The following is a 57,671-nucleotide window of genomic DNA, read 5'->3' as shown; positions in this document are numbered from 1 at the left end:
AAAAGCTGTCACTGGAACTCGGCGGCAAGTCGCCGTTCATCGTCTTCGAAGATGCCGACATGGATGGCGCGGTCGAAGGTGTGGTCGATGCAATCTGGTTTAACCAGGGCGAAGTCTGCTGCGCCGGATCGCGCATCCTCGTGCAGGAAGGCATTGCGCCGCGCTTCTACGACAAGCTGCGTAAACGCATGGAAACCTTGCGCGTCGGCGATCCACTGGACAAGACCATGGATATTGGCGCGCTTGTCTCGGCCGGTCAGTTGAAGCGTGTTTCCGCGCTGGTCGAACAGGGCAAGGTTGAAGGCGGCACGCTGTGGCAGGCGCCGATCAAGCTCCCGTCCAAGGGCAGTTTCTTTGCGCCCGGCTTCTTCACCGATGTGGAACCTGCTTCGACGGTCTGCGAAGTGGAAATATTCGGCCCGGTTGCCACCGCAACCACCTTCCGCACGCCGGATGAGGCGATCGCGCTTGCCAACAATACGAAATACGGCCTCGCCGCATCGATCTGGTCGGAGAATATCAATCTCGCGCTCGATATGGCAGCGCGCGTCAAGGCCGGCGTCGTCTGGATCAACTCGACTAACCTGCTCGATGCTGGCGCCGGCTTCGGCGGCTATCGCGAAAGTGGCTTTGGCCGCGAAGGCGGCCGCGAAGGTCTCTACGAATATCTGACTGCGGATTGGGAAAAGCGCTTGCCGCCGGCCAAGACGGAGCAGCCTTTCAAGTCTTCCGCTGCGCCGGATGGCGAAGCGAAAATCGCGACCACCGGCACGATCGATCGCACGGCGAAAAACTATGTCGGCGGCAAGCAGGCGCGTCCGGATGGCGGCTATAGCTATTCGGTTCTGGGCAAGGGCGGTCAGGTCATCGGCCAGGCTGGTCTCGGCAACCGCAAGGATATTCGCAACGCCGTGGAAGCAGCCGCCAAGGCCGGTTCCTGGGGCGGCGCGACGGCACACAACCGTGCGCAGGTGCTGTATTATCTCGGCGAAAACCTCAGCGCCCGCCAGGCCGAGTTCGAAGCGCTGCTTGTAGAGAGCACCGGGGTTTCGGCGAAGGCCGCATCGGAAGAATTCGCGGTCACATTGCGCCGTATCTTCTATTATGCGGCGCAGTCCGATAAATATGATGGCGCTGTACATACGACCAAGTCGCGCCATGTGACGCTGGCGATGAACGAACCCTGGGGCGTCATGGGCATCGTCTGTCCGGACGAACTGCCGCTCCTGTCCTTCGTCTCGCTGGTGCTTCCCGCGATCGCCATGGGCAACCGTGTAATCGCAGTGCCTTCGACCCGGCATCCTCTCCTTGCCGCCAACCTCTATCAGGTGCTCGACACTTCCGATGTGCCGGACGGCGTGGTGAATATCGTCACCGGCGAACGCGATGTGCTGGCCAAGACGCTGGCCGATCACGACGAAGTGGATGCGCTCTGGTATGTCGGCTCCAAGGAGGGCAGCGCGATGGTCGAGAAGGCCTCGTGTGGCAATCTCAAGGCGACCTGGGTCAACAACGGCCGCCAGCGCGACTGGCTGAGCAACCAGCAAGGCCAGGGCAAGGACTATCTGCGCCGCGCCGTGCAGGTGAAGAATATCTGGGTGCCCTACGGCGAGTAAGCGGGGGCCCCCTTGCGATGCATCGCCGGCAATAGAGCCGGCGAACAGGCGAATATCCATTTTATCGTTGGGACGGATGGATTTACCGGGCACAAGATGGGAATGTCTCCGTCGATCATTCCCGGCTGGATTCGCCTATGAGAAACTCCCTCGGTTCCTGGATATTCGCTCTTTGTGTCGTCGCCGCCAGCGGCATACTCTATGGAGCCCTGTTTTATGGTAGGGCGTCAGCGATCGGCGCAATATTTGCCCTGTTCGTGTGCGTTCCGATTATTGCGTTTGAGCGTGGCGTCCTGTTCCCGCGCCTCTATGCGTGGATCAGTGCCCGATCGACACCGGTCTATATCCTTCTCACCTTCATCGCCTATTATGCCCTTATAAGTATCGGCTATACGGTCTGCGGCACGTTGCTTTGGTGGTTAAATGTCCTGCCGGAGGCCACGTGGAGCAACGCTACAATGCTGCCGGACAATGTCGTGTTCTATGCATTGGGCGTTTCGGCCATCCTGAGCTTCGTATCACGCATCCGCGAACTGCTCGGCCGCGGTATTTTCTTTAACTTGCTCCTTGGACGCTACCGCAAGCCGATCGAGGAAGAGCGTGTCTTCCTGTTCATCGACCTCGTCGATTCAACCGCCTTTGCCGCAGAATTTGGCGACTTGCGCGCCCAGCAATTCCTCAGCGCGCTGTTTGCCACCTTTGCCGAACCGGTGCGGCGGCGCAAAGGAACGATTGATGACTACGTTGGCGATGCCGCCATTATCACCTGGCCGATGCGCCGGGGCCTCAGAAAGGGGAGATGTATTCATTGTGTTTTCGACATTCTGGATGCCATCGAAGCCGATAGCGACAAATGGCTCAAGCAATTTGGCCGTGTCCCCCAATTGCGGGCCGCATTGCATGGCGGTCCGGTCATTACTGCCGAAATCGGCGTCGACCACCACAAGATCACCTATTTCGGTGATACGGTGAACACGGCCGCGCGGCTCGAAACCCTTTGCCGCACGCTGGAAGCGCCCGTACTGATCTCAAGCGAACTCGCGAGCCGCATGAAACTCTCCAGTGATATCGATGCTGAATATCTCGGCACACATGCTGTGCGGGGCAGGGGGCAATCGCTTGGCGTGATCGCTTTGCAACGGGAGCAAAAACGGCTTTCAAAGGGCGTTGTTCAGAGGGCCTAATATTTTGACGGCCTCAGCACGTGCAGCGGCCGCAAGCTTTCTATCATTTGTCGCTAGAGGCAAACTCTGGTCGATCGCTAAGGCAAGATAGGCGGCATCATAGGCCGACAGGTTGTGTTTGAGCGCGATTGAAAGAATTGCACGGTCACCGTCGATATCTAGATCCTTTAGATTTAGCCGGCGTAAACGCGCCATGGCGATCAATGCTGTCACCACGCGATATGACAACCTCTTCTCCGGCTTCGACCTTGGCCAGAAGCTCAGATAGGTGGGCCTTTGCTTCCCCAACCTTGACCCGGATTGTCATTGTTCGATCCTCGATTTCTACTGCAAAAGTAAGCACAGCCGGATAGCTGGTCACGCTTCGCGAAGTCGTACGACCAAAGCACAATATCCCCTCTTCGACAATTTCTGTCCACAAAGCGTCAAATCGGTGGTTTGGGCGATGACAGCTTTAACCGGGTGCGCTATGGTCCGGCTTGTCGAGGGTCTGCGATTTGCAAAATCAAAAGGCTCTGTCAGTTTGCGGGAGAGTGTTCTGTGCAGCAATGCATAGGGCCACCGAAGGGGAAATCGCCCGAAATCTCTCAGGTACCAGGAACCGCAAGCGGATAAGACAACTCTGGAAAGTCGGGGGAAACCCCGCGCCGAAGGTGTAAGTTCAGCCGGAATCTCATGGTTCGGGCTAGAGCGAGTCTCTCAGGCTTCCGACAGAGGGGTAAAGATACGATCCGTCGTCGTGGCGGAGGTCTTTGCATGTCTCTGGAGTGAAAATGGGCACCAACGATAATCTGAAATCCCTGCCTCTCGAGGATCTGCACAAAGCGGCCAATGCGCGCTTTGGCGGGTTTGCGGGATGGTCCATGCCGATCACCTATCCGCTCGGGGTGATGAAAGAACATCTGCATACACGCGAGAAGGCCGGCCTGTTCGACATCTCGCATATGCAGCTCTTCGATGTAACTGGCCCCGGCGCTTCGACGCTGCTTTCCCGGGCCTGCCCGCTGGATGCAGACTCGCTGCAGACGGGACAATCCAAATATACGTTCTTCCTCAATGAGCAGGCTGGCATCCTGGATGATCTGATCATCACGAGGCTGGGTGACGACCACTTCATGGTCGTGGCCAATGCCGGCAACGCTGTGAGCGACGAGGCGCATTTGCGCGAAGTTGCCAAGGGATTTGACTGCAAGATCGATGCGCTTGATCGTGTGTTCCTGGCAATCCAGGGACCGCAGGCCGCAGACGTCCTGCGCAAGGGCGGAATCGCCGGAACGGAGCTTGCCTTCATGCATGGCTTCGAACCCAAGCCGGGCTGGTTCATGAGCCGCTCGGGCTATACGGGCGAGGATGGTTTCGAGATCGGTCTGCCGGCAGATGAAGCGCGCAAACTCGTAGCGAAACTCTTTGCCGACGAGCGCGTTGCGTGGGTCGGCCTTGCGGCGCGCGACAGTCTGCGGCTGGAAGCCGGGCTGTGCCTGCATGGCCATGACATTACGCCGGAGATCGATCCTGTCGATGCCGGTCTCACCTGGACTATTGCCAAGCCTGTCCGTGAAAAGGCTGGCTTCATAGGCGCCAAGGCGCTTCTCGCCAAGATTGCCAAGGGCCCCGGCCGCAAGCGGGTTGGCCTGAAGCCCGATAGCCGTCAGCCCGTGCGCTCCGATTCCATCCTGGTTGATACCAATGGGAACACCGTGGGTGTCGTGACATCGGGCGGCTTTGGTCCTTCGGCCGGTTATCCTGTCGCCATGGGCTATGTCGGCAAGGATTTCGCCCCGATCGGCACGCAGGTTTTCGCGGATGTGCGAGGCACTCGTATTGCGCTGCACGTTCATTCACTTCCCTTCACGCCACATCGCTATCACAAAGGATAATACAGATGGCAGTCACTTATTTTACTGAGGATCACGAATGGGTTCGCGTCGAGAACGGCGTTGCCACCGTCGGCATTACCGATCATGCCCAGGATCAGCTCGGCGATCTCGTTTTTGTACAATTGCCGGATGTCGGCCAGTCCCTCTCGAAGGGTGATGCCGCTGTTGTCGTGGAATCGGTGAAGGCGGCTTCGGACGTCTATGCGCCCGTGGACGGCGAAGTAACCGAAGTCAACGAAGCCGCGGCGAGCGATCCGGCGCTGGTCAATTCCTCTGCCACCGGCGATGGCTGGCTATGGAAGATGAAATTGTCTGACACGAACCAACTCGCCGGCCTGCTGGATGAGGCCGCTTACAAAGCGATTGTTGGATAGGAATAGAAAGGCCTCTTCCTGTTGCTGCCAAGCGACGGGGAGGTCTTTGAATTGCAGACAAGAAGGCGCACCATGAACAACACAATATTCCCTTTCACTGACCGTCATATCGGCCCGAGTATTCAGGGTTCGCGGGCAATGCTGGCAGCGCTTGGCATTCCTTCGCTGGAAACCCTGATTTCACAGGCCGTGCCGAAATCCATCCGGCTGGAAAGGCCGCTGAATATTCCCGAGGCGGTCAACGAGGCCGAAGCATTGGCGGAACTTGCCGCCAAGATGGGACAAAACAAGACGCACAAGAGCTTCATCGGGCAGGGCTATCACGGCACCCATGTGCCTGCGGTGATCCAGCGCAATCTCTTCGAGAACCCCGCCTGGTATACGGCCTATACGCCTTATCAGTCCGAGATCAGCCAGGGACGGCTTGAACTGCTGTTCCATTTCCAGACGCTGGTCACTGAGCTAACAGGCTTGCCGGTTGCCTCGGCCTCGCTGCTTGACGAAGCGACTGCCGTCGCCGAAGCTGTCGGCATCGCCTACCGTCATCACCGCGAAAAGCGCACGCGCATCGTGCTCGCCGGCGACGTGCATCCACAGATTCTCGATGTCGTCAGGACCCGTGCGGAACCGCTCGGCATGAGCGTGAATGGCGGTGAGATCGACTCTGCCGTCGCAGCGATCATCGTTCCATGGCCGGATACATATGGCGTCTATGGCGACCATTCCGCCATCATCAAGGCGGCAAAAGCCGCGGGTGCGCTGGTCATCGCCGTAGCAGATCCTCTGGCGCTGACGATCAGTGCCTCGCCGGCTTCGCTTGGCGCGGATATTGCCGCTGGCTCCATGCAACGCTTCGGTGTGCCAATCGGCTACGGTGGACCACACGCCGCCTATCTCGCTGTCAGCGATACCCTGACGAGGCTTATTCCCGGTCGTCTGGTGGGCCAGTCGGTCGACAGCAAGGGAAGGGCAGGGTACCGTCTCGCCCTGCAAACCCGCGAACAGCATATTCGCCGCGACAAGGCGACATCCAACATCTGTACCGCGCAAGCATTGCTTGCCAATATGGCCGTGTCCTTCGCCATCTGGCATGGCCCGCAGGGGCTGCGGGCGATAGCGGCGCGCGTCCACGCCCAGGCTGCACGTCTCGCAGCAGGGCTTGAAGCCGCTGGTTTGAGGCTTGGCGGCAATCGCTTCTTCGACACGATAACGGTCAGCGTTCCCGGCAAGGCGGCTTCCATCGCGGATGCTGCCGAGAAGGACGGACGCCTGCTCCGCATCGTCGATCAGGACCGTCTCGGCATCACTGTGGACGAGACGACGAGCGAAGATGACCTTGTCGCTCTGGCTGCATTGTTCGGGGCGAACCTGCCGAATGATCCGGGGTCGAAACTGCCCGGTACCAGATCGGCTGAAGGCTTCATGACCCAGGCCGTTTTCCACCAGCAGCGTTCAGAAACCGAGATGATGCGGTTCCTGCGCCGGCTTGCCGATAAGGACCTTGCGCTCGACCGCGCCATGATCCCGCTCGGCTCCTGCACGATGAAGCTGAACGCTGCCGCCGAGATGCTGCCGGTCAGCTGGCGAAGCGTTGCCAATGTGCATCCCTTTGCGCCGGCCGATCATGCGCTTGGATACAAGTCGCTCACCGACGATCTGGAGGCTTGGCTCTCCGAGATCACGGGCTTCGATGCGGTCTCCCTGCAGCCCAATGCCGGCAGCCAGGGCGAATATGCGGGCTTGCTGGCAATCCGCCGCTACCACCTCGATCGCGGCGATGCTCATCGCGATATCTGCCTCATTCCGGAATCTGCGCATGGCACCAATCCGGCCAGTGCGCATATGGCGGGAATGCGGGTCGTCGTCGTTGCTTGCGAAGAAGAGGGCGATATCGATCTGGAGGATCTGAAAGCCAAGGCCGAACTGCACAGCGCCAATCTTGCGGCACTCATGATCACCTATCCTTCGACGCATGGCGTGTTCGAAGAAGGCGTGAAGGATATCTGTGCGATTATCCACGACCATGGCGGACAGGTCTATTTCGACGGCGCGAATTTGAATGCGCTGGTTGGTCTGGCCCGTCCCGGCGACATCGGTGCCGATGTCTGCCATATGAACCTGCACAAGACCTTCTGCATTCCGCATGGCGGCGGCGGACCCGGTGTCGGTCCCATCGGCGTCAAAAAGCATCTGGCGCCCTTCCTGCCGGGCCATGTCGCCAAGGGTTCGGCCCATGCTGTTTCGGCCGCGCCCTTCGGCAGTGCGTCAATCCTGCCGATCACCTGGATGTATATCCGCATGATGGGCGGTGCGGGGCTGAAGCGCGCAACGGAAATGGCAATCCTCAATGCGAATTACATCGCCGAGCGGCTGAAGGACACCTATCCGGTGTTGTTCCAGGGCCGCAACGGAAGGGTGGCGCATGAATGCATTCTTGATACGCGGGTGCTGAAGGACAGCGCCGGGATCAGCGTCGAGGATATCGCCAAGCGCCTCATTGACTATGGCTTCCATGCGCCGACCATGTCCTGGCCGATTGCCGGAACGCTGATGGTCGAGCCGACCGAGTCGGAATCGAAACGCGAGATCGATCGGTTCTGCGATGCGATGATCGCTATTGCCGGCGAGGCGGAAAAAGTGGCGAGTGGGGCGTGGCCGAAGGACGACAACCCGCTGGTCAATGCACCGCATCCGGCGGGGGATGTTCTGGCAGATGACTGGTCGCATCCCTATAGCCGGGCGCAAGCAAGTTTGCCGGCAGGTGAGAATGAGGAGAACCCGAAATATTGGCCGCCGGTTTCGCGCATCGACAATGTTGCCGGTGACCGCAATCTGGTTTGCTCGTGCCCGCCGATGCAGGCCTATAGTTAAGCTGGTAATTAACTGAGCGTTCGCTCAATTGAGTTTTGAAAATAGAGGTGGGTGCCAACGGACTATTGGCACCCCTTTCGCTATTCTGAATGGTTTTCGACAGAAAGATGCGCATTTCCATACGGGAATATGGGAATCTCACACGCGAATCCGCGAATCTGGCACGGTTTTATCAACCTGCGCGTGAACTTTTGGTGTGTCTGGGCGAGTATGCCGGATCGGTCACCAGTTTGGCGTGAGGCTGGGCTCTTCGCCGTCTTCGACGGGCAGGAACTCCGGTGCAAGCTGCCGCAAGGCAAGGGGGAGGGCCTGCAAGTCATTGGATTCAAACGAAAGGTGCGGCAGGCGTGTCCGGATAAGCTCCGCAACGACCCGCGCCTGCATGCCGTCGCGCACTTTCTTGGCGGCATCGCGATCGGCACGGCGCGACAACCAAAATTTATGAAGCGCAAACGCCCTCGGATCCGGACAGGAAAAGCTGAGGGGATAGCCTCTTTGATCGATCACGACAGCGGATGTTTTCGGACTATTGACCAGCCACGAAAGCCCTTCGATTTCAATAGCTTGCAGATCATCTGCATCGGCGCTGAAACGCGACTTCCCACCCGTGGTCATGACATTTTTTGGTGTTGGTTTGATGAGGTCGACAAGAAAGCCCTCCCGGTTCGCGGCCCGGTAACTGTTCTTGGCGAGAGGTGCGAAGGAGTGGTCGATCTTCTGCAGGAGACCGATCAGGCCCTTGTTTGAAAAATCCTTAGCAATCAACCGCAGGTTGAATCGCGAATCCATCAATAGATCGACATCCTGCGTCGAAAGTAATCCACTGGTGATATGGACACCGGCCAGGCGTTCATAGACAAAAAGTGCATTGGTTCCAACGACATCGACCGCCGTGCCAATCAGGCCCAGCTTGTCCAGGGCGCGGATAATGCGCGCCGTCAAAAGTGGCACGCGCCCCAATGCCATCGCCCGGTTGACTGGCGCGAGTTCATCCAGGCGTTGTGCCAGACGTGTTACGCGTTCCTTCGAATTTTCGCGACCCGAATGGAACTGGTTGTAGATCGTTTCGGTTTCGGGCGCTCGTGGTCCCAGCGACTTCCAGATGCCATTGGTCTTTTTGTAGAGATATTCCTTGTCGTTCGTGCTCGTCTTCCACGACATCGAACCAGAATAGCGCTGGTCATATTCTTTCAGGCGTTTCTCATAGACCTCGTAAGCCTGTTCGGTATCGACGTGCTGGCGGATTTGCTCCGATGATAATTCTTTGAATTTACTCATCTTATCCCTAATCAGTCATTTCGATCGAGCATGAGGGATAATAATGCACTTTTTCTTAATTAAAAAGCTGATTTTCCATAAATTATCCCTACCATCATTATTCTTGCTCGCAAAAGGGATAATTGCGTCTGCTGCTGAACTTCAACATATCGGGCAGGTGCAATCAAAACTTCTGGGGTCATTGCCACACTCCTGACAGTCCGATGTCAGGAGCATTGCTGTATGTATCCGGGGATACCATAGCAATCGGAGCGGCAGTATGTCCGAGTTTGAAGTCAGCCATCTGCTGGATACGAATATCGTAGCGGTGCGGAACGTCCGCTGCAGCGGCACTTGCCGGCATCGCAGCGCGGAAGAATGTGCTTCGGCTACGCATCTCGTATTCCCCTATCGCGGCCTTTATGTGCGGCATGTCGGCAGCGATCAAGTTGTTGCAGATGCAAATCACGTACTGTTCTTTAACGCTGGCGAAACCTATCAGGTCAGTCACCCGGTAGAAGGAGGCGATGCAAACCTGTCGGTTAGCCTGTCGGAACCTCTATTGCATGAACTGGTGCCCAGTTCCCTTTTGAACGATCGTGGAGCGCTCGGATTCCGCCGTCAACATCAACGCATCGACCCTCGCGCACAAGTCATGGTCGCATTGCTTCGGCATGGTCTGGAAAACGGCTCCATTGAGCCATTGGAGGTGGAAAGCCTAGTGTTGACTCTGGTATGCCGTAGCCTCGGGCCACGCACGTCACACGAGCCTCAAGCTACGTTTGCACGCAGCCGGCTGGCGGACCGCGTCAAAGTTCTCCTAGCTAGCGATCTTTCCCGGCGCTGGACCCTGGCAGAAATTGCTGCGGAAATCGGCGGCTCGCCGGTATACCTAACGCAGGTGTTCCAACAGGTCGAAGGCATTCCTCTCTATCGCTATCATATGCGGCTCCGTCTCGCGCGAGCTTTGGATTTGATTGCAAAATACGACGATTTGTCTGCCTTGGCCCTGGATTTGGGATTTTCCAGCCACAGCCATTTCGCCGCCGCGTTTCGGCAGACATATGGCCGCTCACCGACCGACTTCATGCAGTCTGCGGGGCGTTCGTAGAAACGCCTAAAGATCTCGATAGCGGCCAAATACGCGGGATGATCTCCTATGGCTGCCCGATAGGCGGGCTACTAGGGAGATAGGAATATGACTGAGAAAACCTGCGCAGTCTGCGATGACAAACTCGATGCCACTGCCATCGAGGTCAAAATCGGAACACATGTCGTGGAGGTCTGCTGCGAGGAGTGTGCACAGAAGCTGCGCGAAGCCAGCCGCGGCGGAAATCATGAACAGCATGCAGTTTGAAATGACCTGCCGGTCATCATAGGCGCAAGTCCGAACGGTCTCAGGGTTTAGTGCCCTGATGCCGTTCGGTGGTGGGTAAAGCACGCTGAGAGAACTGTGCCGAACGCGGCGAAGGAGACAGGAATATGGCTTATTTCGATTTCAGCATTGTTCGAAAGCTGATGCGGTTGATTTCCGAGGTCCCGACCTATTGGCTGGCAGTGCGTACAAGACGGCATGTCAACGAGCTTCCAGAACATATTCTCAAAGATATCGGATGGCCGGATGTGTATGCGGAGCGATTGGGTCCGCATGGCTCGACCAAAAGCACAGATGCGCGCAGCGTTGGCGTCAAGACGTTCCATCGCGGTATTGAAGGGCGTATAGCTTCGCCACATTTTGGATGCTTGGGCAAGCCGCCCGTCAACCTTGTCTAAGTCGCCTAGCGTCGCTGCTCCGGCAGGATTGGAACCGAATGACTGGTTCCATAATTCTCCTTATGCGACTTTTGCCTGTGGCCGCAAAGTTGAAGTGTCCTGATCCTGCAAAGTAAGAATGTCACTCTCCCCGCGTTTTAATTGGCGTGGGAGATTGCGAATGGGATTGATTGCGATGAGCGAGCGTGAACTGCAGAGGATTGAGGTTTTGTCGAAGGTCATTGACGGCCGAATGACGATCATTTCGGCCGCCCGTGTGCTGGCGCTGAGCACGCGCCAGGTGCGTCGACTGCTGGAGCGGATCCGGGCGGACGGTGCGGCCTCGATCCGGCACAGGGCCCGCGGCCGGCCGTCGAACAACCGGATCTGCGACGGCGTGCGCGACTATGCCGTGGCGATTGTGCGCGAGCGCTATGCCGATTTCGGTCCGACCTTGGCGGCAGAGAAGCTGGCCGAAGAGCACGGGCTGACGGTGTCGCGCGAGACGCTGCGTAGCTGGATGACGGAGGCTGGATTATGGTTGTCACGCCAGCAGCGCCGGACGTTTCATCAGCCTCGGTTGCGGCGCGAAGCCTATGGCGAGCTGGTGCAGATCGACGGGTCCGAGCATCGCTGGTTTGAAGATCGTGGGCCGCCCTGTTCGCTGCTGGTGTTCATCGACGATGCGACCGGCAAGCTGATGCAGTTGCGCTTCGTGCGGTCAGAAAGTGCGTTTAGCTATTTTGGGGCGCTGGAGCTTTATCTGAAGGCGCATGGCGCTCCGGTTGCCTTTTATTCGGACAAGCATTCGGTGTTTCGGGTGGCGAAGAAGGATGCCAAAGGTGGTCAGGGCATGACCCAGTTCGGCCGGGCGCTGTCGGAGTTAAACATCGAGATTCTTTGTGCAAATTCGAGCTAGGCCAAGGGCCGTGTCGAGCGGATGAACCGGACGCTACAGGATCGGCTGGTCAAGGAATTGCGGCTGGCCGGCATCTGCGACATGGAAGCCGGTAATGCGTTCTTGCCTGGCTTCATGGAGCGCTATAACGCCCGGTTTGCGGTTACCCCTGCCCGGTCCGGCGACCTGCATCGACCCGTCAATCTTGCGCTGGATCGGCTCCGGGAGATCCTATGCAAGCGCGAGCAGCGCTACGTCGGCGCGCAGCTGACGTTCTCGTTCGAGCGCAAGCGGATCATGCTCGAGGAGAATGAGGTGACGCGCGGGCCGGTCGGTCGCTATGTCGAGACCTACGCCTACGCCGACGGCCGACTCGACATTCGCTGGAAGGGGCATTCCCTGCCCTACAGGACGTTCGACAAGGACCAACGGGTGACGCATGCGGCGATCATCGAGAACAAGCGCCTCGGCGACGTTCTGGCCTATATCAAGGAGCGGCAGGAGGTGCAGACGCCAAAGGTCAAGACCAATAGCGAGAAGAATGGCTATAAGCCGCGAGGTCAAAAGCCTGGACGGACGAAAGATTTCGGGAACGATCCGGCCGTGATCGCTCGACGTCAACGGGCGCTTTCCCAGCAAAGTGCAATGGAGCAAGGGCAGTCTTACCCGACACAGTTCAATGGAGGGTAAATTCGGATTGCGTGTCTGATTCCAGCCTTAAACAGGCAGCCCACAACGGTGTCTTGTGGTAGGTTCCGTCCTGCAGAATAGTCAGTCCCTCGCGATCTTCGTGTAGCAATCCCAACCAGCACAGGGGACGAATGATGTCGTAGCGGAACTCCGACTTTACCGTCCAAGCTTCGACAGTCACTTCTGCTTGCTCCGCCGAGTATGACTCGCTCGGGTATAACTCGTTCACCAGGTCGTTCAGCGAACAGCCCTTTCCTGCCTTGATATTGATAAGATTGAGAAAGACGTGCCACCAACGCATCCGCTCATGGACATCCTGCTGCGTCTGCCCATCGTGGATATAAGCATAGAGATAATCCGTCGCGATCAGATTGAAGAATGCCTGCGGTCTTGCCAGAAAGTCCCGGCCACGTTTGGTGGGAAGCAGCGTGTCTTTTTTTCGCCGAAGAAGTTTTAAATGGCTGAGCATGTCTCGGACCACCCAAAGCGGCGGCATGTCAGCTTCATTGAGAACTTTGTTGACGCTGTACAGGTCCTCACAGGTGTAGTCAGGCCACTCGAAGTGAACAGCGGCCCAGTGCACGAACTTGCGGTTCATCGCCCCCGTCGCTGTCAGTCCAATGCCCCCTTCGGTGTTGGCATAAGATACGGTCATGATCATGCCGCGAACCAGCGGTGACAGGGTCAGTACATCAACGTCGGCAAGCAGCTCAATTTTGGGAAGCATTGCGTAATCCTGGCAGACCCAACTGGAGTGTCGATCCGATCCAGATCATTCCCCAGGAGCGCGATGATTGAAACCCTAAAAGCTAAAGCCGAAGGGTGCCCGTCACCCGCCCCGATCTGTCCTTGCAATCCGGACCAGCCGGCCAGATCGGGGCTGATCATCGTGCCGCGTGGCAGCGCAAAGTGACATTCTTACTTTGCACAACCGGCGACATTTCAACCTTGCCGCCACATTGCCTGTAGCAGGGTGGGTTCTATTTCGAAGCGCGACTTTGTAGCGATAACAATGGCTTATCGCAACAAAGGAATCGCCATGGATCAACCGTTTCGGCGCACCTACTCCCAAATCACGCTCGACGAACGCCGCAAGATCGAACGCTGGCACGCTGCGAAGATCAGCGTCGACGTTATTGCCGAGAAACTCGGACGGCATCGCTCAACGATTTTTCGCGAACTGAAGCGCAATCGTTTCGATGATCCCGAGATGCTTGAACTGGCTGGTTATTACGGTCCGATCGCCGATACGAAGTCCAAGGATCGGCGGGGCAATCGACGCAAGCTGGTTCGGCTGCCGCAACTGCGCGAGGCGATTATCGAGCGGATTCGCCATGGCTGGTCGCCCGAGCAAGTCGCCGGCCGTCTGAAGCTGGAAGGCGGACGGCATGGCATGACGGTCTGTCACGAGACAATCTACCGGTTTGCCTATTCGAAGGATGGCCAGGCGATCAAGCTGTGGCATCACCTGCCGGAACGCCGAGCGCGCCGCCGGCCGCGGCATGCCCGGCGTCGCCATGGCCGCCGTTTCAGTCCGCATCTGAGCATTTTGCATCGGCCGGACATTGTGCGGCAGCGCCAGCAGTTTGGGCATTGGGAGTGCGATCTGATGCAGTTCAAGAAGAAGTTCGGTGAAGCCAACGTCACCTCACTGGTCGAGCGAGTGAGCCGCTTTACCGTGTTTCTGCGGGTGGGTTCTATTTCGAAGTGCGACTTTGTAGCGGTAAGTCACAGTTGGTACTTTCAGCTGCGGGTTTCAGATGCTTCTGATTATGGCCGGGTCAATTGTGAATAGCTCCTGCGCCCGTCCCACCCCTCGCAACGCGAACCGGCCGACACACACGAGTTTGGAGCGCAGTTCAGTTGGCAGTGCCGCTGCAAAACTTTCCGAGATGAGAATGTCCTGATCGACGGACCGGCACATGGATGCGATCCGGCTGACTTCATTGACCGCAGGTCCAACGACAGTAAAGTCCAAACGGGTGTCGCTACCGATATTGCCGTAGAAGACCTCGCCTATGTGCACGCCGAGATAGACATTCGTTGCCGGCTGGCCGGCGGCTTCCCTTGTCTGATTCAGAACAACCAGCCGCTTGCGCAAAAGCTTCTGAGCTTTCAGCGCTGCAGTGCATGCAGTGGCGGAATCGCCGTCGGTGAAAATCGCCAGCGTTCCATCGCCGATAAGTTTCAGGACATCGCCACCAGCCTCCTGAATCGAGGAAATGACGGCTTCGGCGTAGTCGTTCAGCATCGGAATGATCGCGTCGGGTGATGCAGCGTCTGAAATGCGCGTGTAATCTCTCAAATCAGAGTACCAAAGTACGGCTTCGATACGCTCCGCGGCACCTCGATTGATACGCCCAGCAAGTACACGCTTTGCTGCATCGCGGCCGAGATAGACATCGGCCAATGTTTTGACGATACGTGTCAGAGAGGCACACTTAATGGCCAAGCCTAATCCGCGCACCAGCCGTCTCAATGTTGCAATATCGGTCTCGCTGAAACCGTGCGGGTCATCCGTTGCCCATGACGAATAGAAACAATCCATCTCGCCGATGCTGCCTTCACTTGAGAAACGATTGATCAGTGCCAGATAATCGGTACATCCCTCGTCTTTCAGCGTGACGAGATGTCGAAAAGTTGGCATCTCCATCATCCCGATACGCTGATGCATTTCGTCCTCACCAATCTGCAAGAGATGGAAGAAGGTTGAATTCTGCCAGTTTTCAGCGCTCTCGCCCCATTGCGATGAACCGTATTCAATGATTGGCTTTTCGAGCTCACCTTCCCTTCGCCAAAGAAATACTCTTCCCTCGTAGATCGGATGAAGGGTGTCCACAAACGCGTTGGCGCGTTCAAGCCTGATGCCGGCGCCGACGCATCGTGCACAGAAACCATTGATCAGATCCGTCTCTGACGCACCGCAAAGACCCTGTGTATCGAGCCATGCCTCGATTTCAACGATATCGGCATCTTTCATGGTTTCACGCTCGCGCTGCTGTTTGCGAACGGGTATCACGTTCCGCTTGTTTGACAAAGGTTTCAGCCACCGGGCACCGTTGAAATTTTCTATTCTCCAAATCCGTCAAGGATATGATCCCGCGGCATAAGATATTGTAAATACAAGTAAAATGTCTGGCGATGGCGCATTTAACAGATGTTGTATATAAAGTCTGATTGACAGAAATAGCACAACTAAATACCCGCAAAACGGGCGCATTCGCGCGATTTGAGAAATGGCTGCGACCCGGTCAACTGGGCTGCAAGCTGTCGTCGAGCAGGGGAATATCGGGATCTGGCTAGGGGCAATTTGGAACGGCAAATGCAATCGAGACCAGCCTGAGAGAAATTCAGGAAAGGAACGCAGCCGTCAACCGACAAAGCAGGAATCGATAGCCGGAAAATCCGCCGTCTATGCAGCTCTCAGCACCGAGTTGATCAGGGACTTCTGCCGTGAAAGGCAGTCTATTAATCGGAAACGTCTCTCGATCGTCTTCCGTGCGGCTACACGCATTGGCATAAAGTCATTGGGTTGATGAAGAACGCGCAGAATCGTGTTGGCGAGTGCGTCGGTATCGTAGAAGGGAACCAGAAGGCCGTTTTGACCAGATCGGATGACTTCTTGGACTGGCGGTGTCTCGGATCCGATGATAAGAGCGCCACACGCCATTGCCTCGATCACCGACCATGAAAGGACGAACGGATAAGTGAGATATATATGAGCGGTCGATATCTGGTAGAGTTTCCGCAGAAGATCATGCGAGATTGCCCCAGGAAAGAGAATCCTGTCCGCGGGAATGTCGTGCCCGGCAAGCAGTGCGTCCTTCCAGGACCCTCCGCTGGGCGGCGGCGTGCCATAGCTGACACCATCGCCCCCAACAAAAACAAAAAGCGCATCCGCATTTTTGCGTATGACTTTTGCTGCTGCCTCAAGTGCCTGCGGAAAGCCGCGATAGGGTTCGAGATCCCGGGCGACGAATGTGATGATCGGTGGATCGCCCGCTTTCAGAACACGCCCGTCCGGTAGTTTCAACGAGGCGTTCAGGTCAGGACGAAAGCTCTGCGTGTCAACCCCTTCATGGCAAACGGCAATCCGGCTTTGGGCTGCCGCAGGGTATAGGCTTTTCTGCCAATGGGTGGGGCTGACGCCGCCATCGATGGCGTCCAAAGAGAGAAGCTGCGCTATATTGCGCAACCTCAATCGTTTGCGGGTTTCAGCATCCGGATTGTCGTCGGGGGCAAATCCGACATCCGCACCCTCCGCCCTATAGAAAAATTCACAATAGCCAATGGCTGGGACCGCCGGCAGGACGTCCTTGACGAACATCATGCTTCCCCAGCCTATATGACCGATCACAATGTCTGGCCGCTCGCCGTGACGTGCCATCGAATCGAATGTTTCTGCGACCCGATGGCCAATACGGACATGATGATCAGGAATACCCATGTGCCTGGCCATCTGCTCATCGGCGCGAGGACCCGGCTCCACTCTGTGTCTGATGACGCGGACCGATGGGAGGCGGCGGTCCACGGTTTCACAGATAAGGCTTACATCATGCCCGTTTGTAGCGAGATGTTCGGCCAGGGCCGCGAATTGACCGAAGCCACGCCTGTGAACGAAAGCCACATGCATGACGTCAGTCCCTTCCAAACATTAAAGCACAGGCCAAACGGGGATCAGATGCCGTATCGTGCGGCATTGCCCCAAACCAGTTCAAGTCTGTGCAAGGTCTGGAACGCGATCTCAAGATTACGGAGATCATCGGCATCCCTGGCGAGCACGCGGTTGTATGCCCCCCCCGCGTTGCGCAAATTAGCACAAAGCTGCTCTCCTTTTTCCGTCAACCGAATTCGGGCAGACCGCTTGTCCCGTTGGGATGCGACCCTGTCGATGTATCCCCCATCGGCAAGCTGTTTTAGATAATAGGAAATGTTTGAACCGACGTAATGACCCCGGTCCAGCAGTTCCCCGACGGAAAGTTCGACATCGCCGATGGCCATCAAAACCATCGCCTGGGCTGGGCCAACATCTTCAATTCCCAGCTTCGTCATTTCTGTTCTCAACAAACTAGCGAAGCGACGATTCACTCTTTCTATCATTCTTGCCAGTTCGAAATGTGTTACAACAACAGTATGAACTGGGTGTCTATGTCCCTGTTTTTCTGCGGTAATTTCAGGGAAATCGGCGGCGTCGTAGCCGTCAATAGATGTTTCGACTTCCACTCCTTCGCGTAGAAGTTTTTGTATCATCTTTGTCTCCATGGTCAAATTTACTTCAAAAATTGAAGTAAGTTGCGAGTATATTTTCACCCCTCCCTTGCATATTTCCCCACCAAATGAACTTTTTTCTGTCACATTCTGCACGGTAATACTTTACTAGTCTCTGGCCTTAGACCAAGGTCGTATGGCTAACCGGCAGCTGTGTCATTTCCAAGGCAGATAACACATGACTGATACTCGTCAAATCAATGCAAATGGCAAGAGCAATGTTGGAAAAAAAGCGATGACGCCCACTGTACCGACCCCTCAAACGCTGATTTTTCGGGCACGCCGCGTGTTTTTGGCGGGCCTGCTCTATGCCGTATTGCTGAGCGCGTGTATCGCCCTCCTGCAACTTACGGTACCTCTGTATATGTTGCAGGTCCATGACAGAGTGCTGAACAGCCGCAGCACGGATACGCTGCTCATGCTGACGATGCTGGCTGTCGGCGCCTTGATCGTTTTTGGTATTCTTGAATTTATTCGTGCCTTGTCGTTTCAGGCCATGGGCAGCGCGCTCGTACGCCGCCTCAATCTCCCGGTTCTGACTGCTGCAGTTCAGGCATCTGTCGATCAGGGCCTTCCAAAGGCAACGCAATCGCTGCGAGATCTTTCAGAACTGCGCACCTTTCTGACGTCCTCGGCCGTGAGCGCACCACTCGACGCCGCGTGGTCGCCAATTTTTCTTGGGGTGCTTTTCCTTATGCACCCGGTCCTTGGAATTATCGGCGTTGTCGCGGTGATCATCCTTGTTTGCTGCGGCGTGATTACCGACCTAATGACCCGCAGCCTGCTCAAAGATGCAAATCAGGCAAATGTCGAGGCCATTTCCAAAATTGGCGCAACCTTGCGCCATGCCGAGGCGATCGAGGCAATGGGCATGTTGCCAGCGCTGGCGAGACGCTGGCGTGGATTGCAGTTGAATGCGCTGGATTTGCTCGATCTTGGTGGCAATCGCAGTCGCGCCATGACAAGCATTGCCCGTACACTGCGCTTCATGGTGCAGATCGCTACGCTGGGCGCTGGAACGCTGCTGGCCATGGAACAGGAAATCACCCCAGGCGCGATGATTGCGACAAGTATCATCATCGGTCGGCTGTTGATGCCTTTCGACCACATAGTCGAGACGTGGCGCCAATGGGTGCTGGCGGTTGGCAACTGGCAGCGAATTCAGGCGCTTCTCGCGCAGAACCTTGCCGTACGGCAGACCATGCCGACACCCAGACCCCATGGTGACTTGATTATTGATCGGCTCGTCTATGCTGCCCCAGGCGTCGAGATGCCGATCATCAAGGGTATTTCCTTCACTTTGTCGCCAGGCGAAGTGCTTGGTATTGTCGGCCCGTCAGCTGCCGGCAAGTCGACACTGGCGCGCTTGATGATCGGAATCGTCAAGCCCACTTCCGGTGGCGTCTTTCTCGATGGGAACAATGTCTATCTCTGGGAACGGAGTTCATTCGGAGAGATTGCCGGGTACCTGCCGCAGTCGGTGGCACTTCTTGAAGGGACCATCAAGGACAACATTGCCCGGATGGGTGAAGGCGATCCCCACCGTGTTCTCGAAGCGGCCCGCCTTGCCGATGTTCATGAAATGATCGGGCGCCTGCCGCTCGGTTACGACACGCCGGTGGGCGATGGGCGCCTGACACTTTCGGGTGGTCAACGTCAGCGGATTGGTCTTGCACGATGCCTTTACAATCGCCCACGTCTCATCGTGCTCGACGAGCCGAACGCCAATCTTGATGCGGTTGGGGAAAGAGCGTTGATGCGTGCCATCGAACAGGCTCGCGATGATGGGGCCATTGTTGTGATGATCGCACATCGTCCGACCATCATGCAGGTGGCCGACAAGCTACTTGTGCTCGAAAACGGTCGCATTACCCAGTTTGGTCCGCGCACTGATGTGGTCGCGTCCATTACCCCAACTGGCCCGAAAATGGGAGCAGCAGGATCATGACCGGCAAAACCAATTTGCCAAAGCGTGTTACACAGCTTTTGGCGCCACGCGCAACGTCGATGGGCGAAAACTTGCCGACCAAATTCGGAAGCGTGCGGCCGGAATGGGCCATCGATCTCGAACGGGAGGACGAGCGTTCTCCGTTGCGCAAACTCATCATTGCCGGGGTAATGACCATCGTGCTGGCATTCGGTGGATTTTTCGGCTGGGCCTATTCGGCGGAGTTGGGTAGCGCCGCGGTCGCGCTCGGCACCGTGATCGTCGATTCGAAGCGCAAGACAGTCAGCCATTTTGAGGGTGGTATCCTTGATCGTCTCCTGGTGCAGGAGGGCGATGAAGTGACGGTAGGCCAGCCCTTGATTAGGCTTGATAACACAAGGGCACGTTCTGATCTGCAATCCCTGCAGAGTCGCCGGGTCGGCTTGATCGCCAAACTGGCGCGTCTGCGTGCGGAACAGGCAGGCGAAAAGAAAATCAGGTTCCCGGATAACTTTGGCGAGGTAGGCGATATCTCCGCCGAGGGTGCCATCAAGGCGGAACAGATATTTTTCCAGAAGCGCTACACCCAGAAGCTGAGCCGTATCGATATCCAGCAAAAAACGATTGAGCAATATACCGAGCAGGCAAAGTCGTCGGAGGCGCAAATCGCGGCAACTGATCGGCAGATCGAATTGATTACTGAGCAGCGGAACGCGATTGCGGGGCTTGTCAAAAAGGGGTTTGCTCAAAAGTCCAAGCTGACCGAGCTCGACACGAGGCTCAGCGAACTCGCTGGTGACCGCGGCGAGTATGCGGGCGACAAGGCAAAGGCCGAACAGGCAAAGGCTGGCGCCGAGTTTGCATTGACCGGTATTGAAAGCGATCTGCAATCGGAGATTGCGGGAGAGATCACCACAAGTCAGGTTGAATTAGCGGATGCGGAAGAGCGAATCGTGGCCGCCAAGGATGTGATGCGTCGCGTCGAAATACGATCGCCGCAAGCCGGCATAGTCGCCAATATACGGCTACGTACACCTGGTGGCGTTGTTGCTGCCGGCGAGCCAATCCTTGATATTGTACCAGAGAATGAGCCCATGGTCGTTGAAATGAAAATCAGTCCACGCGACGTTGACAGTGTGGTTGTGGGCTCCCCGGCACAGGTCCGTCTCACTGCCTATAATCAACGTTCTCTGACGCCGCTCGACGGCAAGGTCATCTACATCGCGGCGGATCAGGTCATCGACGAAAAGAACGATACGCCTTATTTCGTTGCTCGGGCAGAAATCGCACCTAAGTCGCTTGCCGCCAACCCGTCGGTCAAACTTTATCCCGGCATGCCAGCGGAAGTGTTAATCGTACACAAGGCACGCAAAGCGATTGAATATATCATATCGCCTATTTCCGACAGCTTCAATCGTGCGTTTAGAGAAGATTAACGGGAAAACCTTGCTAAAATGCCTGTATTCAGCTGGTATTTCAAATTTTGAAATAAATTACATGCAATGAAGTTGTATAAATGAATTACTGTTATTCTAATGGCAAATTATATCTTGAGTACTATTTGCGTGTAATACATCATTGTAATAATTTGTTACTATGGAATGACACATTTATATTCTTAGGTTGGGTTGCATTTCGATTTGTTGCAACGCACAATCGTCAAAGCATCGATCGTCGGAACGATTTCGGCAATCGATAAGCTCAAAGCAGGACAGAAGGAGAAGCAGATGGCCACTCTAGAAGGCGGCGCCTACGACGACGTTTTGTTTGGCTCGCGTTTTGACGATTTCATCCGCGCCCATGGCGGTGATGATGTTGTCTTGGGCGGTAAAGGGGATGACTCGATATTCGGGGATGACGGTAACGACCTGTTGTTCGGTGGAAAGGGCGATGATGCCCTCTTCGGCGGCAATGGATCCGACATTCTTTTCGGGGAACACGGAGCTGACGTCCTGAGCGGCGGCGACGGAAATGATGTCTTGTTCGGTGGTGCTGGAGAAGATGTTCTCCAGGGCGGCGCCGGGTCTGACACCCTGTTCGGCGATGCCGGAAGCGATGTGCTTCTCGGTGGTGCCGGCAATGACTTACTTTCAGGCGGCGCAGGTGATGACGTTCTCGTCGGTGGCGCCGGTAATGATGTGTTCTTGTTCAATGGCGGCGGCGGCAACGACGTCGTGCTTGATTTTACCCCTGGTGAAGACATCCTCCAAATCTCCAGCGGTATCAACGGCCAGGATATTCACTCGGCCGATGACTTGGCATCTCGTGTCACGCAGGTTGGCGATAACGTTGTTGTCGACCTCGGTCATGGCGATTCCGTCACTCTCGTTGGCGTCAGTGCCGACGAGGTCACAAATCATCCGGGCGATTACTTCGTCGTTCATTGATAATGAATATTGCGTGCCCTGCCGTCAGGCGGGGCACGTTTTTCTTTCCGATATGAATGAAAGGGTAACGTATTGAGCCTCGACCATTCGACGGATCTTGCAGGCGACACAGAGAGCATCTCGATCTCGCGTCTCTGTGCGGATGTGGCCGTCGTGATCTGGGATCTTCCTGGCGCGACCCGGACCTCGACAAAATGCACTTTGGTAACGAAAGAATTACCAGTTCCGCTCGTAAGCTTGAACATTCCACTTGAGAGTGGCGGCCAGCGTGTTCTTTGGGTCATGCGGACCAAGGATGAGCCGATCCATCTTACTCTTTCGGCTGGTGCCCTCGGTCCTACCGAGCAGGCTACCCTTTACCCGGCAGTTGAGCTTGCCTCCTTCGATGTGGATCGCGCTGTCCACAATCTGACGGCCGCCGGACATATCAAACTACTCAACAATATTCTGAGCACATGGCGCAGCACTTTTCGCCTTTCGCAAAACCAAATCTTTGCCAGTGTCGCCCGTGAAATTACTCTCGCGCTGACGCCTGAGCCGCGCCAGGTCCGCTTTTGCGGTCAACCCATTGATGGGCAGCATCTCCTTGAAACGGCGGTTGATCCAGACCTCGGCGATATTACTGCCATCTACGCAATCACGTCCAATGCCGTAACCGTGCTGCCGATAAAATTTGTCGTAGGTAGTCAACCCAAAAAGGGTTGGCAATCGTGCCACCTTCTTGTCGAGTCGGCACGGCCACTGCCACAATCTTTCCATCTTGTGCTTTCCGGCAAGAATGGTGTCGCCGTACGCAAATTGTCTGACAACGATGGCCAGCCTGTTGAATTCCAGAAGTGGTGGGGGAAGCGTCAAGGTGATGTGGAACTGCGAGAGTTTCTTGTCCGCCAGTTGGCGCAAGTACCGGGCGCCGGTGTCGCCACTGCTATCGATATGCAGATGCGTATACCTTTGGCAACCCGCCAGATTGCGAAATCTCCGACACATCCTGCCGCTGAAATAGATCTGGCGCTCGCGCTTGACGGGGGCCTGCTTGTTGGCGGCTGGAGCCACGATCCAGCGGCAATGCTCGCCAAGATCGAATATCTTTCCGAGAATGGAACCGCGCTGCCGCTCCAGCCAAATTTTTACAAGTTTCCCGGCAAAACGGGCGAGCGTGAGGATGGGCTTGGCGCTGATGTAACGGGCTTTGCTGCATGGCTCCCGCAGGGCAAAAACCTAGGTCCATTGCTGCAGCCGCGTTTCCAGATGCGGCTCGCATCCGGTGCGACAACTATGCTGGTACCGCAACTGCAGCCATTTGAACCGGCGGCTCAGCGTAACCGCATCTTGCGTGCTGTCCCGCCGCAACATGCGCGAGAGCAGGTTTTCGAAAATATTCTTGCGCCTGCCTTGAAGGAGGTGGAGCAAAAGCTCGGCCAGACGGTCCGGATCGCGGATATCAAGGAATATGGTGTGATGCCAGATGCGCCTGTGGCTTCGATCGTCATTCCACTATATCGGAATCTCGATTTTCTGCGTTTTCAGCTCTCGGCCATGGCAACCGATCCGTGGCTTGTGAAGAATGCGGAAGTTATTTTCGTGCTCGATTCTCCTGAAATTCAGGATGACACGGAACATCTGCTTGGTGGCCTGCATATCCTGCACGACCTGCCCATGAAGCTGGCAACCATGAATCGCAACAGCGGCTATGCCCGGGCTTGCAATGCCGGTGCGAGCCTTGCCAATGGCACGATTCTAGTGATGTTGAACTCCGACGTCGTGCCATGTGGGCCCGGTTGGCTGGATGCTTTGGTCAAGCCCTTGCTCGAGCAAAAAAAGCTTGGTGCGGTAGGACCGAAACTTCTCTTTGAAGATGGCTCGCTGCAGCATGCAGGGCTCTATTTTGCCAGGGATCAGCGCGGCATCTGGCTCAACCATCACTTCTATAAAGGTATGCCCGGCGATTATTCACCGGCTCAGATTGCTCGCACGGTACCCGGTGTGACAGGTGCATGCCTCGTTACCCGCAAGGATATTTTTGATCTCGTGGGTGGTTTCACTGAGGACTACGTGATCGGGGACTATGAAGACAGCGATCTATGCCTGAAAATTCGCCAGATCGGGTTTCAAATCGCCTATGAGCCCGGCGTGGCTCTCTATCACTTTGAACGGCGGTCAATCCGCCGTAGCGCCGATTACATGCGAGGCTTGGCGAGCCAATACAATGCGTGGCTCCACACGAAGCGGTGGAACGATGACATTGCCGAATTGATGACGACCTATCTCGACGAAGCGGTGGACGACACCATCGCTCCCTTCGTTGGTGAAAAATCTGAAAGGAGCGCCGCTTGACTGAGATTATTGCACTCAAGAAAGCCCAACCTGAACTTACTCCGACGTTCAATAATGATCATGTCGAATGGCTGATGGAAATCGTACAGCGCAACCGGTTCTTGCCACGCCCTGATCCAGACAGCATTTTTGTGGGCGATGGTAATTTTCAAGCCGTCGGCGCAGAATTTCTCGGTCATTTCATTCGCAAAGGCGGTTTGTTGCCGGACAGCCGCGTTCTGGATATCGGCTGTGGTATAGGGCGCATGGCAGTCCCTTTGACCCAGTATCTTGACCCGGCAAAGGGCAGTTATCGCGGGATCGATCCGGTTGCCGGTGGTATCAACTGGTGCCAGCAGATGATCAGCTCGGCGTATTCAAATTTTGAGTTCCGCCACCTGGATATCGCCCATTCCCTTTATAATCCCAAGGGTGAAATCAACGGACTTGAGCTCGTGCTCCCCTTTGATGACAGACAGTTCGACTTCATCATCATGACGTCGGTTGTCACCCATCTGCCGGATGAGGAAGTGAGCGCCTATCTGCGTGAAGTGGAGCGCGTACTTGCGCCTGGCGGACGCTTGTTCATGACCTCCTTCGTGGTTGATCAATCGGCTCAGGAAAATCCTTTCAACAAGCGCGACGCACGCCTCGGATTTCAACGCTATGACGAGGGGCCGTGCTGGTTTGTTCCGGAGTTGCCGCCACTTGCAGCTGTGGGCTTCGACGATGGGTTCCTGGATAATGCATTGACGCATGCCGGCCTATCGATCACGACCAAATCATTTGGACACTGGCGCGGTGTTCCTGCTGATCACTACCAGGATTTGTTCATCGCCGAGTGCAAGGGGGACAGGTAATGACCTCCCGTGTTCTTGTCGCGGCCCACAACCATCCGGCTCTGCATCCGGGTGGCACCGAGATCTTTGCCCATGATCTTTTCCGCGCCTATCAGCGCGCTGGATGCGAGGCGCTGTTTCTGGGTGCGACCAATCATATCCATCGTGAAGCGCGACCGGGTACAAGTTTCCAGAGCATCGGCACCAATGGTGATGAAATTCTTTTGTGGTCGGGTCATTTTGATCGCTTCTTCATGAGCCAGGTCGACCTTTACGGCATTGTGCCGGACATCGTTGAATTGCTGCGCGATTTCCGGCCTGACATTGTCCATCTGCATCACCTGCTGCTTCTGGGTGCCGAATTCCCGCACATCGTGCGTCGCACTTTGCCCGAATGCAGAATCGTCATGACGTTGCACGATTATTATCCGATCTGTCATCATGACGGATTGATGGTGCGAACAACGAGCAAAGAATTGTGCCATGGCGCGAGTCCTGATCGATGCCACAGCTGTTTCAAGGATATCGCCCTGGACAAGTTCGTTCTGCGGGAGCGTCATCTGAAATCGCTTTTGAGTGCGGTAGATGGCTTTGTAGCGCCGAGTGAATTTCTCAAGCAGCGCTATGTTGACTGGGGTCTTTGCGAACGATTGATCAGTGTGATCCCAAACGGACAACCTGAACGGCCCGTGGCAAAGAAGCCAGAAAGCGCACAGCGCACGAGGCCGGTTTTTGGTTACTTTGGCAACCTCAACCCGTGGAAGGGAACAACGGTGCTGCTCGAAGCGGCCAAACATCTGATTTCCGAAGGTCTCGACTTCGAATTGCGTGTACACGGCGCCGCTCCGTTCCAGAGTGAAAGTTTCGTTGCGGACATTGATCGTCTCTTTGCCGAAACGTCGCCGAATGTGCAACGACGTGGCGCCTATCGCCGGGAAGACATCGCGGACCTGATAGCGACGGTCGATTGTGCGATCATGCCTTCCATCTGGTGGGAAAATGCACCCTTGGTTATCCAGGAGGCTCAGGGTCAGAACTGTCCGGTGATCACCAGCAATATTGGCGGTATGGCCGAGATGATCGAGAGCGGTGTCAATGGTCTAACCGTTCCACCAAATGACCCGCTGGCCCTGGCGGCTGCCATGCGGCGTATCGCCGAGGATCCTGATTTGCGTCAGGTCCTTTCACTTGGGGCACGCCACCCCGATACAATCGACACGACAGCGGTACGATATCTCGACCTGATCGAGACGCTGCGTCCACTTCGTGTTGAAGCAGCCTGAGAGGTACATTATGTCGATCGTGACACAAGTGTCGGCACAGGCGCCAGTCAAGCCAAATGCCATCCCCGAGCAGGACAATGCTCAGCCTAACAAGGTCGAACCCACGAAGGGACGCGTTGATGCCATCGACGATGGTCGCCTGTTCGGTTGGGCATTCGATCCCGCCGCTCCGGGCAGAAGACTGACGATCCGCGTGCTTCTGGATGGCAAGCCGATTGCCGAAGCGATAGCCGACAAGGAGCGCCCTGATCTGAAGCGTAGCGGAATTGGCGATGGCGGGCATGCGTTCGATGTCATGCTGCCTCAATTTGCTTCGATGCGGGCCGGCGAACTGGTTGTCGTTGCCATCAATGGTGCAGGCGTCGAACAAGCCTTGCGTGTTCCGAAACCCGATGAGCAGGCGGCAGAAGCGCTCATAGCGGCTCCGATGACGCGCATTCTCGATAAACTCGACATGTTGATGGCGGCGCAGCGCCAATTGCAGGTAAGCCAGCGCTCGCTGCAACGTCCCGCTCCCGTCATTGATGGGACAGGGAGCGGTTCTTCTGTTGATCTTATTGATGTCAGCAGTTCGATTGAGGGCCTGCGCGGAGACGTCAACCAGCGTTTGACGGAACTCGATGTTCACCTCATGCGATTGGATGGCGTTGTAGCCGGGCTGGAGAAGCGCATAGAGGGTTTTCAAAAGCGATCCAGCGGCGATATCAAACCATTGTTCCTGCTGTTGTTTGTTCTGGTTGGCTTTGCCGCCGGAGCGCTCGTGTCAATATCGGTCCTTCCTTGAGGTCATGGAGGGGTTCTAGATGCTGCGAGATGAAAAAGACGTGCTGCCAGTGACGAGAACCGGTAAAGCTCCCGAACGCCATCCGATGGTTATGGAAGGCGAGATGGTGGTCGGTTGTCCTATCGACGACACTCTTGTCCTCGCCTTGGGCATTGGGAGCATGACATCCGAACAGGTTGCGGCTTTCCTGAATGGCGACCCCGCCATGAGCATCAAGGTCACTCTTGTCAGTTGGCCCCTTAAGGAACCGTCGCCCGCCGGCACGCACGGATTCGTGGCCATTGTTCCAACCAACATCCTGCGCCGAGGCTCGCTGAAAACGATTATGTTCCAGCATAAGGCAAAGGCGACGCGTTATGCCTTTGCCAGCCGCGCCGCCTCTACAGGCGATTTGATCGCAATGATCACTGATCTTGCCGGGTCCAATTTGCCAGCTGTTATCGATGGTCTGGTGGAGGGCCTGATCTCGGGTCCGATTGGCCGCAAGAAGCTTTCAGCGATCACCGTGTTGTTGCAGGCCGGTGCGCGCTCCGACGGCTGTATCGAACTGATCGGTGGAAGCGATGAGGGCGAGATATTCGTACAAGGTTGGGCGCAGGACTTGACGCCTTCCGTGACACGGCTGCTGATCAGCGGCAGGACCCCTTCCCTCGCCGAATGCGCAATCAGCGTCTTCGCAAGGCCGGATTTGAACGAGCAGTCGTCCGGTTTTGCCGGCTTGTTGCTCGCGAATGAGGCGGTCGAACCAAACGATATCGAACGCCTCCTTTTCCGCGGTCGTAGGGGCTGGCGCTTTACTGAGGTCTACGACCGGCGGCTGATGGTGGGATCGCGTGAGACACCCAGCCATGTGCGAGCCATATTGCCTCGCGTGCGCAGTTCAACAGAAGTCCTTCTGCGTATGCGTTCGGCTGCCAATCGTTTTGATGGAACGGAAACGGTTTCCAGCTTGCCATTCCCGGTTCGTATGGGTATCGACAATGTGTTTCGTGTTGAGGGCAGTGGCATTCTCGTTTCCGGTTGGCTGCTCGATCCGGACAGCCATGTAGAGACCGTGAAACTGCGCCGCCATCGCGGAGAAACACAACTCGACGGCAACTGGACGCGCGTAGACCGTCCAGATGTCACGCGAGAATTTGACAACCAGCCGCCATTCAACGCGGGGCTCGACCCCAACCGACATGCGCACGGATTTGTGGCCTTCGCACCGGAACTGGAAGGTGACAGCACGGCCCCATTCTATCTGGAGCTTAATTTGAGCGATGCACGGCGCGCCTTCATGCCGCTGACGCTGACCCGGCTCACATCGCGTGATGCGGTCGTTCGGCAAATTCGCGCGATTGATCCGAATGCCTGGGCGCTTCGCCACATTGTCGATCAGCAATTGGTACCGTTGTTGCGGGGCGTGAGCCGGCCAGCCCCTGAAATCTTTGGCGTTGTTGATTTGGGTGCCTTTGAGGAAGCCATCGGGCCTGCGCTCATTATCGGTGTTGATGAGCGCGTTGAAGAAATTGCGCCGCTCCTTGCCTTGCTCGCGCTTGATCCTGAAACCCGCAGAGCGCCGATTGTCATTGCCGCTGCGACCGAGATTATCGATCGCATTGGTGTACAGGTGCGCAGGCTGGCTGATTTCTACGGTCTGCGTCTGCGCCTGGTATCGGCCAGCGGTTCCGAAGATCTTTATGATGCGCTGGAGGTTGGCGCACGGGCCGTCTCCACGGAAAGTGTTGTCTTTCTTGCTGCCTCGCTTTTGCCGAGGAACACAGGCTGGTTTCACAAATTGCTGGCGGCCTATGAGGCCCGCAAGGAATGTGTGCTGTCGCCTACCCTTGCATATGAGGACGACTCGATTCGATGGGCCGGAACATGGGTCGCGGGAGCACAATCCGATCGTGCCTTGATCAGCCGTTATGCCGGTTATCCCATAGATGCGGTTACGGGCATGGGGACTACGGAAGTTGCCACGGCGACATTTGAATGCTGTGTCCTGCCCAGAAATGCGTTGTTTTCAGTGAATGGATTTACGCGCGGATATCTTGGGACGCATGAAAAGGGTCTCGATCTCGGCCTGAAGCTCAAGCAATCTGGCCTCAAGTCCTATTGGCTGCCGTCGGCCCAGATGCTAGGTTCCGACGACATTTCGGTGTCAGACAAGGCGTCGACGATTGCCCTCATCGAACGAATCGATCGCCAGGTATTCGATGCCCGCTGGGCAAACATTCTCACAAAAGATCGCCCATCAGCCGATCGTAGCTCATCAACGGAGGTACCGGCATGACGGAACAGCTACGGGTTCTGGTGATTTCGCATGCCCATCCGAGTATTTCACTCGGCGGCGGCGAGATCGCATCGTACAATTTGCACAAGGGACTGAACACGCTGCCCGGCGTTCAGTCCGTGTATCTCGCACGCGCGGGGCATCCGATCCCGCGCCATGGCACGACAGCTCTGATGAGCCTACGCCGTAGTAGCGATGAAATCCTCTTCCATGCGGACGAATACGATCATTTCTATTTGTCGAACAAGAACACGGATGAAATCCGCCGTGACCTTTTGCGCTTTGTCGGGGATTTTAATCCGCATGTCGTGCATTTCCACCATGTGCTTGGCCTTGGTCTTGAGACTCTCTACGCCATTCGCGAAGCGTTGCCGGACACAGCCATTCTGGTGACTTTCCATGAGTATCTGTCGATCTGCAATAATGACGGTCAGATGGTAAAAGCCGGTTCGGCGAAACTCTGCAATGAGGCCTCGCCGATCGATTGCCATGCCTGCTTCCCCGATATTCCGCCGGCTCGCTTTCTGAAACGCGAGCGGTTTGTGCGTGGTATGCTTGAACTTGCTGATGCATTCGTTGCGCCAAGTGTCTTTCTGGCCCGGAAATACGCAGAATGGGGTCTCGATCCTAACAAACTCAGTGTGATGGAGAATGGGATTTCCATCGACAGCCTAACACCCCCGCGCGAACTCACGGGACCGAAACCGCGTCGCAACCGTTTCGCCTATTTTGGGCAGATGACACCTTTCAAGGGCATCGACGTTCTGATTGACGCCGTGTCTCGCGTGCCGGAGGAAACGTGGGGTGAGGATTCCCGCTTGATGATATTTGGCGGCAATCTCGAGAAACAACCACGCGATTTTCAGGACCGCATGGAAAAGTTGATCGAGGAAGCTGGCCCGCGCGTAAGATTCTATGGCGCCTATCAGAATGCGGAAATGCCCCGCCTTATGCAATCGGTCGATTGGGTGGTGATGCCTTCGATCTGGTGGGAAAACTCGCCGATCGTCATTCAGGAAGCCCTGCACCATCGCCGGCCAATCATCTGTTCCAACATCGGTGGGATGGCCGAAAAGGTACGCGATGGCCAGGACGGCCTGCATTTCCGTGTGCGCAGTGCCGAGGACCTTGCCGACCGCTTCACCGAAGTGCTGAGTGATCCCCTCATCTGGGATAGGCTGCATCACGATATCCGTCAGCCAACAAACTACATCGACTGCGCTGAAGAACACCTTGCTCTCTATAGCGACTTGCTGAAATCCAATCGGCGCCAGCCGCTCAACATCGCCGCGAGAACGGACGCCGTTCTCTCGCAAGCAAGCTGAACCTCTCAGCTTATACCGCCACAAGAAGGAAGACCTCATGGCACGTGTACTCGTAATGATCCCATCCGGCGAAGTTTACGATCACGACAATGTTCGTTGGTACCAGTACGGCAATGTGCAGGGCAATATTAATCACTACCACAATATCGGCGACGCGTTCGTCTTCGACTCGTCGTTGAAATTGATGAACTACGACAAGCTCTCGGATTTGCCCATCGTGAACCCGAAGATGGAGTACATCGATCGCCTGCGCGAGGAATATGATTATGTGATCCTGCGCGGCTCCAACTATGTCCACCAGCACATGGATTGGAGCGATGCGATCCCTGTCCTCAAGCGACTTGGTCTGCCAGTCATCGCCTTTGGTATCGGCGCTCAGGCGCCGGTCAAGGGGCAGCTGGAACTTTCAGAAGAGACCAAGACTGTGCTCCGCGTCATCGCTGATTCCACCGTATCGGTTGGCGTGCGTGGGGCATATTCGGCCCAGGTCCTCGGCGATATTGGCATTCACAATGTGCGTATTATCGGTTGTCCCACGGCTTTCCGCCGCAACGATCCGGATATGAGAGTAAAATTGCCAGCGCTCGATAACGTGCGGAATGTCGGGATCACCATTCGCCGGGAAGTATCGCCGACTTACGCTCAGAATATCGAGCGCTATCTCACGTTTCACCGTGATCTCGTGAAGGAAATGGCCAGCCGCTTTGACGCTACGCTGATGGCACAGGGTGAGGTCGAAGAAAAGAAGCTGGTCTTTGGCACTGACGAGCAAAAGGAAGAAGCAATTGCTGCGCTGAAGGCAAACCAATGGGCTTCCGATTGGTACCTCGATGAAACAGTCGAAAAACTCTACCGCGAACGCATGTTCTATTCTGATGTCGTTGCCGATTATGAAAGGCTGGTACAATCCAAGGATCTAGTCCTCGGATATCGCCTGCACGGCAATCTTATGGCCTTGGCCAATGGCGTGCCGTCGATCTATTTCACTTACGACAGCCGCACGGTCGAGTTTGCCGAAACCTATCAGATTCCAAGCTTCGACGTATTCGGTGACAAGCCATTCCGACTGGAAGATTACTGGGATCAGTCGTTGTTCGATAAATACAATCGCGCCTGGTATGGAGCTTACGGGGAAATGCACCGGTTTCTCACCGAGAATGGTGTCGATCACAAGATGCTCGAGACAGGAAAGCAGGCGCCGGCTTCGGTTCGTCGGGTTGCCTGAATCCAACGGCTTAGTGTCAGTCTATTTTCATGGGAGGAATTCAGAGCGACAGGGAGGAAAACCTAAGCAAAATTCGTTAATTGGCAAAAACCATCTTCTTACAAACAATCCCCCCAACAGCGTTGCAGGAGTTTCCCCATGACAGTTCTCGTTACAGGTGGTGCAGGCTATATAGGCAGCCACATGGTGCTCGCACTCAAAGATGCAGGCAGATCCGTTATAGTCCTCGATGATTTGAGCTGTGGTTTTGCCTGGCTTGTGCCCGACGACGTTCCTTTCATCCAAGGTGACATCGGAGATCAGGTGCTTGTGCGTGATCTGATCCGTCGACACAATGTCACGGCGATCTTGCATTTTGCCGGCTCGATCGTTGTACCCGATTCCGTACGCGATCCACTCTTCTACTATCGCAACAACACGGTGCAATCGCGCGCGCTAATCGAAACAGCGGTTGCCGAGGGAATAAAGCATTTCATCTTCTCCTCGACGGCAGCTGTCTACGGCGAACCGGAAAAGACGCCCATCACGGAAGATATGCCTCACCAGCCCATCTCCCCTTACGGCACGTCAAAATTGATGACGGAATGGATGTTGCGCGATGGCGCTGTCGCTCATCCCGACTTCAATTATGTAGCGCTGCGCTATTTCAATGTGGCAGGAGCCGATCCGCAATTGCGTTCCGGCCAGTCCTTCCCGCGCGCAACTCACCTGATCAAGATTGCCAGTCAGGCTGCAACCGGCGAGCGTTCGCATATCGAGGTCTATGGCACAGATTATCCGACAGCTGATGGGACCTGCATTCGAGATTATATCCACGTCAGCGATCTAGCTCAGGCACACCTCAGTGCGTTGAACTATCTCGAAGCAGGCGGCAAGAGTACGGCAGCCAATTGCGGTTACGGGTATGGCTATTCGGTGCTTGAGATCATCGATGCCGTGAAGCGCGTGTCAGGTGTTGATTTTCCGGTACGCACGGCGCCGCGCCGGGCTGGTGACCCGGCCGTTTTGGTGGCCGGCAACGAACGTGTCCGGAATGAATTTGGTTTCACGCCCCAGCGAGCCGATCTTGATCTGATCGTTGGCGATGCGCTGGCATGGGAGCGTCAATTGCAGGTCATCCGGCGTGACGCCGAACTGGATGAACGCATTGCCGTATAATTGAAGCGAGACCGGATCAACAGGTTTGAGCAACCGTGTCTGCTCCGTCAACTGAAGGCAACGCCGGCGAATTCAGATATCGCCGGCGCTGGATGCTTATTTTTGCCTACACGCCGGTCGCGACGCAATTTTTGTCGAGTAAAACATATAGTTCAAATTTTGAAGTAAATTGCGGGTAAACTGTCTGCAAGTTATATCAAGAATACGATCACATTGATTGTAGAATATTATTAAATAGGCAAAATATTTTTATTGTTGCACTGCAATAGAAATGTTTGACAAGCTTCATGAAGTTGCCATTATATTTCATTAGTAACGCTGTTCTGCGACAATGGATTGGCCAGGGAAATAGGAAATGACACTTCAGACTTCGTATAAGCTCTCACCGGCTACGAAATCTCCTAGAGAAATTGATTTACTGAAGGAACCTATCTTGCTTCGCATGGGAATAGACCATGACGAGCTTCCCCAAGGTCTGTCGAATGCTGTCAAAATATTGGGTTTTGACGGCGTGAAGGATGACGCGGCCATGCTGTCCGATGCCTCGGGCCAAAAGTTTGAAGTGCATGAAGCTCCGCTATGCACGCTCGCTATCCTTATCAATCCTGCCCATAGGGGTCGGGAAAAACGTCTGCTCGATTGGCTGCGAGATCGCGGCATTGCCGACCACCCTGCGATCTTCGAATGGCATTCAGGTAGGGAGATCGAGACAACAGGTCTCATTATCCAGAAGCTTTCCGGCTTGTTGGTATCTGACGCCAAGAGAATTGCTCAGTCCAACCGCGAATTGCTGGCTCTGCGCACCTTGAACGACAATCTACAGAACCGTTTCGCCACGATCGAAAGCTTTGTCGATCGGCAAGGCTTGCAGCCCTTCGACCTGGTCTTCTCGAATGAGCCGGTCAGCAGCTCATCCCGGTCCAACGTTTTGGCCGATGCCTCCTTTGAGGGAGTATCCCAGATACTGCCTGTCGCCAGTGCCGGTGTGAGCGCGATCGCGATCCATTTTGAGCGCCTGGCTCGTCGCGATGATGCCACTTTGCACGCTGAGCTCGTTACTCTTGAAGACAGGCAGGTCGTCGAAAGCTGGGTTGTTCCCCTCTCGAAGCTTGGTCAGGGATGGAATTATCTGGGCCTATCACGCACGCTCGCCGGACTGCGACGGACATTGAATTTGCAACTGCATATTGAGGGCATGGATGATGAAATGCCCCTCTTGTCGCTGGGCGGGCTTCAGCCGTTGGAGATGTTTCAGGTCCGCGATTCTGCGAACGACACACCATTGTTGAAAAACAGCCTTGCAATGCAGATCTGGTGCGGAATGCCTGGCGTGCTGCTCCCGAGCTGGGCGAATTATTTGCCGGCTCAATCCCGTCAGGCGAGCGATGGGGGCTTCAGGGAAATGCCGATAGCGCCCGGCATTCTGGATCTCGCGGCTTTGGCCAATACCGAGGAAATTTCATTCGAATTCGCAGCAATTCTGCCGTTGCCGGAGGAAAAGGCCATAGGTTGTCATCCGCCAGCAACCGGGATAACGATCGGCCGGCTCCCGGCCGCTTGCCCGCCTCGAATCCTGCGGATCTCGTCAACTGCCGTTATTGATAACGATGCATCGCAGGATGTTGATTTCGCGCTCGCTATTGCCGGGGATCTCGATAGTGCCCGTCAGCTTTTCGAAGAAGCGCGCGTAGCGGGTGCCGGAGAGGCATTCTCGGGTTGGTCAAGCGTCGCTCATGGTGAAGAACCGCGTCTCAATGCCTTCATCACCGAACAAGTCGGTGTATGGCAGAACATCTATTTTGCGACGAGGATGAAAACTCCGGGTGACAACAGCTTCGCTTGGGCGAAATTTCGCGACATCAGCCTCATGGTCAACGGGTAACGTCTCATGCTGGACCAAGTCAAACATCTTCTGGAACAGGTCACGGCCACGCCACCGTCCGAGGATGATGGAGTACATTCATTCTCGCCGAAGGTTGCTATCCTTATTCCCGCATACAAGCATTCGGTGTTGCTTGCAGAAGCCCTCGAATCCGCTTTGGCTCAGGAAGCGCCTTTCGACATTGCTGCCGTGATCGTCGATGACGGGTGCCCATTCCCTGAAACAGGTGAGATCGGTCGAACCTATGCGCTGGCCCATCCAAACGTTTTTTACTTGCGTAAAGCCAATGGGGGACTGAGCTCGGCACGCAATTACGGAATTGAATTCGCCTTGCGTAATTTCCCGGATCTCGAGGCTGTCTATTTCCTGGATGCCGACAATCGCATTACGCCCACGGCGATCCGCGATATTCTCGAATTCATGAAGTCGGACGACAAGGTTGACTGGATCTACCCAAATATCGACAAGTTTGGCATCGAATGGAATGGAAACTATACGACGCAATACTCGCGTCTTTTGCATCTGACTTTCGACAATATCTGTGAAGCGGGTAGTCTGGTTTCTCGACGCATGCTTGATGCCGGCATTCGCTTCGACGAGAGCATGAAGTCCGGATTCGAGGATTGGGATTTCTGGCTCCAGGCGATCGGACGTGGCTTCCTCGGTGCAAACTATCCTTTCTTCGGGTTCGAGTACCGGCAACGTGCCGAGAGTATGCTTCGCGATTCAAACCGCACCCGTGAAGGCATTCTGACCTATATCCGCCAGAAGCATAAACAACTCTTCGCCGCCGAAACCCTCCTCGCCTGGGAACATCAGGAAGCGCCGCGTTACGCAGCCATTGGCATGGGCACTTATGCGGTTGATCTGTTCACGGATCCGACAGTCGAGCACGCCAAATGCACTCTGGAGGATTTTGTGACGCGCTTCTGGGCGGCGAAGGCCGAACCGGAAACTTTCGGCGTCCCCCCCTTCTTGCTCTGGATGACAGCAGCCCATCGAGAGGCTCTGACCCGGCTCGGTCTCATCCATAATCTGCTCTGGCTTGGCGAGAAATTTTCTCAAAAGCACCATTTTGTCGCCATTCGTTTTGAGCGGAGCAATTCAAAGATCGGCATCGACATACGCAAGATTGGTGAGGCGGAACCCCTTGCCGATAAACCTTTCGGCTGGATGTGTACGCTTGATATCTTTTCGACCTGTGCCGACGACGTATCCGATGATTGGACCCGATCACTTCACAAGCCGGTTCCCGCTCCCAATGTGATCGAGATTGTCGTCAGTGGACCATTCACTGCGCGGGAGATGCAGAGCACAGCCCTATCGCCGACGAACGCGCTTCTTGCCACGCTTGGCGCTTTGCGGGATTCCGGATATCGGTCGCAATCCGGGAACCGGTGGATATGGCGGTCGGTTTATTTCCCAAATCGCAACCGGTATTTTGAGCTGCTGCGGCATGCTGTGGCGGCAAGACCCGTTATGCCAAGGCTGACGCAAGCCTCGAATCCGCTCCGAGTTGGCTTCCTCTTGCCAATAGCGAGTTTCGGTGGCGTAGAAAAAGTCGCCTATGCAGTAGCCCAGGCCCTCAAGGGTACAGGCTGCGAAGTACATCTCTTTCTTCTGGGAAAACCGGTTTATAATCGGGTTCCCGAGAATGATGGGGTCTTCAAGACTATCAATTTCCTGGCGGACGATTATCCGCTTTGGGGAGGTCCCCACCAGTTTGCCGGTCATGACCTGATGATGGGCCATGACGAGGCTGCAAGAGCCGAACAAATCATGGGCTTTCTTGCCGGACTCGACGTGGTTATCAATAACCATGTGGCTCCAGTGAATGCGGTGCTGGGTGATCTGCGCCGCCGCGGCGTCAAGGTACTGAATTACGTACATGTGCTCGACAAATCGAAAATGGGCCGTGACGCCGGACACCCCTATCTCTCTCTCGCGTTCGAACATGTCTATGACACTATCCTGACTTGCTCCAATGATATGGCGGAATGGCTGCACGCCATGGGCGTTCCATCTGCCAAACTCATGCATATTCAGAATGCCGCTAGCTATGCGTTATCTTCCAAGGAACGCGACGGACTGCTATCTATCCGGCGCAGCCGGACGCAGAAGGACAAGCTCAATGTTCTCTTTCTCGGACGTCTCGATGCGCAAAAAGGTATCGAGAGATTGTTCGCTACGGTTCGGGATTTGCGGCAACAGTCAGTGCCGATCGAGTGGAAGATCATTGGTAGCGACGTCATGGACACTGGAGCGGGCGGCTCCTGGAAAGAACGCTTTGCCGAAATCGGTGTTCATGTTGATGCGCCAGTCTATTCAAGCCGCCATCTGAATAAAGCATTTGCCTGGGCCGACGTGGTGGTGTTGCCGTCGCGCTGGGAAGGTGCGCCGTTGACCATAATCGAGGCGCAACGTCTTGGCTGCGTGCCAATCGCAACCGCCGTCGGTGCTGTCGGCGAGTTGATTGAGCATGGCGTTGACGGGCTGCTGATTGAATCGACGGACGACAATGTGATCATCAGCGAAATGACCGAAATGATTGCGGCATTGGCCGAAGATTCGGCTGCGCTTCGCCGTCTGTCTGAAGCCGCAGCCGAGCGCGGCGCTTCGCTAGCATGGGATCGCAGCGTCGAACCCTTGGTACAGCAGTTGATGGCCTGGTTTCCAGACCGTCTTTCCACCCGTTCCCCGGGAGCTGGTTTGAAGCTTGTAGAACAAACATCTCCTTCGGTTTCTCCTGATCGTCCGCAGACAGCGGAGCGGCTTTTCCGAGAGGCAGGACCAAGGGAACGTGACGAAATTTCCGAAATCAGGCAGCTGCAGTTAGCTGCTGCCGGATCAGTCAACATGAATAATTTGAGGGACTAGCGATGAAGAAACTTTTTGTTCTAAATGGTGGTGCTGCGGTAAAACCTGGCAACAAATCCGCCTATTTGAAGTTCGAGGATCCGCTCGCAGCCTTCAATAAAGGCGGCATCAATACAGGCGACGTTCTCGTCTACGACGCGACACTTAAGGCGCTCGCCTATGACGATATCCGCAACGTGCAGTTCTCCCATGCGGGCAATGAGAAACTCTGGCCGCAGGACGGAACCTATGATGCCACTGTCGTCCGCGGTTCGAATTACCTGACCGAAACCGTCGATCTCGCCCATGTAGTGCCCTTGCTCAAGAAATTGAAAGGTCCCGTTGTGGCGATCGGTGTTGGTGCACAGGCCGGCAAGTATAAGAAGCTGAACGTCCCCAAAGGGACAGTCGAAGCTTGGAAAATCATCGCGGATAAGTGCGAGACGATTGGCGTGCGCGGTTTCTACAGCGCAGAGATATTCAACGATCTCGGCATCAAGAACGTGCGTGTTATCGGCTGCCCGAGCTTTTACCGCTCACTGAAGCCCTCTATCACTATCAAGTCAATCGACCCTGCCCAGGCGCGGATCGGACTTACGCTCAATAAATACCTTTCTGCCGATTATGCGAGCAACGCAACGAAGACCAACCGTATGCAGCGCGCGCTGATCGATGCGGTCGCCAAGCGTCCGTCAAGCAAACTTTATTCGCAGGGCGAACGCGAGGAAACCCTTGCGATCTTCTCTTCGGGTAAGGAAAAGCAGGACAACATCAAGGCAATCCTCACCAAGTTCAATTTGCTCGGTCATACCGAAGCTGAGGAGATGCTCAACAACCGCATGAGTGCCTTCTTCGATATCGAGGAATGGGCTGCTGATGCAGCTGCCAATGTGGATGTGATGGTTGGCTTCCGCCTGCATGGCAACGTGATCGCGCTACATCAGGGAATCCCTGCAATTTTCTTCACATATGATTCACGCATTCGGGAGTTGGCCTCGCTGTTCGCCATCCCGTCAATCGAGATCGAAGATTATTTGCCGATCAATCTTGAGAAGTTGCTCGAGCGTGCGGATTTCTCGAAGGTACAGCACATCTATCGGATCAACTACGCCGAGTATCATCGCTTCCTGACCGAGAACAAGCTCAACCACGTATTGCCAAAACCCGTTGCTGCACCGGCCGACAAGCCGCTATCAGCTCCCAATCTGGTTCAGGTGCCGCATAACATACACGAAGCCGTGTCCTGGTTCCGCAGCGAGATCGATTTCATGACGGGAGAGGTCGAGACCCTACGCAACCGCGCTTGGAATCTTGAAACCACCCTGCGCAGCGTTAACAGCAAGCAGGAGGCTCCGGCAAAGGTCGCCGTATGACGCAACCCCCCGCGCGATTCAGTCGACGTTCATTTCTGAGCCTTGCAGGTTTCGGGGTAGCGTCGGCTGGATTGCTCGCCCGGCCCGGACTTGCGTATGCGCTGTGTTCGGACCTTCCCGCACCTCTAAGGCGTGAAGACGGCAAATGGCAGCTGTCGTTTAGCGACAATTTTACCGACAATGCCGGCTTTGACGCACGGTGGGTCAGGGTCAATGACAGTGGCGGAGAAACCAAGACGGTTCGCTTGCCTGGGAATGTGACCATTTCGGGCGGTGGCATGTCACTCAAACTTGGTCGGAATGCGCGCAACATTGATGGAAAGCGGCCGTTTACCGGTGGGTATGTACGGACACGCGACTTCCGTCAGTGCTACGGCTATTTCGAGTGCGAGATGAGGATCGCCAACGAACCAGGGGTCAACAATGCGTTCTGGCTCACATCCGTTCGCGAGACCGAAGGCGATACGCGTTTTGAACTTGACGTCGCTGAGGCCAAGTATCCCAATGCGGTGCAGGTCACGGCACGGCGCTGGCTTCCCGATCGGGAGGTCTTCTCGAAGACCTATCGGCCACGCCTGAAACTGGCCGATGCGTTCCATCGCTATGGCATGTTGTGGAGCGAGGATCGGTTCCAGTTCTTCTTTGACGACAAGAAAATTTACGAAGTGGACAACACGTTCGCCCATACGCCGGCGCAGGTGCTCTTTAGCAATGCTGTAGCTGCTTTCGCTGGAAGAGATGATGGAGACGTAGATGGAGCGGCGACCTCCATTCGAAACATTCGTGTCTTTCAAAATATCGAATGGCAAAACGTGCCAATTTGGAGGTGTTCATGAACGATGATTTCGTTTCGACATCACGTGCCGACAAGAGCAAGAAATATCTCCTCGGCAAGGATGGATGGATCTTTCTTGATCATGATTCAAATCGGGTCATCGATCAGATTACTGGCCGCCACGTTCTGGATGTACGGGGCCTCGATGCCTGGCGCAAACTGATTGCGGAACGCGATGAATACGTGGCCTCGATCGGGGCGCAGCATTTGGTATTCGTCGCTCCCAACAAGGAGCTTGTTTATTCAGAGCAGCTTCCCGACTGGGTGGAAATTGCCGACCAACGCCCTATCCATCAGATTATGGCGGCACTTGGCCCCGAACGTGCACGAAAAATCATCTATCCGCTCGACGCCATCCGCGCAGGGAAGGCTGAGGGGTTGGTTTATCCGAAGACCGATACCCATTGGAGCGGGTTCGGTGCCTATATTGGTTATCAGGCTTTTTGCAGGGGCTTGTCGGATTGCGGTATCGAGCCGCTGCGTGTTGAACGTTCGCACGTGGATTTCGAAGAAGTTCCCTATGTTGGAGATCTCGGCATAAAGTTTGAACCGCCAGTGTCAGCTCCCACATTGTCAGCACGTATCGAGAATGCGGGCGGTAAGCTTGCCTTCGACAATCGGATACCGAACCGCGGAAGGATCAGGGTTTTCGTCAACAAGGATGCAACATTGCCCCGTTGCGTCATGTTTGGCGATTCTTTTGGGGGCAACCTGCTGCCTTTTCTCAAGGAGAGTTTCAGCACGCTGGTCTATGTCTACGGTAAGACCTTTGATCGCGAATTGATCGAGGCCTACCAGCCCGACGTCGTACTTTCACAATTTGTCGAACGTTTTCTTATTGATCCTCCTGTGGACACACCAACATTCAGCTATGCGTCAGTCGTTCGGACCAAGCTCAAGCTCTTGTCACAGGAAGACCTGGCACACGTGAAAACGCAAACTGCGACGATTGATCTTGGCGTTTTCCCCGTGCGGCGGGTCTACGAAGCCCTGCTTTGTGCGCACAGCGGCAAATCCATTCATTCCGATCTTATTGCAGATCTGAAAAAACGCCATCCGGATAATCCTGAAGCGCATCACATGATCTCCGTTGAACTTTCGCGCTTGGGTGAGCGGCTCGACGAGGCGCGAGTCTTTGCGGAGCGCGCCGTCAAGGCTGAGCCCTGGAATGCCCGTGCACGACATCAACTCGCCTTAACCCTGATGCGATTGGAACGTCCCGAGCAGGCGGAGACCGAGCTACGCAAAGCGATTGAGCTTGATAGGAGTGTGGACTGGTGGAATTACCAGCTGGCGCAGGTGTTTTACCGACAGCAGAAATTTGCCCCTTGCATCGATTCCCTACGAGAGTACCTCATTCGCCGTCCCGACTCGTCTGATGCTTGGCAGTTGCTGGGGCGTTGTCACGAGGCATTGGACAATACGGAAGATGCCGCCGAAGCCTTCGTGCAGGCGGCCGATGCCAAGCCTGATTGGACATGGCCGCTTCTCAAGCTCGCCAATCTCCGCGTGCGCAGCAAGACCGATCCTGAGCAGGGACTGGTCGCGACGGACAGGCTTCTGGAGACACTATTCCATGCACGGCAGCGGGCGGAAGTTTACATCCTGCGATCTCAACTTCACGAGATCCACGGACAGCGTGCAAAGGCGATCGAAGCCGCGCTCAGAAGCACGGAGCTAGCACCAGATTGGGAATGGGCGAGCACGACGCTTGCACGCCTGAACGCCCAGGAAGCGCGCCAGATGCACATGGCCAAGCCTGGATAGCATTCGTACAATTGGGCGCCTATCAAGGGCGCCCATACTTTATCATTGAACCTTGAGTGACGAAGCGGGTAAGCATGGGCTGGTTCGCTTCCTTTTCGCTTGTGCCTGGCTTGAGCAAACATGGGAACGCCGACCTGGTGTAAAGGATGCCCATGATTGAATCTCGCAAACGCCTCGGGCAGCCGACAATTGCAGACGTTGCCGAACTCGCCGGTGTTTCTCGCGCGATTGCATCGCGTGCACTGTCAAGCGAGCCTAGACCTGTTTCTGCCGATAAGCGTGAGCGGGTACTGCAAGCGGCACAGGAGCTCGGTTACAAGCCTAACCTTCTGGCGCGCAGCCTCACCACAAAGACCGTCAATCTCGTGGCAGTTGTCGTCAACCACATCCATGATCTTTCCGATCTCGATCTTTTCGATCTCCTGATCAGCGAAATCCAGTCGATTGGCAAGCAAGTGATTTTCGTGCGGGTGGGGTCTTCAGAACGTATTGAAGAATTCCTGCGCAGCGGCATTGCCTATCATGTCGATGCGGCTCTCGTTTTTTCGGATTTCGCCAACGCCGCAACGGTACGCAAAATGTTCCGCAACGACAGCGTGCTGATGCTCAACGGTATGCGGGATGGCGGCGCACCAGCCATCATTCCGGATGAACTGACCGGCATTGCTGAAGCGGTTTCCGACGCAGCCAGGAAGGGCGTACGAACGGCTACGCTCATAACGGGCCGGGCCGCGTCTCCCGTCGAGCAGGCACGCATCGGTCATTACAAGTCAGAGATGCAACGCAATGCAATTTCATTGATAGCGGAAATGCGAGGCGATTATTCCTATCAAAGCGGCCGCCGTGTTGCCGCATCTCCGGAATGGCAAAAATCGGATGCTGTCTTTTGCACATCGGATGCAATGGCCATGGGCGTGCTCGATGTGCACAGGAGCGTGTTTCCAGAAAACAGACCGGCGGAATTTCGACTTTACGGCTTCGACGATGTCACCTTGGCCGAATATGAAGCCTATCCGATATCATCGATCGGCTATGATAAGACCCTCTATATCAGTGAGATATTGCGGTTCCTGACGACACCGGAACTTTTCCAATCGGGCGGAATGTTGGTCCAGGTTCCGACTTACTTTGTATTGCGCTCAAGTTCCTGAGTGCAAATGGCCGGGGCAAACCCCGGCCATTCCGCTCGATTACCAGAGGGGTGTGAGCGCAGGCGGATTAGCCTTTTCACCCCACCACTTCTTGTAGTTGGTGTCATAGGCACCGGACTGGATATAATCCGAGACGAACATGTCGAGCCAGCGAACGAATTCGGGATCACCCTTGGCGACAGCGATGCCAATGGGATCGTTCGAGTAGAGTCCCTCAAGAGTTACGAGATTTTCGTTCTTGGTTGCAAGATAATCGAGCAGCGAGGAATCCTCGATTGCTGCATCGGCTCGTTTCTGTTGAAGGAGCAGCACACCGTCCGGCGAGAATGTGTCGGTATAGACCAGCTCAGCGTCCGGAACGCTCTTCTTTATGAAGGTTTCGCCCGTTGTCCCGCGTCCGACAACGACTTTCTTTCCCGAGAGATCTTTGAGCGATGCGATACCGGCGTCCTTTTGTACGATGACCCGCAAGCCAGCCCGATTATAAGGTATGGAAAAATCCACTGTCTTGGCGCGCTCAAGTGTTGCCGAGGTGTTGGCGACGACGATATCGAGCTGGCCGGAAACGAGCATGGAAATGCGGGCATCACCCGACACATCGGTAAACTCGACGGGCACGCCTAGCTTTGCAGCCAGCTGCGTCGCGACATCGACGTCGTACCCAACTGGGTTATTCTTGTCGTCACGGAAGCCGATCGGTTCGCCGCCGAGTGAGACCCCGATGCGGACTGTGCCACGCTCGCGGATTTCTTCGATCTTTCCGGCGTGAGCGGTGCCGGCAAATGCCAGAGCGGCCGTCAACGCAAACGCTGTCAATTTTGCAATCATGGTTTTCATGAACTTCCCCTTATGTTGTGTGCTGTAGATCGTATTTCCTGGCTATCCGTTTTTCCGGATTGGCCATCTTCGGCTCCCAAAACCAATACTTGATCTCTTGGGGGCATTGGAAACTTGCAACATCATGATTCCCCCAGGCGTCAATTGCATGGATGACAACGCCGGCAAGGAAACCAGTTTTCAACTGAGCGAGATCTTCCATAGCCATGTCGACGGCTTCCCGGAGAGAATAGCCAAGGCGCAAGGCGAGGACGATGCTGCGCGCTGTGCCGCACCGCATGGTCATTTCACCCGTATGCGTACAGGCGGCGGCGCCGTAGCGGCTGTCCGCATAAAAACCGGCACCGGGAATGGGTGAATCTCCAAGCCTGCCCGGATATTTCCAGGCCCAACCGGAGGTGGAGGTTACCGCATGAATCCCCTTGGCAAAATCCTGCGCCAGGAAAACGGTGGTGTCGCGAACACGCTCTGGATCGGTAATGGTTCGGCTCAGCGGTGCGAGCGCAATATCGGGGAACGCTTTGCGTTCGTCCGTCGAAAGCTCTCTCTCTAACCGCTCCCACCAGACTCGCTTGCTGTCTTCGCACAATACTTCATCAACAGGAAAACCGATCTCAGTTGCAAATCGCCGAGCGCCTTCGCCAGTGAGCATCACATGAGGCAAACGCTTCATGACTTCATGCGCCAGGGCTGCAACGGGGAGCGTATCGGGAACGGCACCGACCGACCCGACCTCACGTGTCGTGCCGTCCATGACGCCCGCATCCAATTCCATTTTGCCGAGCATGTTCGGCCAGCCGCCATAGCCGACGCTGCGCACTTTGATCTCGCGTTCGACCTCGCTGATGCCCGCAATCATGGCGTCAATGCCACAAGCATTGAGCTTGAGGAGTTCGACGGTTTTGTCGAAGCCAGGCCAGGCTTCGGAGTTTGCCAGCAGGATCATGATCAGTCTTTGCGCATCTTGGAGAGGAACTGGGCGATGCGCGGCTTTGCCATACCGCCATCGGTTGCAAAAAATTCGCTCGTAGGCAGGTCCACAACGAGTTGACCTTTGTCGAGGAAAACGATGCGCGAGGATATTGTTCGCGCAAACTCGATCTCATGCGTTACGAAAACCATTGTTGTTCCGGTCTTCGCCAAACGCGCGAGAATATTGAGCACTTCGGCGGTCATTTCTGGATCGAGAGCGCTGGTGATTTCGTCGAGAAGCAGATAGCGCGGCTTCATCGCCAACGCCCGGCAAATTCCTACGCGTTGCCGCTGTCCGCCGGAGAGCTGTGCCGGATAGGCATCGGCTCTTGCGCCGAGTCCGACTGAGTCTAGCAAGGCGCGCGCTTCCGCTTCTGCCTGCGCGCGCGACTGTTTCAAAACCTGTATCGGTGCCAACGTTATATTCTGCACCGCCGTCATGTGCGGATACAGATTGAAAAGCTGAAACACGGTTGCTGAACGTTTGCGCGCTTCAACCAGCTCTTTCGGACGCGACACATCAAAATCATCGATGGTGATGCGCCCGCCGTCGAGCTTTTCCAGGCCATTCATACAACGGACGAGTGTGGATTTTCCGGAGCCGCTGGAACCGAGGATCGAGACGACCTCACCGCTATGAACGTCAAGGTCGATGCCATCAAGCACCGTCGCTGAGCCAAAGGATTTGCGTACGCCCCGGGCGCTGATCATGTCACAGACCTTTCCATGTAGTGTGGGCACGCAGCCGCTGTTCCAGTCTTGCGCCACCGAAGGCGACAAGTTTTGCCGTGATGTAATAAAGCCCACCGACAATGGTCCAGACGATGAAAGGCTTGAGCGTTCTAAGATTCAGAATGTTGCCAATCTTGGTCAGGTCCACCACGCCAATTACCGATATCAGCGACGTGACCTGAAGCTGGTTGACGAGCAAGCCGGTCAATGGTCCCACTGCAAAAGCCAGGGCCTGCGGTGCGATCACGTGGCGGAGCACCTGCCAGCGCGACAATCCAAATACGCGCGCTGACTCAATCTGGTCACGGCCGATCGACTCGATAGCTGAAACGGCGATGACGTAGACGAACGCGGCGGTATTGCCCGAGAGCGTAATCACGGCGGCCTCAACCGGCGTCACGTTGATTTTTGCAAAGGCAGGAAGCCCGAAGAAAACGAGGAAAAGCTGCACAAGAACGGGCGAATTCTTCAGGAGCTCGGCGAAGAATGTGATGAATTGAGTGAGTACCGGCACGCGATAGAATCGAACAATCGCCCAGATCGTGCCGACGAGCAGCCCGATCAGAGTTGTAGCGAGGAACAAAGTGAGAGAAACGCCAAGGCCCTGTGCGAGCAAGATGAAGTCGTATGAGGTGAAACTGGTGTACCGCATCAGGCTACTTCCGACATACGGTCGCGGTTGAGGTGGCGATGCAATGCCTCGATCGCGAGCGAAACCAGATAGGTCAAGCTTGCATAGGCGATCAGCAGCACTGCATAGACTTCAAATGGCCGGAAGGTATCCGATGCAACGATCTTTGCAGAGCCCGTCAGTTCATTGAGGGTTATTGTCGAAAGGATCGACGATGTCAGCACCAGATTGATAAAAACCGATCCGAGCGGCCGAATGGATGTCCGCAAAGCAATCGGCATGACGATTTTGCGGAATACGACAGGCCTCGACAAGCCGCTCACTTCGGCTGCTTCAAGAATCCCTGTGTCGATTGCCAGAATGCCGGACCGGATGACATCCGAGCTGAAGGCACCGCCCGCAATCGACAGGGCGATAACGCCTGTCGTGAACGCATCGATATAAATACCAACTTCCGGCAATCCGTAGAAAAAGAAGAAGAGCTGAACGATGAATGGAATGTTGCGGAACAGATCGACATAGACGAAGGCAGCACGCGAGAGAATTACCGATGAGGATGTTCTTAGGGCTGCGACGATCAATCCAATGACTAGGCTGCCGACCAGCGCCAGAGCACAGGCCTCGGCTGTAAGCAGAGCTCCCTTCAGAAGGAATGGCACATGCGGCGCCAATATCGTCACATCAAACGTCAAACGGCAATCCAACAGAAAGTGAAACCGGTTTCACTTTTGCCGAATGCGATTACAGTGTCAAGACGGCCTCACAGCCTTTCCAGCGCAATGGCAATGCCCTGCCCCACGCCAATGCACATGGTAGCAAGCGCCCGCTTCGCATCACGTAGATTAAGTTCAAGTGCGGCGGTGCCAGTAATGCGAGCGCCGGTCATGCCGAGCGGATGGCCAAGTGCGATCGCGCCGCCATTCGGGTTAACGAATTCCGCATCGTCGGCAATGCCTAGCGCTCGCAGAGTTGCTAGGGCTTGCGACGCGAATGCCTCATTAAGTTCGACGATGTCGAAATCCTGCGGAGTGAGGCCGAGGCGTGCGCACAGTTTTTCAGTTGCCGCGATAGGACCAATGCCCATGATGCGCGGCGGGACACCAGCCGTTGTTCCACCGAGAATGCGGGCAATGGGCGTCAGTCCAAATCTCTGTGCCGCGGCTTCGGAAGCGATGATCAGGGCTGCAGCACCGTCATTGACGCCGGACGCATTGCCCGCCGTTACCGAACCTCCCTTCCGGAAAGGCGTTGGCAGCTTGGCCAGTTGCTCGATCGTCGTCTGCGGACGCGGATGCTCGTCGCGATCGACGATGAGCGGATCGCCCTTGCGCTGCGGAATGTTGACCGGGGTGATCTCGCGTGCAAGACGGCCATTTGCCATTGCAACTCCAGCCTTTTGTTGGGAACGTACCGCAAAAGCGTCCTGATCGACGCGTGATACGTTGTAGTCCTCTGCAACATTCTCGCCGGTCTCAGGCATCGAATCGACACCATATTGCTGTTGCATCAGCGGATTGATGAAGCGCCAGCCGATCGTCGTGTCATGGATCTCGGCATGACGCGAAAATGCACTCTCCGCCTTTGGCATGACAAAGGGCGCGCGCGACATGGATTCGACGCCCCCGGCGATCGCGAGTTCGATTTCCCCGGTCTTGATCGCGCGCGCGGCGGTTATGATGGCGTCCATGCCGGAACCGCACAGCCGGTTCATCGTTGTCCCGGGAACGGTGACAGGGAGCCCCGCCAGCAACAACGACATGCGAGCGACATTGCGATTGTCTTCGCCTGCCTGGTTGGCACAACCATAAATGACCTCGTCAACAGCTTCCCAATCCATGTCCCTGTTGCGCTCCATCAGCGCCTTGAGCGGAATTCCGCCGAGATCATCGGCGCGTACAGTTGATAGCGCCCCGCCAAAGCGACCGATCGGCGTCCGGATATAATCGCAAATGTAAACGTCAGACATCAGGCTGCCTCATGCGCTTTTTTGGTTCTGGCGTTGATATCCCGCAGAACCGAGATTTCTGTTTCGGTGGGGATTGGCGTTTCCACCGGCTCCGTCGCAAAACGAACCGGCCAGCCGCAATTGTCTTCGATCATCGCTCGCGTCACACCCCTGTGGATCGAGACAACCGTCAATTCTTTCGTCACGGGGTCAGGTTCGAACATGCACATGTCGGTAATGACACGGGTTGGCCCCTTAGTTTTCATGCCAAGTCTTGCCCGATGATCGCCTCCCTCGCCGTGACCCATCGACGTGATGAAGTCCAGGTGATCGACGAAACCGCGCTTGTTGAGTGCCATGGTAATATAGATCTGGCCGCAATTGCTGGCAATTTCCGGAGCGCCGCCGCCGCCCGGCAGACGAACCTTGGGCTTGTCATAATTTCCGACGACGGTCGTGTTCAGATTGGCGAAGCGGTCGATCTGGGCTCCTCCGAGAAAGCCGGTGGTGATGCGCCCGCCTTGCAGCCAATAGCGAAACATCTCCGGCACGGACACAGTGCATAAAGCCGTGTCGCATAATTCGCCATCGCCGATCGAAAGCGGCAGGACATCCGGCTTGGTTCCGATAGTCCCGCTTTCATAGATCAATGTGATGTCCGGTGCATGAGTGAGCCGCGCAACATTGCAGGCAGCCGAAGGTGCACCGATGCCGACGAAGCACACGTCGTCATTGGTCAGTGCACGTGCCGCAGCGATTGTCATCATCTCTGTTGGTGTAAATTCGATCGACATGACGATGCTCCCTATGCTGCGTTCGCGGAACGTCGGGTGACGTGCCGAGCGAAATCTTCGGGCTTGCCCGAGAGAACGTTTTCCTTGATCCACGCAGTAAAACTATCGCGGTCGCGGGCAATCTTGTCCCAGGCGATGTAGAAGGCATTTGAACGGGAATAGTAGCCGTGGGCATAGGACGGGAATGCGCCGCCTGGCACATGAACGACTGATGTAATCGCCCATGTCGGCAGGACAACAGCGTTCGGCGATGGCGGATTAAGCTTGTCCACGATTTCTTCAACGGTGATGATTGAGCGCTTCGCAGCGAGTACAGCTTCCTTTTGCACACCAGCGATACCCTCGATCAGCACATTGCCCTTCCGGTCGGCTCGCTGCGCATGGATGATCGAAATATCGGGGCGGATCGATGGCACCGCCGCCAACACTTCTCCGGTGAACGGGCAGGAAATGGACTTGATGTTCGGGTTCACCTTGACAAGATCCGCGCCGATATAGCCGCGCAGCATGGCAAAAGGCAGGTTTGCAGCTCCGGCTTCATAGGCGTTGGCCATGGCCGCGTGGGAATGTTCTTCGACTTCAAGCGGACGGGGCCACTGGTTTTCGACCGCATCGCGGAACCGGTGCAGCGAGCCAACACCCGGATTCCCGCCCCAGGAAAATTTCATGCCGCGCGCCGCGCCGACACCGATCAACTGATCATAAATGAGATCCGGCGTCATGCGGATGAGGAAAAGCTCTTTGCGTCCCTGTCTGATTATTTCGTGACTGGCTGCATAAGGGATCAGATGGGTGAACCCTTCCATAGCGAGCGTATCGCCATCCCTGACATTTTCTTCGATCGCTTCGGAAAGCGTACAAATGTGTGCCACGTCTGTCTCCCTGATGCTTACTTGCCAAATGGCGTAGTCCTGCAACGGTTCGGGCGTCAATTCATTTTGTGCGTTATTTGACTTTTGTTCGCATATCGCACAAACTGTGCAAAAATCCAGGAAGGGCCTCCCATGCGCGAAACGGATTTCGTCAGCAGCCTTGCCAAAGGTCTGGCGGTCATCGAAGCATTCGATGCTGCGAATTCACGCCTTTCCATAACGGATATTTCCAGAATGACCGGCCTGGAACGCGCAACGGCTCGGCGCTGTCTTCTGACGTTGGCCGAGCTTGGCTATGCGGAGTATGATGGCAAATTCTTCACGCTATCCCCGCGCATCCTCCGCCTTGGTCACTCCTATCTGTCATCGACGCCCCTCCCCCGCCTGATGCAGCCTTTCCTCGATCAGCTCTCCGAAAGAACCGGCGAAAGCGCTTCGGCCTCGGTGCTTGATGGCAATGAAATCGTCTATATCGCCCGCGCCTCGCACAAGCGTGTCATGTCGATCAACCTTAATCCGGGAAGCCGGCTTCCAACCTATTGTTCCTCCATGGGGCGGGTATTGCTCGCTTCGATGGCTGAAGACGAGGCCAGACGCATCCTCGAAACCAGCAACCTGAAGGCGAATACGCCGCGAACGAAAACCTCACTCGCTGACTTGATGCACGAACTGCAGCGTGTGCGCGAACAGGGATACGCAGCTATCGACCAGGAACTGGAAATCGGGCTCTGCTCTATTGCTGTTCCCGTCCGCAACATGCGCGGCGTGACCGTTGCCGCAATCAATGTCGGCGCCCAGGCCGCGCGGGTTTCCATTGATGAAATGATCGAACGCTACCTGCCAGTGATGCAATCGACACGCGATACGATCACCAGTCTTTTGGTCTAGAACTACTCGGCCAGTTTCTCGTGTTGCTCGGCACGATATTGCCGCGGGGTCGATCCTGTTTCCTTTGTAAAGAAGCGTGAAAAATAGGCTGGATCGTTGAAACCAAGATCATAGGCGATCTGCTTGATATTGGCCGAGGTGAATACCAAGTCGCGCTTGGCCTGATCAATGAGCCGACTAGCGATCAGATCATTGGTACTCTGTCCAGTTGTCGCTTTGACTATCCGGTTGAGATGTGTCGTTGATACGCCAAGGTGACTGGCGTAAAATTCCGCCGGATGATGATCGCGGAAGTGGCGGTTCACGAGCGTTTGCAACGCCTTCATTCGCGGATTTTCCGGCACGCTATCATTTATCGCCGATTGATCGGGTGCAGTAAGGCGGGCTGCAATCAGGATCGCAGTCCTCAAATAGGCTTCGACCAGATCGCTGTGAAATGCATCGCTGTGCAGCAACTCCTGACACAACCTTTCAAGGGTCTGAGCGAGAAAGCCTTGATCGCCGTCGTTTAGGTCGAGTGCAATCAGACGCGGCCGTGAGAACCATTGCGCCATTTCTGCATCAAGGAAGGCGCGTCCCAACGCACCGAACCGCGAGGCGACCATGGTGATGACCATCCCGTCCATATCTTTTGAGAATCTGAACCCATGCTCGTACTTGGGTGGTACTGCGATCATGACCGGTGGCAGGATCGGAAGAACTTCACCATTGAAAACGGCATCTCCCGTCCCGCCCCGAAGGTACAGAATCTGAAAGAATGCATCGTGTTTATGAATTTTGATTTCCCAGTTGTGTAGCTGGCTGCGCGAAGCGATAGTCTCCCAATGAAGCCAGAAATCGGGGCGCTGCGCATGATTCTCTCCATAAAGATCGTAGGTTGGAGCGGTGCCCCGCATGTGTATCTCCTGACGCGAATGTTCGAATTGTCCTATTATTTGACCGGAAAGTCCATTGCAGCTGCCGTGCTCCGGCATAGTCTTGGGAGAAAATTCCGTGATGGGAGGCACGATGCGCACTCAGGTTGCAATTATTGGATCAGGACCCGCTGGGCTGCTTCTGGGGCAACTTCTGACCAAAGCCGGTATCGACAATGTCATCCTCGACCGTGCCAGTAAGGGCCATATTCTTGGCCGGGTACGCGCAGGGGTTTTGGAGGAGGGTACCGTTCGTCTGCTTGATCAGGCCAATGCGAGCGGTCGATTGCACGCGGAGGCGTTGCCACATGACGGCTTTTCACTGGCTTTCGATGGCCGCAATCACCGGATCAACCTGTTTGATTTGACCGGCGGCAAACGGGTGACCGTTTACGGGCAGACAGAAGTCACACGCGATCTCATCGGAAGGCGCGAAGATGATGGTGCCAAGACGGTTTATGAAGCGGATAGTGTTGCCATCCACGACTTCGATTCAGCTAAGCCGTTTGTGACTTATGAAATCGGTGGCAAGACCCACCGCATCAGCTGTGACTTTATTACTGGATGCGACGGATTTCATGGCGTCAGCCGACGGTCGGTGCCCGAGAACGCTATCCATACATTCGAGCGCGCATATCCCTTTGGCTGGCTGGGGGTGCTGGCGGAAGTGCCGCCCGTATCTCATGAACTGATTTACGCCAATCATCCACGCGGATTTGCGCTCTGCTCCATGCGGTCAATGACGCGGAGCCGTTATTATGTGCAATGTTCTTTGGATGACAAAGTTGATGCCTGGTCCGACGAACGTTTCTGGGATGAATTGCGCCGCAGATTGCCGAAGGAAGATGCAGAAGCAGTGACGACGGGACCCTCGTTCGAGAAGTCGATAGCTCCACTCCGCTCCTTTGTCGCTGAACCGATGCGCTTTGGCCGCTTGTTCTTGGCGGGAGACGCAGCCCATATCGTTCCGCCAACGGGCGCCAAAGGACTCAATCTAGCTGCGAGCGATGTGCATTATCTGTTCGAAGGCTTGCGCGATTATTATGCCGATCTATCGATGGCAGGGCTTGATGCCTATTCGCAGCGCGCACTGCTCCGCGTTTGGAAGGCCGTACGGTTCTCCTGGTCGATGACAATGATGATGCACCGCTTTCCCGATACGGGCGAATTTGGACAGAAGATACAGGAGGCAGAGCTGGATTACCTTGTCCATTCCCGCGCCGCCTCGACAGCACTCGCTGAAAACTACGTTGGACTACCATTCTGAATTGGAGCTCAACTCGCGCGGACCGTGTTCGCTGTCTCCCGGATCGTCTGCATCAGGATCATCAGTGGCAATGACGGTGTCACATCGGCACGCATTGTCAGGCCGACCGGCCCTTTGGTTTCCGTCGTATCGATTGGAAGCAGTGTGAGCGTGCCGTCCTCGATATCATTCGCAACGACGCCAGCGGAAATGATCCAAACGGCGTTTTTCAAACGCACGAAGGCGCGGCCAAAGGCGTCAGAGACAGTTTCAATCTGCTGGGGCAACTTGGCGACACCATTAGTAATCAGAAACCGGTCGACGAAGGGGCGGATGATCGATGCACGCGTTGGCATCAATACGGGGAATTCTGCAAGACGTGCAAAAATATCACCGTTGGCTTGCAGGAGAGGATGGCGGGCGTTGACGGCAAAAACCACCTGTTCGGAATAGAGGTGCTCGAAGGAAAATCCGGTCATTTTCTCGGGTGCGGCAAGGCGCCCGACCACCAGATCGAGATCGCCGAGGCGCAGCTGTTCGAGAAGGACGGCATTCTCACCCGTCACAATTTTCAGCCGGCACTGTGTCTTTTCCTGAAGAAACAGGCTGATTGCCTGCGGCATGATGCGGGTCGAAACCGTGGGCAGGGCACCGATACGGATCGGTATGCCCTCCCCCGACTGCTCGTTGGTGACGGAATCGATACCTTGACGCAATGCCGTAATGGCCGCGCCGGCATAGCGCAAAAACACTTCGCCATAGCGCGTGATCCTTATGCCACGCCCGTCCCTTTCGAACACGGCGACACCAAGCGCCTCTTCCATTTCACGAATGGTTTTCGTCACCGCTGGTTGGCTGATATGAAGGATGGAAGCGGCCTTCATCACGCTTTTCTGACGGGCGACTTCCAGGAAGGTTTGAAGGTGGCGGAATTTGATACGGCTGTCGATCATCGCTTTTCATAACCCATGGGTTAAGGGAATATGATAGAATATCATTTTACTGAACCAAATGCATAATCCATTGTGACCATAAGCAGATTGGGAGGATTTCTGTGCAATTCGCTTCTATCAATGGCGTTACGCTGCACTATCAGTTGATCGGTGCGCCCGAAGGCAAACCCGTCCTGGTCTTTGCCAACTCGCTTGGCACCGATTTTCGCATCTGGCGCGATGTTATCCTTCGTCTCATTGGCGATTTCGCCATAGTTACCTATGATATGCGCGGGCATGGTCTTTCAGATATTGGAACTCCGCCCTATTCCATGAACCATCACGTAGGCGACCTTGCCGGACTTCTCGACTATCTTGAGGTCAAGAACGCCATCATTTGCGGCCTGTCCGTCGGCGGCATGGTAGCTCAGGGTCTCTACGCAACGCGTCCGGATCTAGTGCGTGCGCTCATCCTTTGCGATACGGCGCACAAGATCGGTACGCCCGATTCATGGAACGCGCGCATCGCGGCCGTCAACAAAGACGGAATCCAATCCATTGCCGAGGGCATTTTCAACGTCTGGTTCACACCCGCCTTCCATGCGCAACGCCGCGAGGAACTCGCCGGTTACCGCAATATGCTCGTTCGCCAGCCGGTCGATGGGTACACTGGCACCTGTGCGGCGCTGCGCGATGCCGATTTTACAGAGGCTGCCCGACGTATCGCAGCTCCGACGATCTGCATTGTTGGCGACCAGGATGGTTCGACGTCACCGGGTCTTGTACTAGAACTCGCCAAGCTCATTCCTCGTTCGCGCTACGAGGTGATCAAGGATGCGGCGCATATTCCATGTGTCGAACAACCAGAAGCGCTTACCGCCGTGATGCGGGCTTTCATCGATGAATTCGAGCTTGGAGGAAAATTATGACGGGTGCGGCTGTTCCCTCTCGCCGCTATGCACAAGGTATGGAAACGCGCAGGATCGTATTGGGCGATACGCATGTCGATAATGCAGAATCCAACAAGACAGATTTCGACAGGCCATTTCAAGAACTCATTACAGAAGCCGCTTGGGGCCATGTGTGGTCGCGACCAGGCTGGACCAAGCGGGAGCGATCGATCGTGACAATCGCCTTGCTGGCAGCGTTGGGACAGGATGAAGAGTTGATCATGCATATCCGTGCTACAGCCAACACCGGTGCAACGAAGGACGACATTTGCGAAGCGCTGCTGCACGTTGCCATTTATGCAGGCGTTCCGGCGGCAAATCACGCGATCAAGCTGGCCAAGCAGGTTTATAAGGAACTGGAAGCCGGACAGGCAGCGTGACGGGAGGCGGTGATGTCTAACAAGAAACCGGAAACCGGTGCATTCTTTCAACGCGACAGGCAGTGGCATCCACCGGCCTACACGCCGGATTACAAGACAAGTGTCGTGCGATCGCCACGGCGAGCCTTATTGTCATTTGACAATACGTTGTCGGAGATCAGCGGTCCGGTGTTCGGGCACGCCGTGCTTGGAGAGCTCGACAACGATCTCATCCACAATTTCGCCAAGTCCGGCGAAAGCGCCATCGGTCAGAGGATCATCGTGCATGGGCGCGTGATCGACGAGCGCGGCAAAGGGGTCGCCGGCGCGTTGCTCGAGTTCTGGCAGGCCAATGCAGGCGGGCGCTATCGCCACAAGCGGGAGGGATACATCGCGGCTCTTGATCCGAATTTCGGAGGATGCGGGCGTACGATCACCGACGAGGACGGTTATTACCGCTTTCGCACCATCAAGCCGGGCGCTTATCCCTGGCCGAACGGCGTGAATGACTGGCGTCCGGCCCATATTCATTTTTCGGTCTTTGGGCATGGTTTCGCGCAGCGCCTGATCACCCAGATGTATTTCGAGGGCGATCCGATGATCTGGAATTGCCCTATTGTCAGATCGATTCCGGACAAGGTTGCCATCGAGCAACTCGTCGCCGTGCTGGATATGAACAACACGATCCCCATGGATGCCCGCGCCTATAAGTTCGATATCGTCTTGCGTGGTCGCCGCTCGACCATGTTCGAGAACCGCATGGAGGGCAACTGATGGTCCAGAAGTTGGAATTCCTGAAAGAGACGCCATCACAGACAGCGGGCCCTTACGTTCATATCGGTTGCACGCCGAATTTCTGTGGTATTACCGGGGTTTACAAGGCCGATCTTGGCGTTGCCATGACCAACGACAAGACGCTGGGTGAACGGATTACCATTCGCGGGCGTGTCTTTGACGGAACCGGAACACCCTTACGCGATGCGTTGCTCGAAATATGGCAGGCCGACAGCAACGGGTTTTATAATAGCCCATCGGAGCTGCGCGGCATGGTGGATCCGAATTTTACCGGGTGGGGACGCTGCCCGACAGATATGGAAACCGGTGAGTTTGTCTTTGAAACAATCAAGCCGGGCCAGGTTCCATTCAAGGATGGTCGCCTGATGGCGCCGCACATCACAGTCTGGATTGTGGCTCGCGGCATCAATATCGGACTGCAGACGCGGATTTACTTCGATGATGAGAAAGCAGCCAATGATAAGGATCCGATACTGATGCGCATCGAGCACAAGAGCCGTGTTCCGACGCTCATCGCGACGCGTGAAGGATCGACCTATCTCTTTGATATTCATTTGCAGGGCGACAAGGAAACCATCTTCTTCGATGTGTGAACGATGAGCGTTTCTCCGTTTGATCATCCGTTTTTGTCTGGCCTGATTGGGGATGAAGAGGTCACGCAATGGTTCTCGGTTGAGAACGATATCGCCGCGATGTTGTCGTTCGAGTCCGCCTTGGCGGAGGCAGAAGCTGCTGAAAACATTATAGAAAAAGCGGCTGCTGATACCATAAAAATGGCATGTGGAACATTTTCGCCTGATATCGCAGCGTTGAAGGTGGCGGTCGCGCAGGATGGTGTGGTGGTTCCGGAACTTATCCGCCAATTGCGTGAGACTATTCCACCGGGCCATCGCGCGTCGCTGCACGTCGGTGCAACTAGCCAGGACGTCATCGACACAAGCCTGATGATACGCCTCAAGCCAGTTCTCCGGCGCCTCGATACGGGATTGTCGGATATCTTGGGCAAGCTCGACCATCTGGATAAGGCATTCGGGAAGAATGGTTTGATGGGCCACACCCGCATGCAGGCAGCGATTATGATTACCGTGCACGACCGCATCGAAGCTTGGCGCGGACCACTGTTTCGGCATCATCAAGGCCTCAATGCGCTCAAACATAACTTCCCGGTCATGCAATTTGGTGGGGCGGCAGGAACGTTGGATAAGCTTGGGGATAAGGGACCGGCCGTCCGTAAGAGACTAGCCGCGCTTCTGGGCCTCCAAGACGTGCCGCAATGGCAAAATCAACGCGATATCATGATTGAGTTTGCAGGTTTTTTGTCCCAAATATCGGGTTCCTTGGGCAAGATTGGTCAAGATATCGCAATACTTGCACAAGGTGCCGACGAGATTTCGCTCAGTGGCGGTGGACAATCATCGGCGATGCCGCACAAGCAGAACCCGGTACTCGCGGAGCTTCTCGTCTCGCTTGCCCGTTTCAACGCCACACAGATTTCGGGCATGCACCATGCCTTGATTCATGAGCAGGAACGCTCAGGTGCGGCCTGGACATTGGAATGGATGATATTGCCGAGCATGGTGACCGCAACAGTAACCGCGGTGCGCACGGCTTTGAAGCTGCTCGATTCCATCAAG

General features: G+C 55.6%; 49 protein-coding genes, 3 pseudogenes and 1 riboswitch (2 of these 53 cut by a window edge). Of the genes and pseudogenes, 34 read left to right on the top strand and 18 right to left on the bottom strand.

The annotated features are described in order from the left end of the window. Positions 1 to 1,616: the 3' portion of an aldehyde dehydrogenase family protein gene (locus BLM14_RS23855; protein ID WP_162293236.1), read on the top strand. Its footprint begins 784 nt before the window's first position; the window shows 1,616 of its 2,400 coding nt (coding positions 785-2,400); the start codon falls outside the window, past its left edge; it ends in the stop codon at positions 1,614 to 1,616. 137 nt (positions 1,617 to 1,753) lie between these two features. Further along, positions 1,754 to 2,800: an adenylate/guanylate cyclase domain-containing protein gene (locus BLM14_RS23850; protein WP_100002358.1), complete on the top strand. Its 1,047-nt coding sequence runs from the start codon at positions 1,754 to 1,756 to the stop codon at positions 2,798 to 2,800. On the opposite strand, the gene BLM14_RS31300 is transcribed toward BLM14_RS23850, so the two are convergent. After that, the gene (locus tag BLM14_RS31300) at positions 2,774 to 2,995 is read right to left on the bottom strand and encodes a PIN domain-containing protein (RefSeq protein WP_108724312.1); all 222 of its coding nucleotides are present in this window, start codon (positions 2,993 to 2,995) and stop codon (positions 2,774 to 2,776) included. The two genes, BLM14_RS23850 and BLM14_RS31300, sit on opposite strands and share 27 nt — an antisense overlap. Before the next feature lie 13 nt (positions 2,996 to 3,008). Next, positions 3,009 to 3,107 (bottom strand): annotated as a pseudogene (locus tag BLM14_RS32075) (type II toxin-antitoxin system Phd/YefM family antitoxin); the annotation flags it as partial. A 209-nt stretch (positions 3,108 to 3,316) separates the two neighbouring features. Then, positions 3,317 to 3,414, top strand: a riboswitch (glycine riboswitch). 159 nt (positions 3,415 to 3,573) lie between these two features. Here BLM14_RS32075 and gcvT point away from each other — a divergent pair. The 3 genes from gcvT (at position 3,574) to gcvP (ending at position 7,922) form a co-directional block, all read left to right on the top strand. Then, positions 3,574 to 4,677 (top strand): glycine cleavage system aminomethyltransferase GcvT, encoded by a 1,104-nt coding sequence (gcvT, locus tag BLM14_RS23840; RefSeq protein ID WP_100002357.1) that lies wholly within the window; start codon positions 3,574 to 3,576, stop codon positions 4,675 to 4,677. A gap of 5 nt (positions 4,678 to 4,682) precedes the next feature. Then, the gene (gcvH, locus tag BLM14_RS23835; protein ID WP_100002355.1) at positions 4,683 to 5,051 is read left to right on the top strand and encodes a glycine cleavage system protein GcvH; all 369 of its coding nucleotides are present in this window, start codon (positions 4,683 to 4,685) and stop codon (positions 5,049 to 5,051) included. Between the two features lie 72 nt (positions 5,052 to 5,123). Then, positions 5,124 to 7,922, top strand: coding sequence for an aminomethyl-transferring glycine dehydrogenase (gene gcvP / locus BLM14_RS23830; protein WP_100002354.1), 2,799 nt, complete (start codon positions 5,124 to 5,126; stop codon positions 7,920 to 7,922). A 222-nt stretch (positions 7,923 to 8,144) separates the two neighbouring features. Here the strand turns inward: gcvP and BLM14_RS23825 are convergent, their stop codons facing one another. Together BLM14_RS23825 and BLM14_RS32475 are read right to left on the bottom strand one after the other, a co-directional pair. Continuing rightward, positions 8,145 to 9,200, bottom strand: coding sequence for a GSU2403 family nucleotidyltransferase fold protein (locus BLM14_RS23825; RefSeq protein ID WP_100002352.1), 1,056 nt, complete (start codon positions 9,198 to 9,200; stop codon positions 8,145 to 8,147). A gap of 59 nt (positions 9,201 to 9,259) precedes the next feature. After that, positions 9,260 to 9,382: a hypothetical protein gene (locus BLM14_RS32475; protein WP_257791440.1), complete on the bottom strand. Its 123-nt coding sequence runs from the start codon at positions 9,380 to 9,382 to the stop codon at positions 9,260 to 9,262. Positions 9,383 to 9,459: 77 nt separating this feature from the next. Between BLM14_RS32475 and BLM14_RS23820 the strand changes: the two genes are divergently transcribed. The 4 genes and pseudogenes from BLM14_RS23820 to BLM14_RS23810 all read left to right on the top strand — a co-directional run bounded on the left by BLM14_RS23820 (position 9,460) and on the right by BLM14_RS23810 (position 12,519). Continuing rightward, positions 9,460 to 10,290 carry a helix-turn-helix transcriptional regulator gene (locus tag BLM14_RS23820; protein WP_100002350.1) on the top strand — a complete coding sequence of 277 codons (831 nt, stop codon included), beginning with the start codon at positions 9,460 to 9,462 and terminating at the stop codon, positions 10,288 to 10,290. Between the two features lie 87 nt (positions 10,291 to 10,377). Next, positions 10,378 to 10,536, top strand: coding sequence for a hypothetical protein (locus tag BLM14_RS31600; protein ID WP_165788404.1), 159 nt, complete (start codon positions 10,378 to 10,380; stop codon positions 10,534 to 10,536). Between the two features lie 125 nt (positions 10,537 to 10,661). Next, positions 10,662 to 10,952, top strand: a complete 291-nt coding sequence (locus BLM14_RS23815; RefSeq protein ID WP_100002348.1) for a DUF1127 domain-containing protein — start codon at positions 10,662 to 10,664, stop codon at positions 10,950 to 10,952. Positions 10,953 to 11,112: 160 nt separating this feature from the next. Then, positions 11,113 to 12,519, top strand: a pseudogene (locus BLM14_RS23810) (ISNCY family transposase). On the opposite strand, the gene BLM14_RS23805 reads toward BLM14_RS23810, so the two are convergent. Beyond that, complete coding sequence (locus BLM14_RS23805) at positions 12,506 to 13,246, bottom strand: hypothetical protein (RefSeq protein WP_100002346.1); 741 nt, start codon at positions 13,244 to 13,246, stop codon at positions 12,506 to 12,508. The pseudogene BLM14_RS23810 and the gene BLM14_RS23805 sit on opposite strands and share 14 nt — an antisense overlap. Positions 13,247 to 13,558: 312 nt before the next feature. Here BLM14_RS23805 and BLM14_RS23800 point away from each other — a divergent pair. Further along, positions 13,559 to 14,209 (top strand): annotated as a pseudogene (locus BLM14_RS23800) (IS30 family transposase); the annotation flags it as partial. Between the two features lie 66 nt (positions 14,210 to 14,275). Here the strand turns inward: BLM14_RS23800 and BLM14_RS23795 are convergent. The 3 genes from BLM14_RS23795 to BLM14_RS23785 all read right to left on the bottom strand — a co-directional run bounded on the left by BLM14_RS23795 (position 14,276) and on the right by BLM14_RS23785 (position 17,766). Further along, positions 14,276 to 15,499 (bottom strand): adenylate/guanylate cyclase domain-containing protein, encoded by a 1,224-nt coding sequence (locus BLM14_RS23795; protein WP_100002899.1) that lies wholly within the window; start codon positions 15,497 to 15,499, stop codon positions 14,276 to 14,278. Between the two features lie 432 nt (positions 15,500 to 15,931). Then, positions 15,932 to 17,152, bottom strand: a complete 1,221-nt coding sequence (locus BLM14_RS23790; RefSeq protein ID WP_100002345.1) for a glycosyltransferase family 4 protein — start codon at positions 17,150 to 17,152, stop codon at positions 15,932 to 15,934. 44 nt (positions 17,153 to 17,196) lie between these two features. Continuing rightward, positions 17,197 to 17,766 carry a MarR family transcriptional regulator gene (locus BLM14_RS23785; RefSeq protein ID WP_100002898.1) on the bottom strand — a complete coding sequence of 190 codons (570 nt, stop codon included), beginning with the start codon at positions 17,764 to 17,766 and terminating at the stop codon, positions 17,197 to 17,199. A gap of 256 nt (positions 17,767 to 18,022) precedes the next feature. Here BLM14_RS23785 and BLM14_RS23780 point away from each other — a divergent pair, with 256 nt between their 5' ends. From BLM14_RS23780 to BLM14_RS23700, 17 genes are all read left to right on the top strand, one after another. Further along, the gene (locus tag BLM14_RS23780) at positions 18,023 to 19,735 is read left to right on the top strand and encodes a type I secretion system permease/ATPase (RefSeq protein ID WP_237143664.1); all 1,713 of its coding nucleotides are present in this window, start codon (positions 18,023 to 18,025) and stop codon (positions 19,733 to 19,735) included. Then, entirely contained in the window at positions 19,732 to 21,150 is a 1,419-nt protein-coding gene (locus tag BLM14_RS23775) for an HlyD family type I secretion periplasmic adaptor subunit (RefSeq protein ID WP_100002342.1), read from the top strand. The genes BLM14_RS23780 and BLM14_RS23775 overlap by 4 nt, the downstream gene beginning before the upstream one ends. 291 nt (positions 21,151 to 21,441) lie before the next feature. Then, complete coding sequence (locus tag BLM14_RS23770) at positions 21,442 to 22,101, top strand: calcium-binding protein (protein WP_100002897.1); 660 nt, start codon at positions 21,442 to 21,444, stop codon at positions 22,099 to 22,101. 72 nt (positions 22,102 to 22,173) lie between these two features. Then, positions 22,174 to 24,435 carry a glycosyltransferase family 2 protein gene (locus tag BLM14_RS23765; protein ID WP_100002341.1) on the top strand — a complete coding sequence of 754 codons (2,262 nt, stop codon included), beginning with the start codon at positions 22,174 to 22,176 and terminating at the stop codon, positions 24,433 to 24,435. Next, a complete protein-coding gene (locus BLM14_RS23760; protein ID WP_237143663.1) occupies positions 24,432 to 25,274 on the top strand; it encodes a class I SAM-dependent methyltransferase in 843 nt (280 codons plus the stop codon). The genes BLM14_RS23765 and BLM14_RS23760 overlap by 4 nt, the downstream gene beginning before the upstream one ends. Then, positions 25,274 to 26,536 (top strand): glycosyltransferase family 4 protein, encoded by a 1,263-nt coding sequence (locus tag BLM14_RS23755; RefSeq protein WP_100002340.1) that lies wholly within the window; start codon positions 25,274 to 25,276, stop codon positions 26,534 to 26,536. Before BLM14_RS23760 ends, BLM14_RS23755 begins: the two co-directional genes overlap by 1 nt. 10 nt (positions 26,537 to 26,546) lie before the next feature. Further along, a complete protein-coding gene (locus tag BLM14_RS23750) occupies positions 26,547 to 27,320 on the top strand; it encodes a hypothetical protein (protein ID WP_100002339.1) in 774 nt (257 codons plus the stop codon). A 19-nt stretch (positions 27,321 to 27,339) separates the two neighbouring features. Beyond that, a complete protein-coding gene (locus BLM14_RS23745) occupies positions 27,340 to 29,598 on the top strand; it encodes a hypothetical protein (protein WP_100002338.1) in 2,259 nt (752 codons plus the stop codon). Continuing rightward, positions 29,595 to 30,923: a glycosyltransferase family 4 protein gene (locus tag BLM14_RS23740; RefSeq protein WP_100002337.1), complete on the top strand. Its 1,329-nt coding sequence runs from the start codon at positions 29,595 to 29,597 to the stop codon at positions 30,921 to 30,923. Before BLM14_RS23745 ends, BLM14_RS23740 begins: the two co-directional genes overlap by 4 nt. A gap of 37 nt (positions 30,924 to 30,960) precedes the next feature. Next, the gene (locus tag BLM14_RS23735; protein ID WP_100002336.1) at positions 30,961 to 32,148 is read left to right on the top strand and encodes a polysaccharide pyruvyl transferase family protein; all 1,188 of its coding nucleotides are present in this window, start codon (positions 30,961 to 30,963) and stop codon (positions 32,146 to 32,148) included. Between the two features lie 138 nt (positions 32,149 to 32,286). Beyond that, a complete protein-coding gene (gene galE / locus BLM14_RS23730; protein WP_100002335.1) occupies positions 32,287 to 33,306 on the top strand; it encodes a UDP-glucose 4-epimerase GalE in 1,020 nt (339 codons plus the stop codon). 442 nt (positions 33,307 to 33,748) lie between these two features. Then, on the top strand, positions 33,749 to 35,188 hold the full coding sequence (locus BLM14_RS23725) for a DUF6212 domain-containing protein (protein ID WP_237143683.1): 1,440 nt from the start codon (positions 33,749 to 33,751) through the stop codon (positions 35,186 to 35,188). Between the two features lie 6 nt (positions 35,189 to 35,194). After that, positions 35,195 to 38,065 (top strand): glycosyltransferase, encoded by a 2,871-nt coding sequence (locus tag BLM14_RS23720; protein WP_100002333.1) that lies wholly within the window; start codon positions 35,195 to 35,197, stop codon positions 38,063 to 38,065. Between the two features lie 2 nt (positions 38,066 to 38,067). Then, positions 38,068 to 39,417 (top strand): polysaccharide pyruvyl transferase family protein, encoded by a 1,350-nt coding sequence (locus BLM14_RS23715; RefSeq protein ID WP_100002332.1) that lies wholly within the window; start codon positions 38,068 to 38,070, stop codon positions 39,415 to 39,417. Between the two features lie 71 nt (positions 39,418 to 39,488). Next, positions 39,489 to 40,253 (top strand): glycoside hydrolase family 16 protein, encoded by a 765-nt coding sequence (locus BLM14_RS23710; protein WP_237143662.1) that lies wholly within the window; start codon positions 39,489 to 39,491, stop codon positions 40,251 to 40,253. Then, entirely contained in the window at positions 40,250 to 42,019 is a 1,770-nt protein-coding gene (locus BLM14_RS23705; RefSeq protein WP_162293235.1) for an alginate O-acetyltransferase AlgX-related protein, read from the top strand. The genes BLM14_RS23710 and BLM14_RS23705 overlap by 4 nt, the downstream gene beginning before the upstream one ends. 152 nt (positions 42,020 to 42,171) lie before the next feature. Then, on the top strand, positions 42,172 to 43,170 hold the full coding sequence (locus BLM14_RS23700; RefSeq protein ID WP_100002895.1) for a LacI family DNA-binding transcriptional regulator: 999 nt from the start codon (positions 42,172 to 42,174) through the stop codon (positions 43,168 to 43,170). 39 nt (positions 43,171 to 43,209) lie between these two features. Here BLM14_RS23700 and BLM14_RS23695 read toward each other — a convergent pair whose 3' ends face one another. From BLM14_RS23695 to BLM14_RS23660, 8 genes are all read right to left on the bottom strand, one after another. Further along, a complete protein-coding gene (locus tag BLM14_RS23695) occupies positions 43,210 to 44,007 on the bottom strand; it encodes a transporter substrate-binding domain-containing protein (RefSeq protein ID WP_100002329.1) in 798 nt (265 codons plus the stop codon). 10 nt (positions 44,008 to 44,017) lie between these two features. Then, positions 44,018 to 44,953, bottom strand: coding sequence for an isoaspartyl peptidase/L-asparaginase (locus BLM14_RS23690; RefSeq protein WP_100002328.1), 936 nt, complete (start codon positions 44,951 to 44,953; stop codon positions 44,018 to 44,020). 2 nt (positions 44,954 to 44,955) lie between these two features. Continuing rightward, positions 44,956 to 45,690 (bottom strand): amino acid ABC transporter ATP-binding protein, encoded by a 735-nt coding sequence (locus BLM14_RS23685; protein WP_100002327.1) that lies wholly within the window; start codon positions 45,688 to 45,690, stop codon positions 44,956 to 44,958. Position 45,691: 1 nt separating this feature from the next. Beyond that, the gene (locus BLM14_RS23680) at positions 45,692 to 46,363 is read right to left on the bottom strand and encodes an amino acid ABC transporter permease (RefSeq protein ID WP_100002326.1); all 672 of its coding nucleotides are present in this window, start codon (positions 46,361 to 46,363) and stop codon (positions 45,692 to 45,694) included. Then, positions 46,363 to 47,034: an amino acid ABC transporter permease gene (locus BLM14_RS23675; RefSeq protein ID WP_100002325.1), complete on the bottom strand. Its 672-nt coding sequence runs from the start codon at positions 47,032 to 47,034 to the stop codon at positions 46,363 to 46,365. The genes BLM14_RS23680 and BLM14_RS23675 overlap by 1 nt, the downstream gene beginning before the upstream one ends. Positions 47,035 to 47,102: 68 nt before the next feature. Beyond that, positions 47,103 to 48,308, bottom strand: coding sequence for a 3-oxoadipyl-CoA thiolase (gene pcaF, locus BLM14_RS23670; RefSeq protein ID WP_100002324.1), 1,206 nt, complete (start codon positions 48,306 to 48,308; stop codon positions 47,103 to 47,105). After that, positions 48,308 to 49,081, bottom strand: a complete 774-nt coding sequence (locus tag BLM14_RS23665) for a CoA-transferase subunit beta (RefSeq protein ID WP_100002323.1) — start codon at positions 49,079 to 49,081, stop codon at positions 48,308 to 48,310. Before BLM14_RS23665 ends, pcaF begins: the two co-directional genes overlap by 1 nt. Positions 49,082 to 49,092: 11 nt before the next feature. Beyond that, a complete protein-coding gene (locus tag BLM14_RS23660) occupies positions 49,093 to 49,953 on the bottom strand; it encodes a CoA transferase subunit A (RefSeq protein WP_100002322.1) in 861 nt (286 codons plus the stop codon). Between the two features lie 132 nt (positions 49,954 to 50,085). Here BLM14_RS23660 and BLM14_RS23655 point away from each other — a divergent pair, with 132 nt between their 5' ends. Continuing rightward, the gene (locus BLM14_RS23655; RefSeq protein ID WP_100002321.1) at positions 50,086 to 50,841 is read left to right on the top strand and encodes an IclR family transcriptional regulator; all 756 of its coding nucleotides are present in this window, start codon (positions 50,086 to 50,088) and stop codon (positions 50,839 to 50,841) included. 2 nt (positions 50,842 to 50,843) lie between these two features. Here BLM14_RS23655 and BLM14_RS23650 read toward each other — a convergent pair whose 3' ends face one another. Next, entirely contained in the window at positions 50,844 to 51,737 is an 894-nt protein-coding gene (locus tag BLM14_RS23650; protein WP_100002320.1) for a helix-turn-helix domain-containing protein, read from the bottom strand. Positions 51,738 to 51,849: 112 nt separating this feature from the next. On the opposite strand from BLM14_RS23650, the gene pobA reads away from it, so the two are divergent. After that, positions 51,850 to 53,022: a 4-hydroxybenzoate 3-monooxygenase gene (pobA, locus tag BLM14_RS23645; protein WP_100002894.1), complete on the top strand. Its 1,173-nt coding sequence runs from the start codon at positions 51,850 to 51,852 to the stop codon at positions 53,020 to 53,022. 8 nt (positions 53,023 to 53,030) lie between these two features. On the opposite strand, the gene pcaQ is transcribed toward pobA, so the two are convergent. Continuing rightward, positions 53,031 to 53,954 carry a pca operon transcription factor PcaQ gene (gene pcaQ, locus BLM14_RS23640; RefSeq protein ID WP_100002319.1) on the bottom strand — a complete coding sequence of 308 codons (924 nt, stop codon included), beginning with the start codon at positions 53,952 to 53,954 and terminating at the stop codon, positions 53,031 to 53,033. A gap of 101 nt (positions 53,955 to 54,055) precedes the next feature. Between pcaQ and pcaD the strand changes: the two genes are divergently transcribed. The 5 genes in view from pcaD to BLM14_RS23615 are tightly spaced (at most 12 nt apart) and all read left to right on the top strand, a layout consistent with a single transcriptional unit that may run on beyond the window. Then, entirely contained in the window at positions 54,056 to 54,862 is an 807-nt protein-coding gene (gene pcaD, locus BLM14_RS23635) for a 3-oxoadipate enol-lactonase (RefSeq protein ID WP_100002318.1), read from the top strand. Further along, entirely contained in the window at positions 54,859 to 55,263 is a 405-nt protein-coding gene (gene pcaC, locus BLM14_RS23630; protein WP_100002317.1) for a 4-carboxymuconolactone decarboxylase, read from the top strand. The genes pcaD and pcaC overlap by 4 nt, the downstream gene beginning before the upstream one ends. A 12-nt stretch (positions 55,264 to 55,275) precedes the next feature. Beyond that, positions 55,276 to 56,016, top strand: a complete 741-nt coding sequence (pcaH, locus tag BLM14_RS23625) for a protocatechuate 3,4-dioxygenase subunit beta (RefSeq protein WP_100002316.1) — start codon at positions 55,276 to 55,278, stop codon at positions 56,014 to 56,016. After that, positions 56,016 to 56,630 (top strand): protocatechuate 3,4-dioxygenase subunit alpha, encoded by a 615-nt coding sequence (pcaG, locus tag BLM14_RS23620; protein WP_100002315.1) that lies wholly within the window; start codon positions 56,016 to 56,018, stop codon positions 56,628 to 56,630. Before pcaH ends, pcaG begins: the two co-directional genes overlap by 1 nt. A gap of 3 nt (positions 56,631 to 56,633) precedes the next feature. Further along, positions 56,634 to 57,671, top strand: partial view of a 3-carboxy-cis,cis-muconate cycloisomerase gene (locus BLM14_RS23615; protein ID WP_100002314.1) — the 5' portion only. The gene runs 33 nt beyond the window's last position; the window shows 1,038 of its 1,071 coding nt (coding positions 1-1,038); the start codon lies at positions 56,634 to 56,636; its stop codon lies off the right edge, out of view.

The organism is Phyllobacterium zundukense (assembly GCF_002764115.1).
Classification (GTDB): domain Bacteria; phylum Pseudomonadota; class Alphaproteobacteria; order Rhizobiales; family Rhizobiaceae; genus Phyllobacterium; species Phyllobacterium zundukense.
The sequence above is the reverse complement of the archived record's forward strand: the minus strand, read 5'-3'. Positions and strand labels throughout refer to the sequence as shown.

What these genes read in the sequence shown, in the direction of transcription:
- pcaG (WP_100002315.1), top strand. Translation starts at nt 56,016, where the DNA reads ATGGTCCAGAAGTTGGAATTCCTGAAAGAGACGCCATCACAGACAGCG.
- gcvH (WP_100002355.1), top strand. Translation starts at nt 4,683, where the DNA reads ATGGCAGTCACTTATTTTACTGAGGATCACGAATGGGTTCGCGTCGAG.
- BLM14_RS23680 (WP_100002326.1), bottom strand. Translation starts at nt 46,363, where the DNA reads ATGCGGTACACCAGTTTCACCTCATACGACTTCATCTTGCTCGCACAG.
- BLM14_RS23820 (WP_100002350.1), top strand. Translation starts at nt 9,460, where the DNA reads ATGTCCGAGTTTGAAGTCAGCCATCTGCTGGATACGAATATCGTAGCG.
- pcaH (WP_100002316.1), top strand. Translation starts at nt 55,276, where the DNA reads ATGTCTAACAAGAAACCGGAAACCGGTGCATTCTTTCAACGCGACAGG.
- BLM14_RS23700 (WP_100002895.1), top strand. Translation starts at nt 42,172, where the DNA reads ATGATTGAATCTCGCAAACGCCTCGGGCAGCCGACAATTGCAGACGTT.
- gcvP (WP_100002354.1), top strand. Translation starts at nt 5,124, where the DNA reads ATGAACAACACAATATTCCCTTTCACTGACCGTCATATCGGCCCGAGT.
- BLM14_RS23795 (WP_100002899.1), bottom strand. Translation starts at nt 15,499, where the DNA reads ATGAAAGATGCCGATATCGTTGAAATCGAGGCATGGCTCGATACACAG.
- BLM14_RS23750 (WP_100002339.1), top strand. Translation starts at nt 26,547, where the DNA reads ATGTCGATCGTGACACAAGTGTCGGCACAGGCGCCAGTCAAGCCAAAT.
- BLM14_RS23775 (WP_100002342.1), top strand. Translation starts at nt 19,732, where the DNA reads ATGACCGGCAAAACCAATTTGCCAAAGCGTGTTACACAGCTTTTGGCG.
- BLM14_RS23725 (WP_237143683.1), top strand. Translation starts at nt 33,749, where the DNA reads ATGGGAATAGACCATGACGAGCTTCCCCAAGGTCTGTCGAATGCTGTC.
- BLM14_RS23720 (WP_100002333.1), top strand. Translation starts at nt 35,195, where the DNA reads ATGCTGGACCAAGTCAAACATCTTCTGGAACAGGTCACGGCCACGCCA.
- BLM14_RS23825 (WP_100002352.1), bottom strand. Translation starts at nt 9,200, where the DNA reads ATGAGTAAATTCAAAGAATTATCATCGGAGCAAATCCGCCAGCACGTC.
- BLM14_RS23755 (WP_100002340.1), top strand. Translation starts at nt 25,274, where the DNA reads ATGACCTCCCGTGTTCTTGTCGCGGCCCACAACCATCCGGCTCTGCAT.
- BLM14_RS23705 (WP_162293235.1), top strand. Translation starts at nt 40,250, where the DNA reads ATGAACGATGATTTCGTTTCGACATCACGTGCCGACAAGAGCAAGAAA.
- galE (WP_100002335.1), top strand. Translation starts at nt 32,287, where the DNA reads ATGACAGTTCTCGTTACAGGTGGTGCAGGCTATATAGGCAGCCACATG.
- BLM14_RS23815 (WP_100002348.1), top strand. Translation starts at nt 10,662, where the DNA reads ATGGCTTATTTCGATTTCAGCATTGTTCGAAAGCTGATGCGGTTGATT.
- BLM14_RS23715 (WP_100002332.1), top strand. Translation starts at nt 38,068, where the DNA reads ATGAAGAAACTTTTTGTTCTAAATGGTGGTGCTGCGGTAAAACCTGGC.
- gcvT (WP_100002357.1), top strand. Translation starts at nt 3,574, where the DNA reads ATGGGCACCAACGATAATCTGAAATCCCTGCCTCTCGAGGATCTGCAC.
- BLM14_RS23690 (WP_100002328.1), bottom strand. Translation starts at nt 44,953, where the DNA reads ATGATCCTGCTGGCAAACTCCGAAGCCTGGCCTGGCTTCGACAAAACC.
- pcaF (WP_100002324.1), bottom strand. Translation starts at nt 48,308, where the DNA reads ATGTCTGACGTTTACATTTGCGATTATATCCGGACGCCGATCGGTCGC.
- BLM14_RS23695 (WP_100002329.1), bottom strand. Translation starts at nt 44,007, where the DNA reads ATGAAAACCATGATTGCAAAATTGACAGCGTTTGCGTTGACGGCCGCT.
- BLM14_RS23805 (WP_100002346.1), bottom strand. Translation starts at nt 13,246, where the DNA reads ATGCTTCCCAAAATTGAGCTGCTTGCCGACGTTGATGTACTGACCCTG.
- BLM14_RS23770 (WP_100002897.1), top strand. Translation starts at nt 21,442, where the DNA reads ATGGCCACTCTAGAAGGCGGCGCCTACGACGACGTTTTGTTTGGCTCG.
- BLM14_RS23650 (WP_100002320.1), bottom strand. Translation starts at nt 51,737, where the DNA reads ATGCGGGGCACCGCTCCAACCTACGATCTTTATGGAGAGAATCATGCG.
- BLM14_RS23665 (WP_100002323.1), bottom strand. Translation starts at nt 49,081, where the DNA reads ATGTCGATCGAATTTACACCAACAGAGATGATGACAATCGCTGCGGCA.
- BLM14_RS23790 (WP_100002345.1), bottom strand. Translation starts at nt 17,152, where the DNA reads ATGCATGTGGCTTTCGTTCACAGGCGTGGCTTCGGTCAATTCGCGGCC.
- BLM14_RS23740 (WP_100002337.1), top strand. Translation starts at nt 29,595, where the DNA reads ATGACGGAACAGCTACGGGTTCTGGTGATTTCGCATGCCCATCCGAGT.
- BLM14_RS23655 (WP_100002321.1), top strand. Translation starts at nt 50,086, where the DNA reads ATGCGCGAAACGGATTTCGTCAGCAGCCTTGCCAAAGGTCTGGCGGTC.
- pcaC (WP_100002317.1), top strand. Translation starts at nt 54,859, where the DNA reads ATGACGGGTGCGGCTGTTCCCTCTCGCCGCTATGCACAAGGTATGGAA.
- BLM14_RS23685 (WP_100002327.1), bottom strand. Translation starts at nt 45,690, where the DNA reads ATGATCAGCGCCCGGGGCGTACGCAAATCCTTTGGCTCAGCGACGGTG.
- BLM14_RS31300 (WP_108724312.1), bottom strand. Translation starts at nt 2,995, where the DNA reads ATGGCGCGTTTACGCCGGCTAAATCTAAAGGATCTAGATATCGACGGT.
- BLM14_RS31600 (WP_165788404.1), top strand. Translation starts at nt 10,378, where the DNA reads ATGACTGAGAAAACCTGCGCAGTCTGCGATGACAAACTCGATGCCACT.
- pobA (WP_100002894.1), top strand. Translation starts at nt 51,850, where the DNA reads ATGCGCACTCAGGTTGCAATTATTGGATCAGGACCCGCTGGGCTGCTT.
- BLM14_RS32475 (WP_257791440.1), bottom strand. Translation starts at nt 9,382, where the DNA reads ATGACCCCAGAAGTTTTGATTGCACCTGCCCGATATGTTGAAGTTCAG.
- BLM14_RS23745 (WP_100002338.1), top strand. Translation starts at nt 27,340, where the DNA reads ATGCTGCGAGATGAAAAAGACGTGCTGCCAGTGACGAGAACCGGTAAA.
- BLM14_RS23780 (WP_237143664.1), top strand. Translation starts at nt 18,023, where the DNA reads ATGACGCCCACTGTACCGACCCCTCAAACGCTGATTTTTCGGGCACGC.
- BLM14_RS23735 (WP_100002336.1), top strand. Translation starts at nt 30,961, where the DNA reads ATGGCACGTGTACTCGTAATGATCCCATCCGGCGAAGTTTACGATCAC.
- pcaQ (WP_100002319.1), bottom strand. Translation starts at nt 53,954, where the DNA reads ATGATCGACAGCCGTATCAAATTCCGCCACCTTCAAACCTTCCTGGAA.
- BLM14_RS23850 (WP_100002358.1), top strand. Translation starts at nt 1,754, where the DNA reads ATGAGAAACTCCCTCGGTTCCTGGATATTCGCTCTTTGTGTCGTCGCC.